We start from the raw sequence: 55328 nt of genomic DNA, 5'->3' as shown, positions 1-55328 counted from the left end.
CGTGGATGCGCGACGAGGCAGCAGCGGTGCCGCCTTCAACTGCAAGAAACGCTTTGGTGATGGCGACGGTGATTTTGTCATCGGTGTAAGGAACGACAGTCCCGTTACGCTTGATCACGCGCAATTGGCCAGGTGCAGTGGCGGACAGATCCATAGTCGAATCAGCGGCCTGCGGCACGGAGCCTTGCGGGTTCTCGCGAGTTGTGTCGGTTTGCATGGGGGGTTGTCTCCACATTTCTATATTTATTTGGGCACCATCACGGTGCCCACCGTTCCGTCCTGAAGCACTTACAGCAGGCCTGGGCCTGGCATAACAACTTCGGGACAGGAGGAAGGGAGCTGAACGCGCCGCTTCCATGCCGAAGTCTTCGGTTCGGGGCTCAAACGCCCTTGGCCGTATTCCTGGTGGGTGACAGTTGCCAGGTTCAAGCACTGCAACACCCGTACCGTTTTCCGCTGTTGGAGCTGGAAAACGGCTGCCATCCGCTTGAGCGGTTTGGGCTTTCAAAAAATGCTTGGATTAGACCCAACAGAAGCAAGAAAGGGCTTGAGTTTCTTGTCTGATTTGTGTTGGGTCTTTTCGCTGAAAACCCTACATGTAGGGTTTTTTTTGCGCCGAGCTACAAGATAATGCGTTTTGGGGGGCTTAGCAACGCACTACCTGTGGATAACGTTGTGGGTAAAATGTGTATGAAACGTGGAACACCCGTGTAGGCCGCAGCACTGCTGGATTCGGCCGTTTGTCACTGAATATTCCAAGTTGAAAACAGCCGGCTGGATTTTTGAGGGCGCGAACCCTATCACAGAAAAGCGCGATCACCGAATGGATTTCCCGGCTTGTGCGAGAGGGCTTGGGCATGGCTACAATCGGCCTTTGTTATGCCCTCAAAACATTACAAGTAAGGTATGGCCTGCTCGGCCAACGCATCCCTTTATAACAACGAGGATCACCCGTGGAGCAAGAAGCCTGGCACATCCTGATCGTCGAGGACGACGAGCGACTCGCCGAGTTGACCCGCGATTACCTGGAAAGCAACGGCCTGCGGGTTTCTGTGGAAGGTGATGGCGCCCTGGCTGCGGCGCGGATCATCGCCGAGCAACCGGACCTGGTGATTCTCGACCTGATGCTGCCCGGCGAAGACGGCCTGAGCATTTGCCGCAAAGTGCGCGAACGCTACGACGGCGTGATCCTGATGCTCACCGCCCGCACCGACGACATGGACCAGGTGCTCGGCCTGGACATGGGCGCCGACGACTACGTGTGCAAACCCGTGCGCCCGCGCCTGTTGCTCGCGCGTATCCAGGCCCTGTTGCGCCGCAGTGAGCCGGCGGAACCCGCCGGCGTGGAAAGCCAGCGCCGTCTGCAATTCGGCCCGCTGCTGGTGGACAACGCCCTGCGCGAAGCCTGGCTGCACGATAACGGTATCGAGTTGACCAGTGCCGAGTTCGACCTGCTGTGGCTGCTGGTGGCGAATGCCGGGCGCATCCTGTCCCGCGAAGAAATCTTTATCGCCCTGCGCGGCATAGGCTACGACGGCCAGGACCGCTCCATTGATGTGCGCATCTCACGGATTCGCCCGAAAATCGGCGATGACCCGATCCACCCACGGCTGATCAAGACCATCCGCAGCAAAGGCTATCTGTTCGTCCCTGAAGCCGCTGCCGATATGTCGTTGTGAACTCGATCTTCCTGCGTATCTATGGCGGCATGTGCGCGGCGCTGATTCTGGTGGCGCTGCTCGGCGTGCTGGCCCTGCACCTGCTCAACGAGGTGCGCAGCGGCCAATACCGCGAGCGCCTGGCCCACGGCACCTTTGCCTTGATGGGCGATAACCTGCAGCCCATGAGCGCCATCGAACGCCAGCGCGCCCTGGCCGTGTGGGAGCGTTTGCTCGGGATTCCCCTGGAATTACGCAGCCTCACCGATGCCCAGTTGGACCTCAGCCAGCGCACCCGCCTGCAACGCGGCCAGGTGTTGGTGGAACAGACCGGCCCCCACGCCGCCCGGGTGCTGCGCCTGGTCAGCGATAAGGAACAGTGGGTTTTGACGGGGGAGGTGCAGCAGATCAGCGAGCAACTGGCCCGCGCGACCATTTACCTGCTGGCCGATGAACTGGTGCGCTTCCCCGTGGCCGAGCAGCCGCAACGGCTGGCGGATATAAAGGAAGCCAAGGGCTTTGGTTTCGAAATGCACCTGATGACCCTCGACCAGGCCGATATGGACGACGACCAACGCCGCCGTGTATCGGAGGGCGATACGGTCATGGCCCTGGGCAAGGGCGGCGATTCGATCCGCGTGTTTGCCGGCATGGTCGGCACGCCCTGGGTGCTGGAACTCGGCCCGCTGTATCAGATGAACCCGTACCCGGCGCAATGGCTGATCCTGATCGCGTTGATCGGCCTGACCCTGATCGGCCTGATTGTCTATCTATTGGTGCGTCAGCTTGAGCGCCGGCTCCGAGGCCTGGAAGCCGCCGCCACGCGCATCGCCAAAGGCAATCTCGAGGTGCGTGTGCCGGCCCGGGGGGCCGACTCGGTGGGGCGCCTGGCGGCGGCCTTTAATGGCATGGCTGAGCACCTGCAGCAACTGCTGGCGATCCAGCGCGAACTGGTGCGCGCGGTGTCCCATGAACTGCGCACACCCGTGGCACGCCTGCGCTTCGGCCTGGAGATGATCGGCGACGCCGCCACGCCTGAAGCGCGGCGCAAGTACCTGGAAGGCATGGACAGTGATATCCAGGACCTCGACGGCCTGGTGGATGAAATGCTCACCTATGCAAGGCTGGAGCAGGGTGCGCCGGCGTTGATTTTCCAGCGGGTCGACCTCGATGCGCTGCTTGATCAAGTGATCGGCGAATTATCGCCACTGCGCCCGCAGGTGACCGTGGCACGGGGTATTTGCCTGTCCTCAACGCATTGGGACGACGCTTGGGTCGATGCCGAGCCGCGTTACTTGCACCGCGCCCTGCAAAACCTGGTGAGCAACGCCATGCGCCACGCCCAGGGCCAGGTGTTGATCAGTTATCAGGTGGGCCAGGTGCGTTGTCGTATTGATGTGGAGGACGACGGGCCCGGTGTGCCGGAAAGCGCCTGGGAGCGTATCTTCACGCCGTTCCTGCGCCTGGACGACAGCCGCACCCGCGCCTCGGGCGGGCATGGCCTGGGGTTGTCGATTGTGCGGCGCATCATTTATTGGCACGGCGGGCGAGCGTTGATCAGCAAGAGCAACAACCTGGGTGGAGCGTGCTTCAGCCTGAGTTGGCCCAGGGATCAAGATAAACTCTGATGGCGGTGTATCAAGCGCTGATGGCAACCAGACTCAACAACTGCCCCTCATTCACCGCAAACTGCGCGGTAAGTTCCTTGCCGTGGCACCACTCGCTGGACAGGTCGGTGAGCAAGCGCAAGCGCACATGCCCGGCCTCTGACCACTCCACCACCTCGGCATGCTCAAAATAAAAGCGCTTTTGCACGATCGGGTAGAGCGCCTTGAACAAACTCTCCTTGACCGAAAACGTCAGCGTCACCAGCAAGGCGATCTGCGCTCGCGGCACATCAGCCATACGCTGCAGCTCTTGCGCCGTCAGAATTTCCCCGGCCAGACGCTCCGCCCGTTCCAGGCTCAGCAGGTTCTCCAGGTCCATCCCCAACCCGCGCCATTGTGCCTTGTGCCCGACAATCGCGGCGGCATGCCCGGTGCTGTGGGTGATGGAGCCGCTGATATGGGCGGGCCACACTGGTGCGCGGTCTTCGCCGATCGCCGGGATGCAGTTGATCTGATCGAGCTGTTGCAGGGCCGCGCGCGCGCACAGGCGACCGGCGAGAAACTCGGCCTGACGCTTGGCCACCGAGCGCTGGATGCTCGCCGGCGGCGGCACGGCGCAGTGCTGGAAGTCGCCGGGTGCCAGCAATGCAGGGTCGAACCGGGTGCTGAGAAACACCGTGCCCGGCAAGGGGGCGGGCAGCGGCCAATGGGCGTCGAGTGGGGTGCAGCAAGCGGGTAGGGGCGTCATGGGCGGTATTTTGCCGAGTTGATGGGCAAGAGGATAGCCCGCCGTGATTCAGGCGAGGTTCAGAGCCCGTTCAGGGGGAGTTCAGGGGCGCCTGCGTAGTCTGGCCTCACAGCCAAACGCGTAATGAGGTAACACCATGACTGCGATCAAGAAGCTGATGTTGGCCTTAACCATGCTCAGTGCCACCGTCGGGGTTCAGGCCTCCGATGGTGCCTTTGCCGCATTCGGCCGTGAGAAAACCAAGAAATCCAGCATCCTGATGCAGCGCGTCAGCATCGAAGATGCTGGCAGTCAGCCCACGCCCTGGGGCCAGTCCCTGGGCCAGGCCACCCCGCAGCCGAGCTATCGCGCCGGCTATGAACACCTGACCGGCCGGTTCAACGGCATTAAACTGCGCCCGCAAGATCTGCAGGGCCGCTATGATACCCCTCTGTCGGACAGTTGATTTGCTTTGGAGAGCCTTATGAAATTGCTGGTGGTGGAAGATGAGGCGCTGTTGCGCCATCACCTGTTTACCCGCCTGACCGACAGCGGCCACGTGGTCGAGGCCGTGGCCAATGCCGAAGAGGCCCTGTACCAGACCGGTCAATTCAACCATGACCTGGCGATCATCGACCTGGGCCTGCCCGGCATGGGCGGCCTGGACCTGATCCGCCAACTGCGCAGCCAGGCCAAGACCTTTCCGATCCTGATCCTCACCGCGCGCGGCAACTGGCAGGACAAGGTCGAAGGCCTGGCCGCCGGCGCCGACGACTATGTGGTCAAGCCGTTCCAGTTCGAAGAGCTGGAGGCGCGGATGAACGCCTTGCTGCGCCGCTCCAGCGGGTTTACCCAGTCGACCATCGTCGCCGGGCCCTTGCTGCTGGACCTCAACCGCAAGCAGGCGTCCCTCGATGAACAGCCCCTGGCATTGACCGCCTATGAATATCGCATCCTCGAATACCTGATGCGCCATCACCAGCAGGTCGTCGCCAAGGACCGCCTGATGGAGCAGCTCTACCCCGACGACGATGAACGTGATCCGAATGTGATTGAAGTGCTGGTCGGCCGCCTGCGCCGCAAGCTGGAAGGCCCGGCCGGGTTCAAGCCGATCGATACCGTGCGCGGCCTGGGCTACCTGTTCAATGAGCGCTGCCGTTGATTCGCTCGCTCCGTGTGCGCTTGATGCTGGCGGCCGCCACCCTGGCCGTGCTGTTTATGCTGGGCCTGTTGCCCGCCATGCAGGGTGCGTTCAGCCTGGCATTGCAGGATTCCATCGAGCAGCGCCTGGCGTCGGACGTCACCACACTGATCTCCGCCGCGCGGGTGGAAAACAATCGCCTGCTGATGCCGGCGCAGTTGCCGGATGAACGCTTCAACCTCACCGATAGCCGGTTGCTCGGCTATATCTATGACCGCGAAGGCCACCTGGTGTGGCGTTCGCGGGCCACCCGGGACGAAAACATCAACTACAAGCCGCGCTATGACGGGCGCGGCAATGAGTTTGCGCGGATTCGCGAGTCCGACGGCCAGGAGTTCTTCGTCTATGACGTCGAGGTCAGGCTGCTCGGCGGCAAGAGCGCGGCGTTCAGTATCGTGGCCCTGCAACCGGTGCGCGAATACCAATTGACCCTCGAAGGCCTGCGCGAAAACCTCTACCTGGGCTTCGGCGCGGCACTGCTGGTGCTGCTGACCTTGCTGTGGCTGGGCTTGACCTGGGGCCTGCAGGCCCTGCGGCGATTGAGCCAGGAGCTTGACCAGATCGAAGGCGGTACCCGCGAAAGCCTCTCCGAGCAACACCCGCGCGAATTGCTGCGTCTCACCGGCTCCCTTAACCGCCTGCTGCATAGCGAGCGCGAACAACGGGCACGTTACCGCGACTCCCTCGATGACCTGGCCCACAGCCTGAAAACGCCACTCGCCGTGTTGCAAAGCGTGAGCGAAGACATGGCGCAACGTCCGGAAGATCGCGACCAGGCCTGGGTGCTGCAATCCCAGATCGAACGCATGAGCCAGCAAATCGGCTACCAGCTGCAGCGTGCCAGCCTGCGCAAAAGCGGCCTGGTGCGCCATCAGGTGCGCCTGGAGCCGGTCGTGCAAAGCCTCTGCGATACGCTGGGCAAGGTCTACCGCGACAAGGGCGTCACGGTGTCCTTTGACCTGCCACACGAATGCGATGTACCGATCGAGAAGGGCGCCCTGCTTGAATTGCTCGGCAACCTGCTGGAAAACGCCTACCGGTTGTGCCTGAGTGAAGTACGCATCAGCCTGGTGGAAAATTCCGAAGGGCTCGAGTTGTGCATCGAGGACGACGGCCCCGGAGTGCCACCGGACCAGCGTGCACGGATCCTGCAACGGGGCGAGCGCCTGGACCGTCAGCATCCGGGGCAGGGGATCGGGTTGGCGGTGGTCAAGGACATCATAGAAAGCTACGGCGCGCGATTGACCCTGGGGGATTCGCCGCTGGGTGGTGCGGCGTTCAAGATTCACTTTCCGGCCTTGTGAACGGTAGTGGCTGGGCTGGCCCTATAGGGGGCTTGCCCCCGATGAGGCCCTCACACACGACGCAGCGCTAACTCTCCTGCGCCCGGTAGGCCCCCGGTGTCAGCCCCGTCCACTTCTTGAACGCCCGATGAAACGCCGACGGTTCTGAGAACCCCAGCTGCTCGGCGATCGCCTGCAAGGACAAGTCCGCCCGCCCCAGGTGGTAGATGGCGATGTCCCGCCGCAATTCATCCTTGAGCGCCTGAAAGCTGGTGCCTTCTTCGCGCAAATGTCGGCGCAGGGTTTGCGGGCTGACGTGCAAGTGCTGGGCGACGGCTTCCAGGTCTGGCCAGGGGGTACGGTCGCGGCTCAACAAGCGCCGCAACTGGCTGCTCAAGCTGTCGCCTTCATCCGGGCGTGACAGCAGGTCGGCGGGGGAGCGCTCGAGGAAATGCTTGAGGGTGCGTTCGTCCTGCAACAGCGGCAGGCTCAGGTAGCGGGCGGGAAACACCAGGCTGCTGTGCGCTGCACCGAACACCTGGGCGCAGGGAAACAGCAGGTCATATTCACCGGCGTGGGCCGGCATCGGGTAGCTGAAGGTGGCCTGGTGCAAACGAATGCGCTGGCCAATCAGCCAACTGCCCAGGCGGTGCCAGATCACCAGCAGGCATTCGCTGAGGAAGTGATCCGGGTCCCACAGTTGAGAGTCATCCAGGCTCAGGCGGGCCATTTCGCCTTCCCGTGTCAGCTGCCAGCGCGGGCCTTGTGGGAATAGGCTATAAAATAATAAGCCGCGTTCCAGAGCCTTCTCCAGGGTGCGGCAGTGGATCAGCGCATGGCACATCATGGCGAAGGTGCCGCGTTTGCTCGGCCCGTCGGCGAACCCCAGGTACTCATCGTCCAGCGCCAGCCAGAGCATTTGCAGCAGCCGGGTAAATTGCTCGGGTGCAATGCGGGCGCGGGGTTCGGTCAACAGCTCCGGGGTGATGCCCAGCTGTTGCAACAGGCCCGAATAGTCGTAACCGGTTCGACGCGCACCGCCCAGGGCTGCCCGGGCGTAATGGCTGGCGATGGTACGTTCACGCATGCGGGGCCCTCGTCCATGGAATGGCGGATGGTAGTCATCACCTGGCAGGGCGACAAGGCGGATATCCGCCAAATTGTAGGACGGGATTGGGCGGCGTGGCGGAAATCCGCCAGCCTATTCGGCACATTGGTGGCGGCTTTGAAATCCGCAACCCTGATGTATTAAGGCTCCCAGGGGGTTTCAGCAAAGTGGCACGGCGTTTGCGATAAGGATTACAGCGCAGGCCTGGTCCTACAGGCTTCGCAAACAACAAATCCCTCCAGTGCAGGAGGGTTCGCAATTCAAGTGTCGTGGGCAATGGCGGATATTTGCCACACGGGACGATTGAGGAATTTTGCAATGACGACTCGTCAGCCAATCTACAAATCCCTGTATTTCCAGGTGATCGTTGCAATCGTTATCGGTATTTTGCTCGGTCACTTCTACCCGCAGACCGGCGTGGCGCTCAAGCCACTGGGTGACGGCTTCATCAAGCTGATCAAAATGGTCATTGCCCCGATCATCTTCTGCACCGTTGTCAGCGGCATCGCCGGCATGCAAAGCATGAAATCGGTCGGCAAAACCGGCGGCTACGCGCTGCTGTACTTCGAAATCGTTTCCACCATCGCACTGTTGATCGGCCTGATCGTGGTGAACGTCGTGCAACCGGGCGCCGGCATGCACATCGACGTGGCAACCCTGGACGCCTCCAAAGTCGCTGCCTACGTGACTGCCGGTGCCGACCAGAGCATCGTTGGCTTCCTGCTTAACGTGATCCCGAACACCATCGTCGGCGCTTTCGCCAACGGCGACATCCTGCAAGTGCTGATGTTCTCGGTGATCTTCGGTTTCGCCCTGCATCGCCTGGGTGCCTACGGCAAGCCGGTGCTGGACTTCATCGATCGCTTCGCCCACGTGATGTTCAACATCATCAACATGATCATGAAGCTCGCGCCACTCGGTGCCCTGGGCGCCATGGCGTTCACCATCGGTGCCTACGGTGTAGGTTCCCTGGTGCAGTTGGGCCAGTTGATGATCTGCTTCTACATCACTTGCCTGCTGTTCGTGCTGGTGGTGCTGGGTGGTATCTGCCGCGCCCACGGTTTCAGCGTTCTGAAACTGATCCGCTACATCCGTGAAGAGCTGTTGATCGTACTGGGTACTTCTTCCTCCGAGTCCGCACTGCCACGCATGCTGATCAAGATGGAGCGTCTGGGCGCGAAGAAATCCGTAGTCGGCTTGGTGATCCCGACCGGCTACTCGTTCAACCTCGACGGTACCTCGATCTACCTGACCATGGCGGCCGTGTTCATCGCCCAGGCGACTGACACCCACATGGACATCACCCACCAGATCACCCTGCTGCTGGTGCTGCTGCTGTCCTCCAAAGGTGCTGCTGGCGTGACCGGTAGCGGCTTTATCGTACTGGCTGCCACCCTGTCGGCTGTCGGCCACCTGCCGGTTGCCGGCCTGGCGCTGATCCTGGGTATCGACCGCTTCATGTCCGAAGCCCGTGCACTGACCAACCTGGTGGGTAACGCCGTTGCTACCCTCGTTGTGGCCAAGTGGGTCAAGGAACTGGACACCGACAAGCTGCAAAGCGAGCTGGCATCCGGCGGTACCGGTATCTCTGAAACCCGCGAAGTCGATGACTTGGGCGTGGCCGAGGGCCCAGCCCCTGTGATCAAGTAAACCGCTGATGGCGTGAATCCGCGCCGACAGCTATCCGCAAACGCCCCGACTGGTTCGGGGCGTTTGCGTTTGTGCGGGATTACTTTTTTGCAATATTTTCACTTAGAGTCAGCGACTGATGAAATTCGCGCTACGCGGCATGTTCCAAACGCAGACTGGCAGGAGGGTATATGGACAGTGTTGATTTGAATGTCCTGCGCAGCGTGCTCGAATGGCGCCGCGCCGGGCAGCAGGTGGTGTTGTATAGCGTTGTCCAGACCTGGGGCAGCGCGCCGCGTCCACCGGGCGCCATGTTGGCGTTGCGGGGGGATGGCGTGGTGATCGGCTCGGTGTCCGGCGGTTGCATCGAGGACGACTTGATCGCCCGCTTGCAGGATGGTCGCCTGAGGCACGACGGGCCGCCGGTGCAGTTGGTGACGTACGGCGTGACTCGCGACGAGGCCGCGCGTTTCGGCTTGCCGTGTGGCGGCACGCTGCGCCTCACTGAAGAGCGCGTGGATGATTGGGCCTGGGTAGCGGAGTTGCTCTCACGCTGTGAGGCCCACGAAATTGTCGCGCGCGAACTGGACCTTGCCACGGGTCACGTGAGCCTGAGTGCGGCGAGCAAGACCGATGTCGTCACGTTTGATGGCGAGCGCCTGCGGGCCATCTACGGCCCGCGTTGGCGCCTGTTATTGATCGGCGCCGGGCAGTTGTCACGCTACGTGGCGGAAATGGCGCGCCTGCTGGATTTCGAAGTATTGATATGCGATCCGCGTAGTGAGTTTGTCTACGGCTGGGAAGAGCAGCACGGACGCTTCGTGCCGGGTATGCCTGATGAGGCGGTGCTGAACATCCAGACCGACGAGCGCACGGCCATTGTCTGCCTGACCCATGATCCGCGCCTTGATGATATGGCGTTGCTGACGGCGTTGAACTCCAGTGCCTTCTACATCGGCGCGCTGGGTTCGCGGGTCAATAGCCAGACGCGTCGCGAGAACCTGGCGGCGCTGGGGTTGTCGACGGACGCGATTGCGCGTTTACATGGGCCGATTGGCCTGCATATCGGTAGCCATACGCCGGCGGAGATCGCCTTGTCGTTGATGGCGGAAATTGTCGCGATCAAGAACGGCGTGGCGCCAATGCAGAAAAAGCCCCTGCCGGCGGTTGCTGAATAATGCTGGCGGCGATTGTCTTGGCGGCGGGGCGGGGCAGCCGGTTCCGAGCCGAGGCGGGGGCTGACCAGGATAAGTTGCTGGCCGATTGCGTGGGCCGTGATGGGGTGATGCGTCCGGTGATCGAGCAGGTATTGGTGAATTTGCCGGATCGCCTGATGGCGCGCTGGCTGGTGACCACGCCGGATCGCACGGAGATCATTCGGTTGGCCCAGGCGTATGGCTGCCAGGTCTTGCTGTTGCAGTCAGCCGGCATGGGCGAGAGCATCGCCGCAGCCGTCGCGGCCAGTGCCTCGGCGGATGGCTGGCTGGTGGTGTTGGGGGATATGCCGTTTATCCAGTCATCGAGCATTGAACGGGTGATTGACGCGCTGGAGGAGGATGGCATCAGCGTGCCGGTGCAGGCGGGTGACTATGGGCATCCAGTGGCCTTTGGTCGCGCTTTTGGTCCGGACTTGATGGCGCTGACCGGGGATCGTGGAGGCAAGCCATTGTTCGCACGTGTCCGGGTGCGGGAAGTGCAGGTGGAAGATGCGGGTGTTCTGTGGGATGTGGATCTGCCGAAACGGTTAAATTTTAGTGCGGACTAAGTAAAGGACATAAAAAAAGCCCCGCCTGATCACTCAGGCGGGGCTTTTTAGTGGCTGATGGAATCAGGCGAGGGGTTTAGGCTCGTGTTCTTCTTCCAGGGCCTTGTGCTCTACCCCTGCTTCAGCAGCGGTGTGCTCAACCACGGTTTCAGCAACCGGGGCTGGCGCCTCGACAGCTTCGACTACGGCTGGAGCGGCAGCAGCGGCGGCGGCAGCTGCCTCAGCTTCCTTGCGACGACGACGCACTTCACGTGGGTCGTTCGGCGCACGGCCGTTTTCGGTCAGGGCGCTGGCTGGTGCGGCTTCTACCACGGGTGCTTCGGCAACCACCGGGGCCTCAACAACCACTGGCGCAGCCTCGACAGCTGGCGCAGGCTCGGCAACCACTACTTCGGCAACCGGCGCAGGCGCTTCTTCTACCACCGGTGCAGGCGCTGGTGCTTCAACCGGGGCGGCAGGTTCGGCAGTCCACTGGAAGGCGGTCTGTTCTTCGCGAACTTCACGCACTGCCGGGGCAGCTTCTTCGACAGCCGGGGCTTCAGCGGCGGCTTCAACTACTGGCTGAGGCTCAACCACCGGAGCGGCTTCAACTGCGACCACTTCGGTTTCTGGCTGGGCGTCGCGGGTCGGTGCCACTTCCACTTCCGGAACCACTGGGGCTTCGACAGGGGTAGTTGCTTCAACGACCGGTGCTTCAACCGCTGGGGTCTCGGCAACTGGCGCTTCAACGGCAACGGTTTCTTCGACAGCGGCAGTCGCGCGTTCAGCCTGTTCGTGAGCCTGGGCTTCAGCAGGTGCGCTGATCACCGAGCTGGCAACCGCTGCGGTAACGGCCAGGCCGGCAGCCAGTTCGGCACCGGTCGGTTCGTGGGCGGCGCCTTCTGCGTTCTCGCCGGCCTCTTCCGAGCCCTCGATCACATTGCCATTGGCATCACGCTGACGCTCACGGCGGTTGCTGCGACGACGCTGGCCACGGGAGCGGCGGCGTGGACGATCGCCTTCGGCGTTGTCCTGGCCGTCTTCCTGCAATTGCTCTTCGCCGGCCTGCACTTCTTCTTCGCTGGGGGCAGCGGCTTGCTCGGCACGTGGTTGACGCTCTTCACGCGGTGGGCGCGGCTGGCGCTCTTCACGTGGTGCACGCTCTTCACGCGGCTGGCGAGCTGGGCGCTCTTCAGCGGCAGCGGCTGCAACACCTGCAACGGCAGGGGCGGCATCCAATGGCTCGCGCAGTTCACGCACACGTTCTTCACGCTCGCCACGCGGCTTGCGATCTTCACGCGGAGCGCGCGGGGTACGTGGTGCGCGCTCTTCGCGCGGTGCACGTTCTTCACGGGCTACGACCGGGGTTTCTTCACGCGCTTCGCGAGGTGCACGCTCTTCACGTGGTGCGCGTTCTTCGCGAGGCGCACGTTCTTCACGCGGCTTGCGCTCTTCGTCACGGCGACCGTTGCGGTTACGGCTCTGCTGGCGACCGTTGCGACGCTCTTCGTTGCGTGCAGGGCGTTCGGTCGCAGGTTTTTCAACCACGACCGGTGCCGCAGGCTCTTCCTTGGTGGCGAACAGGCTGACCAGCGACTTCACCAGGCCCTTGAACAGGCTCGGCTCAGGCAGGGCGGCCGGTGCGGCAACCGGGGCAGCGGCTTCAACCGGCACCGGTGCGTTGGCACGGGCTGGCGCGGTTTTCACGGCGGCTTCCTGGCGCACCAGGGTGCGGGTCGCGGCGGCTGGCTGGACTTCTTCCACTTCGGCGGCGGCGGCAGCGATTTCGTAGCTGGACTGGCCGCTGTGGGCTTCCGGGCTGTCGTCACGCAGGCGCTGTACTTCGAAGTGCGGCGTCTCGAGGTGATCGTTCGGCAGGATCACGATACGAGCACGGGTGCGCAGTTCGATCTTGGTGATCGAGTTGCGTTTTTCGTTGAGCAGGAAGGCTGCGACCGGGATCGGCACTTGCGCGCGGACTTCGGCGGTGCGGTCTTTCAGGGCTTCTTCTTCGATCAGGCGCAGGATCGCCAGGGACAGCGATTCAACGTCACGGATGATGCCGGTGCCGTTGCAACGCGGGCAGACGATGCCGCTGCTCTCGCCCAGGGATGGACGCAGGCGCTGACGGGACATTTCCAGCAGGCCGAAGCGCGAGATACGGCCGACCTGTACGCGGGCTCGGTCGGCTTCCAGGCATTCGCGGACTTTCTCTTCCACGGCGCGCTGGTTCTTGGCGGGGGTCATGTCGATGAAGTCGATCACGATCAGGCCGCCGATGTCGCGCAGGCGCAACTGGCGGGCGATTTCTTCAGCCGCTTCCAGGTTGGTCTGCAGGGCGGTTTCTTCGATGTCGCTACCCTTCGTGGCGCGCGCCGAGTTGATGTCGATGGACACCAGGGCTTCGGTCGGGTCGATCACGATGGAGCCGCCGGAAGGCAGCTCGACCACACGCTGGAAAGCGGTCTCGATCTGGCTTTCGATCTGGAAACGGTTGAACAGCGGCACGCTGTCTTCGTACAGCTTGATCTTGCTGGCGTACTGCGGCATCACCTGGCGGATGAAGGTCAGGGCTTCGTCCTGGGCTTCGACGCTGTCGATCAGCACTTCGCCGATGTCCTGGCGCAGGTAATCGCGGATGGCGCGGATGATCACGTTGCTTTCCTGGTAGATCAGGAACGGCGCGGAACGATCCAGGGAGGCCTCTTTGATGGCGGTCCACAGTTGCAGCAGGTAGTCGAGGTCCCACTGCATTTCTTCGCTGCTGCGGCCCAGGCCGGCAGTGCGCACGATCAGGCCCATGTCGGCCGGTGCGATCAGGCCGTTCAGCGCTTCACGCAGTTCGTTGCGCTCTTCGCCTTCGATGCGACGGGAGATGCCGCCGGCACGCGGGTTGTTCGGCATCAGCACGAGGTAACGGCCGGCCAGGCTGATGAAGGTGGTCAGGGCGGCGCCCTTGTTGCCACGTTCTTCTTTTTCGACCTGAACGATGACTTCCTGGCCTTCGCTCAGGACGTCCTTGATGTTTACGCGGCCTTCGGGGGATTTCTTGAAGTATTCGCGGGAAATTTCTTTGAGGGGCAGGAAGCCGTGGCGCTCGGAGCCGAAATCGACAAAGGCAGCCTCAAGGCTTGGTTCGATGCGAGTAATACGGCCTTTATAGATGTTGGCCTTCTTTTGCTCGCGTGCACCGGATTCGATGTCCAGGTCGTAGAGGCGTTGGCCATCTACCAGTGCAACACGCAACTCTTCGGGTTGAGTTGCGTTAATCAGCATTCTTTTCATGTTGTACCGTCGGTTTCCGGGCTGCCGGAAACGGCGTTCGGCACACACGACTTCTCACGGTCGGTGTCAGGTGCGTCAAGAGTGGTTGGCCACTCCAGTGTCCAGCAAAATCGGCCAATTGGGCCGGTATCGCGACGGACGCGTCCTGCTTGTTAGCGGTGGTGACAAAGGCACCACTTCAACAAAAGCTAAGGTCAGGAGGAGGAATCAACCGGCGACTGTGGACGAGATGAAGCGTCTAAATATAAGCCTAGTGCTACACGGTCCGACGGTTGTGCATCTCCACCCTACACGTATCCCTGATAATTCGGGTGCTGCCGCGCGCAGAATCCGCAGCGGGTTGGCATTTACCGTGTTCTCCAATGGGGAGTCCACGCTCATGGCTAAACAAGACTGAATGTGGGCGACTGCGCTCACACTCAGCTCTTAACAGGCGTTGTTTCCGAAGCATTCGCCGTGGTCCGGCTCAAGACTGACTGCACTTTGTGAACTGGCCGTAAATATCGGCGCAGAACGCGAGTATTCACTCTGCTTTCTGCACTCGCTTCAGGCCTCATGTCACCTGCGCTTGTTACAATCTCGAGCCTTCCAGGGTGGCGAAAGCCCCGTAGGACGGCCTCGCGTCCTGATGAATTGCGATGGTCAGGGCCGGCAGTTTGCCGCTAGTCCTCTGCCCAGGCCGCTTTTGGCGGCGTTCGCGACTATAGCAGCAATGATTAAGTGCTTCAATTCCATAAAAAATTGTTATCATCGCCGCCATGACGACTACCGCCCCCCAGACCCCCAGCGTCCAGCTGCTCGAGGTCTCGCCGGAATATGCCGGCCAACGCATCGATAATTTTCTCCTGGCCAGGCTCAAGGGTGTGCCCAAGACCTTGATCTACCGCATCTTGCGCAAAGGCGAAGTGCGCGTGAACAAGGGCCGCATCAAGCCTGAGTACAAGTTGCAGGCGGGCGATATTGTCCGTGTGCCGCCCGTGCGCGTGCCTGAACGCGATGAGCCCGTGCCATTGGCCCAGGGCCTGTTGCAGCGCCTTGAGGCATCGATTGTCTTCGAAGACAACAAGCTGATCGTGATCAACAAGCCCTGCGGCATTGCGGTTCACGGTGGCAGCGGCCTGAATTTCGGCGTGATCGAAGCCTTCCGTCAGCTGCGCCCGGATTGCAAGGAGCTGGAGCTGGTCCACCGCCTGGACCGCGACACCTCCGGCCTGTTGATGATCGCCAAGAAACGCAGCATGTTGCGCCACCTGCACACCGCCCTGCGCGGCGATGGCGTGGACAAGCGCTATATGGCGCTGGTGCGCGGCAACTGGGCCAGCTCGATCAAGAGCGTCCGCGCGCCGTTGCAGAAGAGCAACCTGCGCTCCGGCGAGCGCATGGTCGAAGTGGACGAGGAGGGCAAAGAAGCCCTGACCCTGTTCAAGGTGCTGCGTCGTTTCGGTGATTTTGCCACCATGGTCGAGGCCAAGCCGGTGACGGGGCGCACCCACCAGATTCGTGTGCACACCCTGCATGCAGGCCATTGCATCGCTGGCGATACCAAGTATGGCGACGAGGATTTTTCCAGGGAAATCCGTGACCTGGGCGGCAAGCGCCTGTTCCTGCACGCCTACATGCTCACCGTGCCGCTGCCTGACGGCGGCGAGCTGAAGCTGCAGGCGCCGGTGGATGAGATGTGGGCCAAGACCGTGGAGCGTTTGAGTGTCGCACCTTGACTACAAGCTGCTGATTTTCGATTGGGACGGCACCCTGTGTAACTCCATCGGTCGGATTGTCGAGTCGATGCACGCAGCTTCGAGCCGCTCGGGCTTCGACGTGTGCACTGACCTGGCGGTCAAAGGCATTATCGGCCTGGGCTTGCCTGAGGCGATCCGCACCTTGTACCCCGAGATCAGCGACGCTGAACTGGTGACGTTCCGCGAGCATTACGCGGATCACTACATTGCGCTGGAGGCCACACCTTCGCCGTTGTTCGAGGGTGTGGCGCAGTCGCTGGAGGCTTTTCGCGCCGGGGGCTATCACCTGGCCGTCGCCACCGGCAAGGCCCGCCGCGGGCTGGACCGGGTGCTCAGCGCCCATGGCTGGGAGGATTATTTCGACATCACCCGTGCCGCAGATGAAACCGCCAGCAAACCTCACCCTCTGATGCTGGAGCAGATCCTTGCCCATTGCGGCGTGTCGCCGCGTGAGGCGCTGATGGTAGGGGATGCTTCCTTCGACCTGATGATGGCGCGCAACGCCGGCATGGACAGCGTGGCAGTCAGCTATGGCGCCCAGTCCGCCGAGGCGTTGCAGCAATACGAGCCGAGGGTCACGATTGATCATTTTTCTGAATTGCAGGCCTGGCTCGGTCGGGCCCAATAAGTCTTTGCTGGGGTTGATGGCATGAGTGACGAGTGGAAAGCGCCTGAAAAGGCTGAAAGCGGTGACGACAAGAGCTGGAAACTGCTGGAGAAGACGCTGCTGGCCAGCGTCCAGGAGCAGCGCCGTGCACGGCGCTGGGGGATTTTCTTCAAGCTGCTGACCTTCACTTACCTGTTGCTGATGCTGGCGCTATTCAGTCCGCTGATGGACATGGAAAAAAACGCGACCCGTGGCGCCAACTACACCGCGTTGATCGAAGTGCGGGGAGTGATCGCCGACAAGGAGCCTGCCAGCGCTGACAATATCGTCAGCAGCCTGCGTGCCGCGTTTGAAGACCCCAAGGTCAAGGGCGTGATCCTGCGCATCAACAGCCCAGGCGGCAGCCCGGTGCAATCGGGTTATGTGTATGACGAGATTCGCCGCCTGCGCGGCCTGCACCCGGATATCAAGCTGTACGCGGTGATTTCCGATCTGGGGGCCTCGGGCGCGTATTACATTGCCAGTGCCGCCGACCAGATCTACGCCGACAAGGCCAGTCTTGTCGGCTCCATTGGTGTGACGGCAGCCGGCTACGGCTTTGTCGGTGCCATGGAAAAGCTGGGGGTTGAGCGTCGTACCTACAACTCGGGCGAGCACAAGTCGTTCCTTGATCCGTTCCAGCCGCAAAAGGCCGATGAAACCCAGTTCTGGCAGGGAGTGCTCGATACCACCCATCGCCAGTTCATCGCCAGCGTGAAACAGGGGCGTGGGGATCGCCTGAAGGACAAAGACCATCCGGAGCTGTTCTCCGGGTTGGTGTGGTCGGGGGAGCAAGCATTGCCGCTGGGGCTGATCGATGGTTTGGGCAGTGCCAGTTCGGTAGCGCGGGATGTGGTCGGCGAGAAAGAACTGGTGGACTTCACCGTTGAAGAATCGCCGTTTGATCGTTTCTCCAAGAAGCTCGGCGCCAGCGTGGCTGAGAAGCTGGCGCTGTACATGGGCTTCCAGGGTCCGGCACTGCGTTAATATCTCAAGTCTGTCGTAGATCAAAATGTGGGAGGGGGCTTGCCCCCGATAGCGGCGGATCAATCAATCCAAGGTTGGCTGACACACTGCTATCGGGGGTAAGCCCTCCCTTCCCATATTTGGTTTAGCAGTGTTCTTAAGGGATTTGCACGCCTTCGCTGAGCAGCATGTCCACCAAACGAATCAGCGGTAAGCCGACCAGGCTGGTCGCGTCCGGCCCTTCGGTGCTTTGGAACAAGCTCACGCCCAGCCCTTCCGCCTTGAAGCTGCCTGCGCAGTCATACGGCTGCTCGATCCGCAGGTAGCGCTCGATGCGCGCTGCATCCAGCTCGCGCATGTGCACAGTGAAAGGCACGCAGTCGACCTGGCAGCGCCCGGTCTCGCTGTTAAGGAGGGCCAGGCCGGTGAGGAAGCTGACACGCTTGCCGCTGGCGGCCAATAACTGCTCGCGCGCATTTTCGAACGTGTGAGGCTTGCCGATGATGCGGCCTTCCAGCGCGGCGACCTGGTCTGAGCCGATGATCAGGTGGCCGGGGTGGCTGGCGGCAAGGGCGCGGGCTTTCTGTTCGGCCAGGCGCTTGACCAGGTCTGTGGCGGACTCGTTTGCAGCATGGCTTTCGTCGATATCCGGCGAGCTGCAGATGAATGGCAGGTGCAGGCGGCTGAGTAATTCCCGGCGATAAACCGAGCTGGAAGCGAGTAATAAAGGCAGCATATACGTATCCTCAAGGCAGCCGCCGATTCTAGCGGGGCGACCGGCCGACGCACAGGGCTGAATTTCCTTTGACATGGCTGGGGGCATCCCTATAATGCTGCGCCTATGTTGAATGACCCGATTCCACCTCACGTTGACCCGCGCAAATTGGCTGATCGTGGCACTTCCCTTCAAGGTGAGTTGCTGCTGGCCGATTTGGAGAGACTCTGCGACCCGCTTTCCGACACTGTCGGTACGGTGCAGGCCAAATTCGTTTTTGAACGAGATGAACGTAAATCTGTGGTAATTCACAGTTTTATCGACACCGAGGTCAAAATGGTTTGCCAGCGTTGTCTTGAGCTGGTCACCCTGCCGATTCACAGCGAGTGCAGTTATGCTGTGGTAAAGGAGGGTGCGAATACCCAGTCGTTGCCGAAAGGTTATGACGTGCTGGAACTGGGCGAAGATCCTTTGGATCTGCATGCACTGATCGAGGAGGAGCTTCTGCTCGCCTTGCCCATTGTGCCTGCTCATCATCCGGAAGAATGCCAGCAGCCGGCGGGTCTCGATGACGAGTCCGAACCGAGCGAGGACGAGGTAACGCGGTCCAACCCGTTCAGTGTATTGGCGCAGTTAAAGCGTGACCCAAACGTTTAGGAGTTAATCAATTATGGCTGTTCAGCAGAACAAAAAATCCCGCTCTGCCCGTGACATGCGTCGTTCCCACGATGCCCTGACGGCAAGCACTCTGTCTGTAGAAAAAACCACCGGTGAAATTCACCTGCGTCACCACGTATCGCCAGAAGGCGTATACCGTGGCCGTAAAGTGATCGACAAGGGCGCTGACGAGTAATCACTTGTCTGCTCAAGTCATCGCGATTGACGCAATGGGCGGGGACTTCGGTCCCCGCAGCATTGTTCAGGCCTGCATTGCCAGCCTGTCTGCCACGCCCTCGCTGCACCTGACCCTCGTCGGTCAACCCTCCCTCCTTGAAGAATTGATTGCCAGCCATCCGGCGGTGGATCGCGCGCGCCTGACGATTACGCCAGCCAGCGAAACCATCACCATGGATGAGAAGCCGGCGACGGCCCTGCGTGGCAAGCCTGACTCTTCGATGCGGGTGGCCTTGGAGCTGCTGCGTGATGGCAAGGTGCAAGCCTGTGTCAGCGCCGGCAACACTGGGGCGTTGATGGCGTTGTCGCGGCATGTGCTCAAGACGCTGCCGGGCATTGATCGACCGGCAATGGTGGCGGCGATTCCGACGCAGAAGGGCTATTGCCAGTTGCTGGACCTGGGGGCGAACGTCGATTGCAGTGCCGAGCACCTGTTCCAGTTTGCCGTGATGGGCTCGGTGGCCGCCGAAGCGCTGGGCGTGGCCCGGCCGCGGGTGGCCTTGCTGAATATCGGCACCGAAGACATCAAGGGCAACCAGCAGGTCAAGCTTGCCGCCACCTTGCTGCAAGGTGCGCGAGGCCTGAACTACATCGGCTTTGTCGAGGGTGATGGGTTGTACCGGGGCGAGGCGGATGTGGTGGTGTGCGACGGGTTTGTCGGCAATATCCTGCTCAAGTCCAGCGAAGGCCTGGCGACCATGATCGCCTCGCGTATCGAGGCCTTGTTCAGGCGTAACCTGGTATCGCGCCTGGTGGGCGCCCTGGCGCTGCCGTTGATGCGTCGCCTGCAGGCCGACCTGGCCCCGGCGCGGCATAATGGTGCAAGCTTCCTGGGGTTGCAGGGCATCGTGGTGAAAAGCCACGGTTCGGCCGGGGTAGAGGGCTTCCAGAGTGCGATTGCGCGCGCGGTGATCGAGATCCAGGAAAACCTGCCGCACCGCTTGCACGGCCGTCTCGAGGACCTGTTGCCTTAGGCGAATCGGCCGGGGAATGCTTAAATGTGACCGGCCAGTTCAATTGACCATCCAATCTGTCAGTTTCGTGCGCTCCCACCGAGGAGCGGCCATTTCCGACGACCAGATCATTAGGGGCTTGTTACATGTCTACATCCCTCGCATTCGTCTTTCCAGGGCAGGGTTCGCAGTCCCTCGGCATGTTGGCCGAGCTGGGCGCGCAATACCCGCTGATCCTGGACACGTTCAAGGAAGCTTCCGACGCCCTGGGTTACGACCTGTGGGCGCTGACCCAACAAGGGCCGGAAGAGCAGCTCAATCAAACCGATAAAACCCAGCCAGCCATCCTGACCGCTTCGATCGCCCTGTGGCGCTTGTGGTTGGCCGAAGGCGGTGCGCGTCCGGCTTTCGTGGCCGGTCATAGCCTGGGCGAATACAGCGCCCTGGTGGCGGCGGGCAGCCTGACCCTTGCTGAAGCGGTCAAGCTGGTCGAGCGTCGTGGCCAGCTGATGCAGGAAGCCGTTCCGGCCGGGCAGGGCGGCATGGCCGCTATCCTGGGGCTGGACGATGCCGTCGTGATCGAAGCCTGCGCCGAAGCGGCCCAGGGTGAAGTGGTCAGCGCGGTAAACTTCAACTCCCCAGGCCAGGTGGTGATCGCCGGTGCCAGGGCGGCCGTCGAGCGTGCCATCGAAGGCTGCAAGGCGCGTGGTGCCAAGCGTGCATTGCCGTTGCCGGTGAGCGTGCCGTCGCACTGCGAGCTGATGCGCCCGGCTGCCGAGCGCTTTGCCGAGTCCATCGCTGCCATCAACTGGCAGGCGCCACAGATCCCGCTGGTGCAGAACGTCAGCGCAGCCGTGGCCGCCGACCTCGACACCCTCAAGCGCGACCTGCTGGAGCAACTCTACAAGCCTGTGCGCTGGGTCGAGTCGGTCCAGACCCTGGCCGCCAACGGCGCCACCGAGCTGGTCGAGTGCGGCCCGGGCAAAGTCCTGGCTGGCCTGAACAAGCGCTGCGCCGACGGCGTGTCGACTGCCAACCTCAATACCCCGGATGCCTTCGCTGCCGCTCGTGCGGCGCTGGCCTGATCCCCGAACTTAGGAGAAGCCTGCATGAGTCTGCAAGGTAAAGTTGCACTGGTTACCGGCGCGAGCCGTGGCATTGGCCAGGCCATCGCCCTGGAACTGGGCCGTCAGGGCGCCGTCGTGATCGGCACCGCCACTTCCGCCTCGGGCGCCGAGCGTATCGCCGCGACCCTGAAGGAACACGGCGTTCAAGGCACCGGCCTTGAGCTGAACGTAACCAGCGATGAGTCCGTGGCTGCCGTACTGGCCGAGATCACCGCCCAGTTCGGCGCGCCTGCGATTCTGGTGAACAACGCCGGTATCACCCGCGACAACCTGATGATGCGCATGAAAGACGACGAATGGTACGACGTGGTCGATACCAACCTGAACAGTCTGTTTCGCCTGTCCAAGGGTGTTTTGCGCGGCATGACCAAGGCCCGTTGGGGGCGAATTATCAATATTGGCTCCGTAGTGGGTGCCATGGGCAACGCAGGCCAAGTAAACTATGCAGCCGCCAAGGCCGGCCTGGAAGGTTTCAGCCGTGCACTGGCGCGTGAAGTCGGTTCGCGGTCGATTACGGTCAACTCGGTGGCCCCAGGGTTCATCGACACCGATATGACCCGCGAACTGCCGGAAGCACAGCGTGAAGGCTTGCTGACGCAGATTCCGCTGGGCCGTCTGGGCCAGGCCCAAGAGATCGCGAATGTGGTCGCTTTCCTGGCATCCGACGGTGCGGCATACGTGACTGGGGCTACAATCCCGGTGAACGGCGGGATGTACATGAGCTAAATTGTGACGGATCGCTTCAAAAAAATGTCATACGAGCTGTCTAAAATCCGTTATAAAGCTGCAACTTAATTTATAGGCAGGTGGCAAACCGGGTACAGGGTGAAGCTTTCAGTTGAAAAGCTGAAAAGCCTTTCTATACACTTACCCACTGGCCAGCTGCCTGAATTTGTCCATTAGGAGTTAAACAAGGTATGAGCACCATCGAAGAGCGCGTCAAGAAAATCGTTGCCGAGCAACTGGGCGTCAAAGAAGAAGAAGTGGTCAACACTGCTTCCTTCGTAGAAGACCTGGGTGCCGATTCCCTTGACACCGTTGAGCTGGTGATGGCTCTGGAAGAGGAATTCGAGACCGAAATCCCGGACGAAGAAGCTGAAAAAATCACTACTGTTCAAGCTGCTATCGACTACGTTACGAACCACCAGGCGTAATAGTTTGTAGTCGTCGCCTGCTGTTAGGGAAAAACCGCACTGCTGTAACGGCGTGCGGTTTTTTCTTTAGCGCTGATGAAAAGTAAGCTCTGAAGCAAAGTGTCGTCATTAGAAAAAGGAGAGTGCTGTGTCGCGTAGACGCGTCGTAGTCACCGGTATGGGTATGTTGTCGCCACTGGGTACGGATGTGCCGAGCAGTTGGCAGGGCATTCTGGCTGGCCGCAGTGGTATTGGTCTGATCGAACACACGGACCTTTCTGCCTATTCCACCCGTTTTGGCGGCTCGGTAAAGGGGTTCAATGTCGAGGAATATCTCTCGATCAAAGAGTCCCGCAAGCTCGACCTGTTCATTCAATACGGCCTGGCAGCCGGTTTCCAGGCAGTGCGTAACGCTGGCCTGGAAGTGACCGACGCCAACCGTGAGCGCATCGGCGTGGCCATGGGTTCGGGTATTGGCGGTTTGACCAATATCGAAGAAACCAGCCGCACGCTGCATGATTCCGGCCCTCGTCGAATTTCACCGTTCTTCGTGCCTGGCTCGATCATCAATATGATTTCCGGGTTCCTGTCCATCCACTTGGGGGCGCAGGGGCCTAACTACGCGATTGCTACCGCGTGCACCACGGGTACCCACTGCATCGGCATGGCGGCGCGTAACATCGCCTATGACGAAGCCGACGTGATGATCGCCGGTGGTGCTGAGATGGCGGCCTGCGGCCTGGGAATGGGCGGTTTTGGCGCCTCCCGTGCCCTGTCGACCCGCAATGACGAGCCGACCCGTGCCAGCCGTCCGTGGGACAAGGGCCGTGACGGCTTTGTACTGTCCGACGGCGCCGGTGCCCTGGTACTCGAAGAGTTGGAGCACGCCAAGGCGCGTGGTGCAACGATCTATGCCGAGTTGATCGGTTTTGGCATGAGCGGCGACGCCTATCACATGACCTCGCCACCGTCCGACGGTGCCGGCGCTGCAAGGTGCATCACCAATGCCTTGCGCGATGCCAGGGTCAATGCAGACCAGGTGCAGTACATCAACGCCCATGGCACCTCGACCCCGACGGGCGACCTGGCGGAAGCCGAAGCCATCAAGTCGGTATTCGGCGAGCACGCCTACAAGCTGGCGGTCAGCTCCACCAAGTCCATGACCGGCCACCTCTTGGGTGCGGCGGGCGCGGTCGAGGCGATCTTCAGCGTGATGGCCATCAAGGACCAGGTCGCTCCGCCGACCATCAACCTCGATGAGCCGGATGAAGGCTGCGACCTGAACTTCGTGCCGCATGAGCCGCAACAGATGCCGATCGACGTTGCGATCTCCAACTCGTTCGGCTTCGGTGGCACCAACGGTTCCCTGGTGTTCCGCCGGTTCGCCGAGTGATGTACAGCTGGGTCGACGGTCAGCCAGCGGACAGCGTGCCCCTGAAAGATCGCGGCCTGGCGTACGGTGATGGCCTGTTCGAGACCATCGCCGTCAAGGCCGGGCAGCCCGTGCTGCTTGACCGTCACCTGCAGCGCCTGGATGAGGGCTGCAGGCGCCTCGCTTTCGTTGTGGATCAGACGTTGGTCCGCAGCGAAGTGCAGGCCTATGCCGCCGCTCTCGGCGACGGTGTCCTCAAGCTGATCCTCACCCGTGGCGACAGCCTGCGCGGTTATGGCATCAACCCCGAGGCCCCGGTGCGTCGTATCTTGCAGGGCAATCCGCCTGCTACCTATCCCAAGGCCCATGGAACCGACGGTGTTCGTCTGTTTGCGTGCGCCACCCGCCTGGCCGAGCAGCCGCTGCTGGCCGGTCTCAAGCACCTCAATCGCCTCGAGCAGGTGATCGCCCGTGCGGAATGGCAGGATGCCGAACATGCCGAAGGGTTGATGCTGGATGTGTCCGGGCGTGTCATCGAAGGCGTATTCAGCAACCTGTTCCTGGTAAGTAATGGCTTGTTACTAACCGCCGATCTGAATCGTTGCGGCGTTGCAGGCGTCATGCGCGCCGAGATTCTGGCTCAGGCGAGCGCCCTGGGCATCCCGGTGGCCGTGGCTGACATCAGCCTCGAGCACTTGCGGGAGGCCGATGAAGTCTTTGTATGCAACAGCGTTTATGGCATTTGGCCGGTGCGTGGATACGCCGCGATGAGCTGGTCGGTTGGGCCGCTCACCCGTAAACTGCAGGGCATTGTTCGCGCGCTATTGGATATTTGAGTTGATACGAAAACTGGTTGTACTGCTGCTGATCGGTCTGTTCTCGGCGGCTTTGCTGTTGGGGTTTTCCGCGTGGAAATATGACGCTGCCTTGAAGCAGCCGTTGAATCTGACCCAGGAGCAATTGCTCGATGTGCCGGCAGGGGCTACCCCCACCGGCACCTTCAATCGTCTGGAGGCGGATGGCGTGCTCGACGGCGCGTTCTGGTTGCGCCTGTATTGGCGTTTCAACCTGGACGGCCAACCGCTGCACAGCGGTGAATACCGCATGACCCCGGGCATGACCGCCGAAGGCCTGATCGGCCTGTGGCAGCACGGCGAGGTGGTGCAATACAGCCTGACGCTGGTGGAGGGCTGGAATTTCCGCCAGGTGCGTTCGGCCCTGGCCAAGCATGAAAAGATCGTGCAGACCCTGGCGGGCCTGAGTGACAGCGAAGTGATGGACAAGCTCGGCCATCCTGGCGTGTTCCCCGAAGGTCGGTTCTTCCCGGATACCTACCGCTTCGTGCGCGGCATGACCGATGTCGAGTTCCTGAAGAAAGCCTATAACCGCCTGGATGATGTCCTCGCCCAGGAGTGGAGCAAGCGTGCTGCCGACGTGCCCTATACCGACCCCTATCAAGCCTTGATCATGGCCTCCCTGGTGGAGAAAGAGACCGGTGTGCCGGAAGAGCGCGGGCAGATTGCCGGTGTGTTCGTACGCCGCCTGAAGATCGGCATGCTGCTGCAGACCGACCCCACCGTGATCTACGGCCTGGGCGAGCGCTACAACGGCAAGTTGACCCGTGCGCACCTCAAGGACGCCAACCCCTATAACACCTACATGGTTGCCGGCCTGCCGCCGACACCCATCGCCATGGTCGGTCGCGAGGCGATCCATGCCGCGTTGAACCCGGTGCCGGGCAGCAGCTTGTATTTCGTCGCCCGTGGCGACGGCAGCCATATTTTCTCCGATGACCTGGGTGCGCATAATGCCGCTGTGCGTGAGTTCCAGCTCAAGCGCCGTGCCGATTACCGCTCAAGCCCGGCACCGCTGGTAAAACCGCCGGAAGACCTGGCGCCGCCTGCTGATGCACCCGCCGCGCCCGCGCCGGATGACGCCGCGCCGCAAAGCCCGCAATGACTCTGACTAAGGACTGCCTGTGACTGGCTTGTTTATTACCCTGGAAGGCCCCGAAGGCGCCGGCAAAAGCACCAACCGCGATTACCTGGCCGGCCGCTTGCGCGCTGAAGGTGTCGAGGTGGTGTTGACCCGTGAGCCCGGCGGTACGCCACTGGCCGAGCGCATCCGTGACGTGTTGCTGGCCCCAGGCGAAGAACAGATGAACCCGGACACCGAGCTGCTGCTGGTGTTCGCTGCCCGTGCCCAGCACCTGGCCGAGGTGATTCGTCCGGCCCTGGCCCGCGGTGCCGTGGTGATCTGCGACCGTTTTACCGATTCCACGTATGCCTACCAGGGCGGCGGCCGGGGGTTGTCCCTGGCGCGTATCGCCACCTTGGAAACCTTTGTGCAGGGTGATTTACGTCCCGACCTGACCCTGTTGTTCGACCTGCCGGTGGCAGTGGGCATGGCCCGCGCCAACGCCCGTGGGCGTCTCGACCGTTTCGAACTGGAAGGCCAGGGTTTTTTCGATGCTGTGCGCAGCGCGTTTCTCAAGCGCGCCCAGGCTGAACCGGCGCGCTACCACCTGCTGGACGCGGCCCAGCCGTTGACGCAGGTGCAGCAGGCCATCGACGCCCTGTTACCCAAGCTGTTGGAGCGCGCCCGTGGCTGAAGCCTACCCGTGGCAGGACGGTCTCTGGCAGCAGTTGGCCGGCCGTGCCCAGCACGCCCACGCCTATTTGCTGCACGGGCCGGCCGGGATTGGTAAGCGCGATCTGGCTGAGCGACTCATGGCCAGCCTGCTGTGCCAGCGCCCGGTCAACCTTGAAGCCTGCGGCGCGTGCAAATCCTGCCTGTTGCTCAAGGCCGGCAGCCACCCGGACAACTACCTGCTCGAACCCGAGGAAGCCGACAAGGCGATCAAGGTCGACCAGGTGCGTGACCTTGTCAGCTTCGTGGTGCAGACCGCGCAGATGGGCGGGCGCAAGGTGGTGCTGATCGAGCCGGTGGAGGCGATGAACATCAACGCCGCCAATGCCTTGCTCAAGAGCCTGGAAGAACCCTCCGGCGACACGGTGCTGTTGCTGGTGAGCCACCAGTCCAGCCGCTTGTTGCCGACCATTCGCAGCCGGTGCGTACAGCAGGCCTGCCCGTTACCCAGCGAAGCCATGAGCCTGCAATGGCTGGCGAAGGCGCTGCCGGATTGCTCCGCAGAGGAGCGGATCGAGTTGCTGACCCTGGCGGCCGGTTCCCCGCTGGCGGCCGTCAAGCTGCAAGCCCAAGGTGTGCGTGAGCAGCGCGCCCTGGTTGTGGACGGGGTGAAAAAACTGCTCAAGCAAGAGCTGTCCGCCACCCAGTTGGCTGAAAGCGCCTGGAAGGACATTCCCTTGCTGCTGCTGTTCGACTGGTTCTGTGATTGGTCGAGCCTGATCCTGCGCTACCAGTTGACCCAGGACGAAAACGGCCTGGGCCTGCCTGACATGCGCAAGGTGGTGCAATACCTCGCGCAGAAGAGTGCCCAGGACAAGGTGCTGACTATCCAGGACTGGATCCTCGCCCAGCGCCAGAAGGTGCTCGGCAAGGCCAACCTCAACCGTGTGCTGTTGCTTGAAGCGCTGCTGGTGCAGTGGGTTGGCTTGCTCGGCCGGCGTTAATTTCCGTGGCCGACGGGTGTATCGTTGGCCAGACACTTTCCGTGACCTAAGTCGTAATTTCCTATGCTTGTAGATTCCCATTGCCACCTTGATCGCCTTGACCTCGCCCAGCACGGCGGCTCCCTGGATGCTGCCCTCGACGCTGCACGCCAGCGTGGGGTAGGGCATTTCCTGTGCATTGGCGTCAGCGCCGACAATGCTGCCGACGTCAAAGCCCTGGCCGAGCGTTATGCCGATGTGGATTGCTCGGTGGGTATCCACCCGCTGGACCTCAAGCCCGGCGAAGCCCCGGCCCTCGACTGGCTGCTGGGCGAACTCAATCACCCGCGGGTGGTGGCCATTGGCGAAACCGGCCTGGATTACCATTACGAGCCGGAAGCCGCCGAGTTGCAGCAGGCCTCGTTTCGCCTGCACTTACAGGCCGCCGGGCAAACCGGCAAGCCGGTGATCGTCCACACCCGTGGTGCCCGTGCCGACACCCTGGCCCTGCTGCGCGAAGCCGCGTTGCCCCAGGCCGGCGTGTTGCATTGCTTTACCGAGGATTGGGACATGGCCAGGGCCGCACTCGACCTGGGCTTCTATATTTCCCTGTCGGGCATTGTCACTTTCCGCAATGCCGATGCCCTGCGCGACGTGGCGCGCCAAGTGCCAGCCGACCGCCTGCTGGTGGAAACCGATTCGCCGTACCTGGCGCCGATTCCCCATCGTGGCAAACCGAACCTGCCTGAATATGTACGGGATGTGGCGGATTACCTGGCGATGCTGCGCGGTGAGTCCTATGAGCGCTTTGCCGAGCAGACCACCGAGAACTTCAAGCGCCTGTTCCCGCTGGCCCACGTTGCTGCATGACAGGACTGAATCGCAGGCAAAAAAAACCCGGGTTCTGGGGGGTGAATCCGGGTTAAGACCATTAGGAGTAAAACAAGGGCACACAGTCCGTCGGTACCCAGGTCGGCGCTTCACTTGGGGGAGATGTCACGCCGACAGTTCAAGTATTGATCAGTATCTGATTCAGTCCAGTCGCGACTGATCGTTTTTTAAACAGATTTGGAATACATGCGCTTCGCTTGAGTTCTCATTGGGCGGGTGCACGGGTGCAGTTGTTGCGTATTATTTCTGACTGATAGGCATGAAAACGTTGGCGCCTTGAAAGTAAAGTGCAGGGCGGGTTCACATAGACGTTGCCCAACGACCGTTCAGTCGGGATAATCCCTCGCACTGGGTAAATCGTATCGCCATGTATTCGTGGCCCTGCGCAGCCCTCCCTATTCCGACCTTTGCAGACCTCTTCCTCATGCACAAAGAACCCCGTAAGGTCCGTGAGTTTCGCCGCCGTGAGCAGGAAATTCTCGACACCGCACTCAAGTTGTTCCTCGAACAAGGCGAAGACAGCGTCACCGTCGAGATGATCGCGGATGCCGTGGGTATCGGCAAAGGCACGATCTACAAACACTTCAAGTCCAAGGCCGAGATCTACCTGCGCCTGATGCTCGACTATGAGCGCGACTTGAACGAGCTGCTGCATTCGGCCGATGTCGACAAGGACAAGGAGGCCCTGTCCCGCGCCTACTTCGAGTTCCGCATGCGCGACCCGCAGCGCTACCGCCTGTTCGACCGCCTGGAAGAGAAGGTGGTCAAGGGCCATCAAGTGCCGGAGATGGTCGAGGAGTTGCACAAGATTCGCGCCTCGAACTTCGAGCGCCTGACCCTGCTGATCAAGGGCCGCATCAGCGAAGGCAAGCTTGAAGACGTACCGCCGTACTTCCACTACTGCGCCGCCTGGGCCTTGGTGCACGGCGCCGTGGCGCTGTACCACTCGCCGTTCTGGAGCAATGTGCTGGAAGACCAGGAAGGTTTCTTCCAGTTCCTGATGGATATCGGTGTGCGCATGGGCAACAAGCGCAAGCACAGCTCCGAGCCGGCACTGGTTGAAGCGGCCCCCGTCGAAACCCCGGCCACGTAATGATTTACTGCCAGGCGCAGTAACCCAGGAATATACTCAGGCAAGGATCTTGCTAAAAGCTGATTTGTCAGTCAGTTTTTAGCGCGCCCGAATCATCCTCTGCCGGAGTGATCCATGATCGTTGATCGTCAAGGCAGGCGTTTTCGCAATTTGCGGATCAGCCTGACCTCAGCCTGCAATTACGCGTGTACCTACTGCGTGCCGAACGGCAAGCGGCTGGTGGCTGCCCAGGACGAACTCTCGGCCGAGGCCATGGCCCGTGGCGTGGCCTACCTGATCGAGGCGGCGGGCATCGACCGCTTACGTATCACCGGCGGCGAACCGCTGGTCAGCCCCAAGCTGGAAGCCTTCATGGGCGCGGTGGGCGGCATGGGCCTCAGCGACATCAGCCTGACCACCAACGGCCAGTTGCTGGCGCGCAAACTGCCGCTGCTGGTGGATGCGGGGATTCGGCGTATCAATGTTTCCCTCGACACCCTGGATGCCGATGCCTTTCGCAGCATCGCCCGTGGCGGCGACCTGGCGACCGTGCTCGATGGCATGGACCAGGCGCGTGCCGCCGGGATCAAGATCAAGGTCAACATGGTGCCGTTGCGCGGCCAGAACCTCGACCAGGTGATGCCGCTGCTCGATTACTGCCTGGAGCGTGGCTACGAGCTGCGTTTTATCGAGTTGATGCGCATGGGCCACCTGGCCAAGGACTCCAATGCATTCCTGCAGCAGTTCGTCAGCCTGCAACAACTGCTCGGCCTGATCGGCGAACACCACGAATACCTGCAAGCCAACGCTCCCGTGGATGCCACGGCGGTACGCTACGAGGTGCCGGGCAAAGGCTTCTTCGGCGTGATCGCCAACGAAAGCGTACCGTTCTGCCGTACCTGTTCACGGCTGCGGTTGTCGTCGACCGGCTGGCTGCATGGCTGCCTGTCGTCGAGCAACCGTCACTATGTCGGCGACCTGTTGGACAAGCCTCGCCACCAGGCGCTGCCGGCCCTGCAAGGCCTGCTGATGAAGGCCTTGGGAGACAAGCAGGAAGTGGCTTTCTCCGGCGGCGCGACGGTCATGAAGATCATCGGCGGATAATGCTTTCCCAAGATTAAACATCAGCCAATGTGGGAGGGCGCAAGCCCCCTCCCACATTTAGTTCTGCGTTGTTTCCAAATGGCGCGGATTCTGCATCTCGTGTCCATTCGCCGGTTTTCCGTCACCGGCTTCTGGAGGATTAGGATGCGTAGTCTGGTTTTGTTGCTGGTGTCGTTGACGCTGAGTGGTTGCATGACCGTCAGCGATATGGCCGAAGGCACCCGTTATCAGATGAGCGACGCCGGGTTGCTGGACCACAGCGACACTCGTCGGACTGCCTCGGTGCGCATACAGCCGGATTCCTTTGTCTTTATCGCCCAGGGTGCGTTCGTACCCCCCGGCAGCGCCTACCCGCGGCCGAATGTGGTGGCGGAGGAAGCCTTCAACGGTTTCGTCGAGTACTTCCCCATGGTGCGTCGTGCTCGTCAGCCGGAAGGCCTGGAGCAGGCGATGGCCGAGGCCCGTGCGGCGGGTGCCCACTACCTGCTGTACTGCCGTTTCGCCAAGGCCGATGACCGTATCGGCAACGCCGACGAATGGGCTGATCAAGAGGCGCTGGACCGGCTTGGCCTGGACAACGGGGTAATCCAGATCATGTTGATCGAGACCAGCACCCAGTATTTGATTGATACTGCACGTATTCGCAGTCGTGGCGGTTTACTGACGTTCCACGACAACAAGCCAGAAGACCTGATTGCCCGCCCCTTGGCGCAGTACGCCCGAGGCCTGCTGGGCATGGGCGATCAGTAACACCAAGGAGAACACCATGACCGATTCCGCCAAGGCCAACGATCTGTTGGCTCAGTTGCCCAAGGGCAAGGGACCGGCGCCGGTGCATCTGTGGAACCCGGATTTCTGCGGCCACATCGACATGCGCATCGCCCGTGACGGCACCTGGTTCTACCAGGGCACGCCGATCGGGCGTAAGCCGATGGTCAAATTGTTCTCTACTATCATCCGCCGCGATGGCGATGATTACTTCCTGATCACCCCGGTGGAAAAAGTCGGTATCACCGTCGATGATGCGCCCTTTGTCGCGGTTACTCTCGACGTCGAAGGGCAGGGCGAAAGCCAGGTGCTGCGCTTCACCACCAACGTCGACGAACAGGTTGCAGCCGATATCGAGCATCCACTGCGGGTGGTGATCGACCCCGTCACCCAGGAACCGTCCCCCTATCTGCGGGTGCGTACCAACCTCGAAGCCCTGGTGCATCGCAATGTGTTCTACCAATTGGTGGAGTTGGCAGTGAGCCGCCCGATCAATGGTCAGAACTGGCTTGGCGTATGGAGCGGCGGCGAGTTTTTCCGTATTGGCCTGGAGCCGTGAAGCCGGTTTTTTTCATCTCCCTGAAATAATTCCCTTGCTGCAAATGGCCGCTTTCGGTTATCAGTTTGTACATGATTAGACATGTCCGATTTGATAAGAAAAAACGCGTCGTCGACGAGCTCATCCGCCGTATCGAGGGAGGGGTGATGGCCGACGGTTTCCTGTTGCCGGGCGAGCATCAACTGGCTGAAGAGTTTGCGGTCAGCCGGGGCACGCTGCGTGAAGCCCTCGCCGAACTCAAAAGGCGCAATTACATCGCGACCCAGAGCGGCGTGGGCTCCATCGTCACATTTGATGGCATCGCGCTGGATCAAACCAGCGGTTGGGCCCAGGCCCTGGCGGACACCGGGGCCTTGGTGACCACCGATATTCTGCGCCTGGAAGCAGTGACGCGCGCCGATCTGTTCAGTCGCTTCGGCACCGACCAATTTATCGCCCTCGACCGCCGTCGCCGCACGACTGATGGCACGGCCGTTTCCCTTGAGCGCTCGCTGATGCCCGCGTCTGGTGGTCTGGAAAGCTTGCCGCGCGTTGGGCTGATCGATAATTCCCTGACCATCACCCTGGCAGCCTACGGTTACGTCGGTGCCGAAGGTGACCAATGGATCGGCGCCGAGCCCCTCAGCGATGAAGACGCCGAGTTGCTTGGCCGACCTGCCGGTACCGTGTTCCTCAAGGCCTCGCGCACCACCTACGATCGCCGCGAGCGCTTCATGGAGTACGTCGAAAGCCTGCTCGACCCTCTGCACTTTCGCCTGCACCTGCAGTTTGGATCTTCGAAATGACCCCGAATACCCGCGCCCTCGGCGCTTTCTACGGCCTGGCCTTGGGCGATGCCCTGGGCATGCCCACCCAATCCCTGAGCCGTGAGCAAGTGCAACAGCGCTTCGGTGCCATTACCGGCCTGGAAGATGCCGACGCCGACCAACCCATCGCGCCCAATATGCCGGCGGGCTCCATCACCGATGACACCGAGCAAGCGATCCTGGTGGGTGAGTTGCTGGTCGAGGGCCAAGGCAAGATCGACCCCGCCGTGCTCGCCCGGCGCCTGATCGATTGGGAAGCGGTGATGCGCGCCAAGGGCTCCCAGGATCTGCTCGGCCCGTCGACCAAGCGTGCAATCGACATGATCCTCAACGGCCATACCCCGGAAGAATCCGGGCGCTACGGCACCACCAATGGCGCCGCCATGCGCATCACTCCCGTCGGGATCGCCGCCAATGTCAGCGACCCGGCGCGATTTATCCAGGCGGTGATCCAGGCCTGCCAGGTCACCCACAACACCACCCTGGGCATCTCCAGCGCCGCGGCAGTGGCGGCGGTGGTGTCCGCAGGCATCAACGGTGTGGACTTGGGTGAGGCCTTGAATATCGGCACCCAGGTGGCTCAACAGGCGGAAGGCCATGGCCATTGGATTGCCGGCGGGCGCATCTCCACCCGTATCAGTTGGGCGCGCACCCTGAGCGTCGGCAGCGGCGACACAGCCCTGTTCGCCGACCTGCTGTATGAATTGATCGGCACCTCCGTCGCCTCCCAGGAGTCGGTGGTGGTGTCGTTTGCCCTCGCCCAGCAAGTGGCGGTGGGGGCCATGAACGCGTTCGAAGCCCTGTGCCTGGCTGCCAGCCTGGGTGGCGATACCGACACGATTGCCGCGATGCTCGGCGCGATGCTCGGTGCCTGCCTCGGCCTGCAGTGCTGGCCCGAATCGATGATCGAACAGGTCAAGCAGGTCAACGGCCTCGATCTGCAGCCGCTGGTTCAAGGCTTGCTCGCATTGCGCTGAGTCAGGAAGACCGCGTATCCGCCACAACCACAACAATACAGGCACCAGGAGCACCACTCATGAGCAGCACTTCTTCCGGCCAAAGCGCCGGGCAATTGGAAACCCGCGGTATCGAACCGGTCCCTGAGGGCGAGTGCAACGGCCATCCACTGCAACTGTTCTGGGTGTGGTTCGCCGCCAATATCAGCATCCTCGGCCTGCCCCTCGGCGCCACCCTCGTGGCGTTTCGCGGCCTGGCCATCTGGCAGGCGATCATCGTCGCGATCCTCGGCGCCGCGGGCTCGTTCGCCGTTGTGGGCATCATCTCCATCGCCGGCCGTCGCGGCCGTGCCCCCAGCCTGACCTTGTCCCGCGCCATCTTCGGCGTGCGCGGCAATATCGGCCCGACGCTGGTGTCGTTGATGTCGCGCCTGGGCTGGGAAACCGTCAACACCACCACGGCTGCCTTCGTGTTGCTGTCGTTGTGTTCGATTCTGTTCGGCTCTGCGGTGGAAGCGAAAAGCGCACCGGTCCTCACCCTGATCTTCATCGGCATTTTCGTGTTGCTGACCTTGGCCGTTTCGGGCCTCGGCCACGCCACCTTGCTGGTGATCCAGAAGTGGGCCACCTACGTGTTCGGCGCGTTGAATATCCTGGTGGGCGGTTTCCTCTGCGCCACCATCGACTGGAGCGCGGTGTTCAACGCCACCCCGGCTCCCCTGAGCGCGATGATCATCGGCGTCGGTACCATGGCCGCCGGTACCGGTATCGGCTGGGCCAACGCCGGTGCCGATATGTCGCGCTACCAGCACCGCAGCGTCACCGCCGTGCGCCTGGTCGCGTCGGCGGCGTTTGGTGCGGGCATTCCGCTGGTGTTGCTGATTACCCTCGGCGGCCTGCTGTCGGTCGGCAACAACGACCTGGCCGCGGCCACTGACCCGATCATCGCGATCCGCGACATGCTGCCCACCTGGATGGCGGTGCCGTACCTGATCACCGCGTTTGGCGGGCTGTTGCTGTCGAACAACCTGTCGGTGTATTCGGCCGGCCTGACCACCTTGACCCTCGGCCTGAAGGTCAAGCGCGTGCATGCGGTGATCGTCGACATCGTGGCGATCTTCGCCGGTTCCATCTACTTCATGCTGATCGCCGACAGTTTCTACGGCCCGTTCATCACCTTCATCTCGTTGCTGGCGGTGCCGATCACCGCGTGGGTGGGGATCTTCGTGGTCGACCTGATCCATCGTCACTACTACAGCCCCAAGGACCTGCTGGACGTGAGCCCGAGCAGCGCCTACTGGTATCGCGGCGGTGTGGAATGGCGTGCCTTCGGCGCCTGGGCCGTGGCCATCGTGCTGGGTTTCAGCTTCACCACCATCGGCACCACTGCCGAGAACATCTGGTTCGCCGGGCCGTTGTCCGACTCCTGGCTGGGCCACAACGGCCTGGGCTGGATCGTCACCTTCCTGGTTGCCGGTGGGATTTATGCGGTACTGGGCGGCGCGGCTGACCGTCGTCCGGCGTTGGTAGAGAGCCCTAATGTCTAGATTGCTGCACACCGGCCAGGTCATCGTCGACCTGGTCATGGCCCTCGACACCTTGCCCGCGACCGGCGGCGACGTGCTGGCCAAGTCCGCCAGCTTCGAAGCCGGCGGGGGCTTCAATGTGATGGCGGCGGCACGGCGCAATGGCTTGCCGGTGGTCTATCTGGGCCGTCACGGCACTGGCCGCTTCGGCGACCTGGCCCGCGCGGCGATGCAGTCAGAGGGCATTGACATGGCCCTGGCAGCCAGCAGCGCAAAGGACACTGGTTTGTGCGTGTCCCTGACCGAAGCCACTACCGAGCGCACGTTCATTTCCCATATCGGCGTCGAGGGTGAACTCAGCCAGGAGGATTTGACCACCGTCGTACCGCGTGTCGACGACTACGTCTATGTCAGTGGCTACAGCCTGCTCCTGGAAGGCAAGGCCCAGGCGCTGATCGACTGGCTGCTGGCACTGCCCCGGGAAGTCGTGGTGGTGTTCGATCCGGGGCCGCTGGTCAAAGCGCCGGATTCGGCCTTGATGCGTGCGCTATTGCCACGTATCGATATCTGGACCAGCAATGGTTCTGAAGCCTTGGCGTTTACCGGCGCGGCGGACATCGCTGCCGCGTTGCCGGCGCTCAGCCAGCACCTGCGCGCCGAGACGCTATTGGTGGTGCGTGACGGACCGAATGGCTGTTGGGTGGGGCGTGCGGGTCAGATCGAGCATGTGCCTGGCTTCAAGGTACAGGCGGTCGACAGCAATGGCGCCGGGGATGCACATGCGGGGGTATTTATTGCCGGGTTGGCACAGGGTTTGAAACCTGTTGCCGCCGCCCGTCGAGCGAATGCGGCGGCGGCGCTGGCGGTCACGCGCTGGGGGCCCGCTACGTCGCCCGGCACCTCCGAGGTCGACGCATTAGTCGCCGAATGAACACAAATCACAAGTGTGGAGGGAACCAGCCCCCTCCACACTTGGATCCGTGTTCAGCCCGCTTTGTGCAGCGCGTCGATCAACTGTTCCTTGCGCATGGTCGAGCGCCCCGGAATATCTTTGGCCCGGGCTTCTTGGAGCAGGCTTTGCTTGGTCTGTGTGCCCAGCGAGGCTCGGCTGCTGCGCGGGTGGCCGTCACGGCTGGCGGCGGCGCGCCTGGCTGATTCATGCCGGTCCGAGGCTTTCTTGGCCGGCGCTTTACGCTGACCGGAGCCGCCGGCTTTTTCACCGCCGCCAGACTGCTTGTTCACCGTAGCCCAGGCCCGGGCTTCGGCTTCGTCCTTGGGAACGCCTTTATGTGCGTAACTCTCTTCGATACGCGCGGCCTGGCGCTTCTGTTCGGGGGTGTATTTGGCTTTGCTTCCACGAGGCATCGCAATACTCCTTCTGGCCCCAACAGCGGGGCCAGACCAGACAAATGGGTTACTGAGTGCGTTCGCCGTCCAGCTTACGCGCCTCGTCCACGCCAGACGCGGTCAGCTTGATCGGCAGGTTCAACGAATATTCACCGGCGTCGTCGGTGGTCACGTGACCATCCTTGATAAGCCCGCGGTCCTGCAGAAACGCCAAGACACTGGCAACCTCTTTTTCGCCGCGGTAGTTGTCCAGCACCTCCTTGCCCAAGCCTTGCGGATGGGCATGCAGCAGGCGGGTGAGGACTTCTTTCTCAAGGTTTCTATCGACGTTCATGCATACCTCTTCACTGGGAAATGATGGGGTGTTCGTCTTCAATCGTTCGCTGGATCAAGGCGCAGGCTGTTTTGGCGCGCCCGGCAGGTTCGAGTCATCGCCTTTATTGATCTTCGGCTCATTCACCGAAGGGCCCATTTTGCCGTTGCCGACGGCCGCTGGCGCCTGGCGTTGGGTGTCGTGACCCTGGGTATGCGGGTCGGCCCCATTGGTGTTATCGATGACCGCACCGCCGTTGGTGTCCAGGCCTGTGCCCATGGATTTTTGCGATTCGGTGGTGGCATCCGGGTTGGTAGGACCGGTGGACGACGTGGCAGCGAAACCACTCAGCGAAACCGAAGACAACAGGCCAGCAAATGCGAGGGCGGCAAACTTGGAATGCTTCATGAGGGTGTCTCCATATGATTGATGTCCTTACCCTCTATTGGTCAGTTGTGCCTTGATGATCGTGCCTGGGTGGCGACGAACGGTGCCGTGGCACCTGTAAGATTTTGTGTGTCGGCTGCCGGGTTCCCCATAAATTGCACTGCAATCAGTCATCAAAGCGCCTTAGTATGTGTGCTTTGAAATTGCCAAGGCTCGCCCATGACCATCGAGATTCGCCCCGCCGTGCCCAGCGATGCTGCGCAGATCCTGACTTTCATCACCGAACTCGCCGAGTACGAGAAAGCCCGGCATGAAGTGATCGCCAGCGTGGTGGACATCCAGCGCAGCCTGTTCAGCGAGGGCGCCACGGCCCATGGCCTGATCTGCTCGCGGGATGGTTTGCCGATTGGGTTTGCGGTGTTCTTTTTCAGCTATTCCACGTGGCTGGGCAGCAACTGCCTGTATCTGGAAGACCTGTACATCAACCCGGAACAGCGTGGCGGCGGGGCGGGCAAGAAGCTGTTGCGTCATTTGGCGAAGATTGCCTTTGATAACGGTTGCGCGCGCTTCGAGTGGAGCGTGCTGGACTGGAACGAGCCGGCGATTGCCTTTTACAAATCCATCGGTGCGCAGCCGCAGGAGGAGTGGGTGCGTTATCGCATGGAAGGTGATTCGCTGCGGGACTTCGCCCTCGGCTGAAGCCACCGTTTTGAAAGCACTGTAGATCAAATGTGGGAGGCGGCTTGCTCCCACATTATTTTTTGATTTTGCTCACTATATGGGATGCAAATTTATATATTGAGATATTTCAAATGATGGGTTTATAGTCGTCTGCATCAGCACTCACTGCCAAAAATAAAACAGGTGACGCGATGCAGGCCCAACCGTTGTCATTACCCGCCGTGCCCGAGCCAACCTACGGCGAGCGCCTGAAGAATAAGGTGGTGATCATCACCGGCGCCGCCCAGGGCATTGGTGAGGCGATCGTCGCGTGTTTCCAGGCCCAGCAGGCGCGCCTGGTGATCGCGGATATACAGGGCGACAAGGTCGAGAAAGTCGCCGCCCACTGGCGCGAACGCGGCGCCGAGATCTACGCCCAACCCGTCGATATCACCTGCAAAGCGCAATGGCTGGCGTTGGTCAATGTGGCCATTGAGCGCTTCGGCCGGGTGGATGTGCTGGTCAACTGCGCCGGGGTCAACGTGTTCCGCGACCCGCTGGAGATGAGCGACGAAGACTGGCGCCGTTGCTTCGCCATCGACCTCGACGGCGCCTGGTACGGCTGCCGCACGGTGTTGCCGCACATGATCGAGCAGGGCATCGGCAACATCATCAATATCGCCTCCACCCATTCCAGCCACATCATTCCCGGCTGTTTCCCTTATCCCGTGGCCAAGCATGGCCTGCTCGGGCTCACCCGCGCCCTGGGTATCGAATACGCGCCCAAGGGCATCCGCGTGAATGCCATCGCCCCGGGTTATATCGAGACCCAGCTCAACGTCGATTACTGGAACGGTTTCCCCGACCCCCACGCCGAGCGCCAGCGCGCGTTCGACCTGCACCCGCCCAAGCGCATCGGCCAGCCCGTCGAGGTGGCGATGACGGCGCTGTTCCTGGCCACCGACGAGGCGCCCTTTATCAATGCCACCTGCCTGATGATCGATGGCGGGCGGTCGGTGATGTACCACGACTAGAACTTGCCACTCCCAATAACAACAAGAGGTGCCGTTCATGAAAAAAGCAATACGCGTACTGGCAGCTGCCGCCGTGCTCAGCGGCCTCAGTACTTTCGCATTTGCCGAGGAAGTGAAGATCGGTTTCCTGGTCAAGCAGGCCGAGGAACCGTGGTTCCAGACCGAATGGGCCTTCGCCGAAAAAGCCGGCAAGGAACATGGCTTTACCGTGATCAAGATCGCCGTGCCCGATGGCGAGAAAACCCTCTCGGCCATCGACAGCCTGGCCGCCAACGGCGCCAAGGGCTTTGTGATCTGCCCGCCGGACGTGTCCCTGGGCCCGGCCATCGTCGCCAAGGCCAAGGCCAACGGTTTGAAAGTGATTGCCGTGGATGACCGCTTTGTCGACGCCAAGGGCAACTTCATGGAGGACGTGCCGTACCTGGGCATGGCCGCGTTTGAAGTGGGCCAGAAGCAAGGCGCCGCCATGGCTGCCGAAGCGAAAAAACGCGGTTGGGACTGGAAGGACACCTACGCGGTGATCAACACCTTCAATGAACTCGACACCGGCAAGAAACGCACCGACGGTTCGATCAAATCCCTCGAAGAAGCCGGCATCCCTAAAGACCACATCCTCACCGCCGCACTGAAAACCCTCGACGTCCCCGGCAGTATGGACGCCACCAACTCGGCCCTGGTCAAGCTGCCCAGCGGTGCGAAAAACCTGATCATCGGCGGTATGAACGACAACACCGTGCTCGGCGGCGTGCGCGCCACCGAAAGCGCCGGTTTCGCCGCCGCCAATGTGATCGGTATCGGCATCAATGGCACCGACGCCATCGGCGAATTGAAGAAAGCCAACAGCGGCTTCTTCGGCTCCATGCTGCCGAGCCCGCACATCGAGGGCTACAACACTGCGCTGATGATGTACGAGTGGGTCACCAAGGGCACCGAGCCGCCTAAATACACGGCCATGGATGAAGTGACCCTGATCACCCGCGCCAACTTCCAGGAAGAACTGACCAAGATCGGGCTGTGGAAATGACGGCGGCGGCCCTGCGTTTCGACGCTATCGGCAAGACCTTTCCCGGGGTCAAGGCGCTGGACGGCATCAGCTTCACCGCCCACCCGGGGCAGGTGCACGCCCTGATGGGCGAGAACGGTGCCGGTAAGTCGACGCTGCTGAAGATCCTCGGCGGCGCCTATATTCCCAGCAGCGGCAGCGTGCAGATCGGCGCGCAGACCATGGCGTTCAAATGCGCCGCCGACAGCATCGCCAGCGGCGTGGCGGTGATCCACCAGGAGTTGCACCTGGTGCCGGAAATGACCGTCGCCGAAAACCTGTTCCTCGGGCATTTGCCCTCGCGCTTCGGCGTGGTCAACCGGGGCCTGCTGCGCAAGCAGGCCCTGGCTTGCCTCAAGGGCCTGGCGGATGAAATCGACCCCGAGGAAAAACTCGGGCGCCTGTCCCTGGGCCAGCGCCAACTGGTGGAAATCGCCAAGGCGCTGTCCCGTGGCGCCCATGTGATTGCCTTCGACGAACCCACCAGCAGCCTGTCGGCGCGGGAGATCGACCGCTTGATGGCGATCATCACGCGCTTGCGGGACGAGGGCAAAGTGGTGCTCTACGTCTCGCACCGTATGGAAGAGGTGTTCCGCATCTGCAACGCGGTCACGGTGTTCAAGGACGGCCGCTACGTGCGCACTTTCGATGACATGAGCGTGCTGACCCACGACCAGTTGGTGACCTGCATGGTCGGTCGCGACATCCAGGACATCTACGACTACCGCCCGCGCGAGCACGGCGAGGTGGCGCTCAAGGTCGATGGTTTGTTGGGCCCGGGTTTGCGTGAGCCGATCAGTTTTGAGGTGCGCAAGGGCGAAATCCTTGGCTTGTTCGGCTTGGTGGGGGCAGGGCGCACGGAGCTGTTCCGTTTGCTCAGCGGTTTGGAGCGCGCCAGTGCCGGCAGCCTTGAGTTATGCGGGGAGGCCCTGCAACTGCGCTCGCCCCGCGACGCCATCGCCGCCGGTGTACTGCTGTGCCCCGAGGACCGCAAGAAGGAAGGCATCATTCCGCTGTCCAGCGTCGCCGAGAACATCAACATCAGCGCCCGTGGCGCCCACTCTTCGTTCGGCTGGTTGCTGCGCGATGGCTGGGAGAAGGGCAACGCCGACCAGCAGATCAAGGCGATGAAGGTCAAAACCCCGACCGCCGCGCAAAAGATCATGTACCTGTCCGGCGGCAACCAGCAGAAAGCCATTCTCGGCCGCTGGCTGTCGATGCCGATGAAGGTCCTGCTGCTGGACGAGCCGACCCGCGGCATCGACATCGGCGCCAAGTCGGAGATCTACCAGATCATTCATAACCTCGCGGCCAAGGGTATTGCAGTCATTGTGGTGTCCAGCGACCTGATGGAAGTGATGGGCATCTCCGACCGCATCCTGGTGATGAGCGAAGGCGCGCTGACCGGCGAACTGAGCCGCGATCAAGCGGATGAAGCACGCCTGCTGCAACTGGCACTCCCGCGTTCGCGGGCTTGAAGAATAAGAGGGTGTAGGCATGTCTCAGGTAAAAACTGCAAAGGGCTTCTGGCCGGGTTTCAACCAGCGCAAGTTTCTCGATGACTGGGTGATGCTGCTGGCGGCATTGGGCATCTTTGTGCTCAGCGCGCTGTTTATCGACAACTTCCTCTCGCCGCTGAACATGCGTGGCCTGGGCCTGGCGATTTCCACCGTGGGCATCGCCGCCTGCACCATGCTGTTCTGCCTGGCGTCGGGGCACTTCGACCTGTCGGTGGGCTCGGTGATCGCCTGCGCCGGTGTGGTGGCGGGGATCGTGATTCGTGACACCGACAGCGTGGCGCTCGGTGTGTCCGCTGCATTGGCCATGGGGTTGGTGGTGGGGCTGATCAACGGCATTGTCATCGCCAAGCTGCGTATCAATGCGTTGATCGCGACGTTGGCGACCATGCAGATCGTGCGCGGCCTAGCCTATATCTTCTCCAATGGCAAGGCGGTGGGGGTGATGAACGAGGATTTCTTCGTGTTCGGCAACGGCCAACTGCTGGGCGTGCCGGTGCCGATCATCATCACCGTGCTGTGCTTTGTATTTTTTGGCTGGCTGCTCAACTACACCACCTATGGGCGCAACACCATGGCCATCGGCGGCAACCAGGAAGCCGCGTTGCTCGCCGGGGTGAACGTTGATCGCACCAAGATCATCATCTTTGCCGTGCACGGCCTGATCGGCGCGCTGGCCGGGGTGATCCTCGCTTCGCGCATGACCTCGGGCCAGCCGATGATCGGCCAGGGGTTCGAGCTGACGGTGATTTCCGCCTGCGTGCTGGGTGGGGTGTCGTTGAGCGGCGGCATCGGCATGATCCGCCATGTGATTGCCGGGGTGCTGATCCTGGCGATCATCGAGAACGCGATGAACCTGAAGAACATCGACACCTTCTACCAGTACGTGATTCGTGGTTCGATCCTGTTGCTGGCGGTCATCATCGACCGCATGAAGCAGCGCTAGATCGAACACCTCCCACCTTTGGATCGCCACTGTATTGAGGGGCGGTATTTGCCATAATGCCCCCGCTTTCATACCTATAGGCCCGATATGCAGGAAAACGCCCACACCCCCGTCAAAGACGCTGCCCCCACCGGCACCCAGACCCTGCTGCGTGGCCTGGGCGTAGTGCAGGCGGTGGCGGCCGGAGCGCGGGATCTGAAAGAGATCGCCAGGCGCATCGGCACCACCCGCAGCACCACCCACCGCCTGGCCAGTTGCCTGGTGGAAGAGCGTTACCTGCGCGTGGTGCCGCAAGTCGGCTACCTGTTGGGGCCGAAGTTGATCGAACTGGGGTTTCAGGCCCGCGAAGAGCTGCCGCTGGTGACCCTGGCGGTGCCGTACCTGGATGAGCTGTCGGCATTGACCGGCGACACCATCCACCTGGCCATTCGCGAATACGACGACGTGCTTTACCTGCACAAGAACCCTGGCCGCAACGGTCCGGAAATGCGCTCGCGGGTCGGCCATCGCATGCCGTTGGCGCGCACGGGCGTGGGCAAGGCGATGCTGCTGGATGACTCGGTGCAAGAGTGGCAGCGCTTGTACGAGACCAGCCTGCCGGCGGGTGGGAAAAACCTGCAATGGCCGCAGCATCCAGAACAGTCCTGGGCGCAGTTCGAGCAGCGCATGCATGAGTACGTGGTGGGGGGATACGCGTTCGATCTGGAAGACAACGAACCGTCGATCCGTTGCGTAGCGGCACCGGTGCGCGATGCCAGCCGGCGAATCGTCGCCGGCATCAGCATCGCCAGTACCGTGCCCTACATGCCGCTGGAGAAAATGGCCGAGCTGATCCCTGTGATCAAACAGGTCGCAGCGCGGCTGTCGGCGGAGTTGGGTGCGAAGGCCTGATCAGGCCTTCAAGGTCGCCATGTCGATGACAAAGCGGTACTTCACATCACCAGCGATCATGCGGGTGTAGGCCTCGTTGATCTGGCGGATGTCGAGCATTTCGATGTCGCAGGTGATGCCATGCTCGGCGCAGAAATCCAGGACTTCCTGGGTTTCGGCAATGCCACCGATCAGCGAACCGGCCAGCACTTTACGCCCCAATACCAGTTTGGCGGCGTTGACCGGTGGGTCTACGGGCTCGATCAGGCCAACCAGGATGTGCACGCCATCAAAGCGTAATACGTCGAGGTAGGGGTTCAGGTCGTGCTGCACCGGGATGGTGTCGAGCAGGAAGTCGAAGCTGCCGGCGGCGGCTTGCATCTGTTCGGCATCGGTGGACACGATCACATGGTCGGCCCCCTGGCGACGACCTTCTTCAGCCTTGCTCGCCGAGCGGGTGAACAGTGTCACTTCCGCGCCCATGGCCTTGGCGAACTTGATGCCCATGTGGCCCAGGCCACCCATGCCGAGAATCCCGACCTTGTCGCCAGCCTTGACGCCGTAGTGCTTGAGCGGCGAATAGGTGGTGATGCCTGCGCACAGGATCGGCGCGGCGCTGGCCAGGTCGAGCTTGGCCGGGATCTTCACCACGAAGTGCTCGCTGACCACAATGCTGTCGGAGTAACCGCCCATGGTGTTGCTGCCATCGACGCGGTCCGGTGTGGCGTAGGTCATGGTCGGGCCTTCGAGGCAATATTGCTCCAGGTCCGATTTGCACGCTTCGCAGTGGCGGCACGAATCGACCATGCAGCCGACACCGACGAGGTCGCCGACTTTATGCGCGGTCACGCGGGCGCCGACGGCGGTGACTTTGCCGACGATCTCGTGGCCCGGCATCAGCGGGTACACGGCGATGCCCCATTCGTTGCGCGCCTGGTGGATGTCGGAATGGCACACGCCGCAGTAGAGAATCTCGATGGCCACGTCATCGGCGCGCGGGCTGCGGCGTTCAAACGACATGGGGGCGAGGGGAGTGGTGGCCGACTGGGCGGCGTAACCGATGGCGGTATACATGGCGAAAACCTCGCAAAAGCAGGGACAGATGAGGCGGGCCATTTTCCGCGTCACCCCCTGATGCGGCCATGGCGATTGCTCCGAGTCTCATGCCTATTCGTCCGGGAGTGCCCCCTGTTTGGATTCATCGGCGGCCAGACCTGCGATGATGTTCTCATCCCTTATTCGCGAAGTTTTTTGCCATGCTGTTGACCCGCCATGTTGATGCCAACGCCACGCTGGTTGCCCTGATCGAGGGGCTGACGTCCCGCGACGGTTTCTCCCCGACCCACCTGCCGGGTGTGCAAGTGTTGCGCGCCAGTTGCGACGTAGCGCGCGGCCCGCAGATCTACGAGCCGAGCCTGATGTTCGTGGCCCAAGGCAGCAAGGTCGCCTACCTGGGCCCGCGTACGCTGGAGTATGGCGCCGGGCACTACCTGATCCAGGCGATGCCGGTGCCGTTCGAGTGCGAGACGTTCGCCATGGCGCCCGGTGCGCCGCTGCTGGGGGTGACCGTGGGCATCGACCGCGTGGTGCTGGGTGAGTTGGTGATGGCCATGGGCATGCAGGCCGGTCCGCCGCCGACCGCGCAAACCCTGGAGTCGATGAGTTCGGTGGTCCTGGATGACGCCATGCGCGGCTGCGTGGAGCGGCTGCTGCAGTGCCTGCACGATCCACTGGAAAGCCGGATCATGGGGCCGGCGCGGGTGCGGGAATTATTGTTCACCGCCTTGCGTGGCCCCCAGGCCGATGTGCTGCGCGCCTTGGTGGAACAGCAGGGGCAGTTTTCGCGGATCGCCACGTCGTTGAATCACCTGCATGCCCATTACGCCGAGCCGCTGAATATCGAGACGTTGGCGGGGTACGCGCACATGAGTGCGTCGACGTTTCACGAGCATTTCAAGCGTTGCACGCTGCTGTCGCCGGTGCAGTACTTGAAGCGTTTGCGCTTGCTCAAGGCTCAGCAGTTGCTGCTGGTGGAGGGCATGGGCGTGGCGCAGGCGGCGCACAGCGTGGGGTACCAGAGTACGTCGCAGTTCAGTCGCGAGTACAAGCGCTACTTTGAGCGTAACCCTGGCGAAGAGCGGGCTGCCTAGTCATTTCAGGCAAGCCCCCTCCCACAGTTGACCGAGTTTGACTGCATAAAAAAGGCTCCCATTCGGGAGCCTCGCTTGGCTTACATATTCGGGTAAGTCGGCCCGCCCGCACCTTCCGGTGTGACCCACGTGATGTTCTGCGAAGGGTCCTTGATGTCACAGGTCTTGCAGTGCACGCAGTTCTGGGCGTTGATCTGGAAGCGCTTCTCGCCGTCTTCCTGGGTGATCACTTCATACACGCCGGCCGGGCAGTAACGCTGCGCCGGTTCATCGTAGAGCGGCAGGTTGGTGCCGATCGGGATGCTTGGGTCTTTCAACTTCAAGTGGCACGGCTGCTCTTCTTCGTGGTTGGTACCGGAGATGAACACCGAGCTCAGTTTGTCGAAGCTCAGCTTGCCGTCGGGTTTCGGGTAGTCGATCTTCTTGCTGTCTTTGGCCAGCTTCAGGCAGGCGTAGTCCGGCTTGGTGTCGTGCAGGGTGAACGGCATCTTGCCGCCGAGGATGTTCTGGTCCAACCAGTTGAAGCCGGCGCCGATGATCGGGCCGAACTTGTGCATGGCCGGGCCGAAGTTGCGGCTGGCGAACAGTTCTTCGTAGAGCCAGCTGGATTTGAAGCTGTCAACGTAAGCGGTCAGCTCATCACCCCCTTCGGACTCGGCAAACAGGCGGTCGGCCACGGCGTCGGCGGCGAGCATGCCGGACTTCATGGCGGTGTGGCTGCCCTTGATCTTGGCGAAGTTGAGGGTGCCCAGGTCGCAGCCGATCAGCGCGCCGCCCTTGAAGACCATCTTCGGCAGCGAGTTCAGGCCGCCTTTGCAGATGGCGCGTGCGCCGTAGCTGATGCGCTTGCCGCCTTCCAGGTACTGGGCCAGCACCGGGTGGTGCTTGAGACGCTGGAACTCATCGAACGGCGACAGGAAGGTGTTGCTGTAGGACAGGTCGACGATCAGGCCAACCACCACCTGGTTGTTTTCCAGGTGATAGAGGAATGAGCCACCGGTGTTCTCGTTGCTCATGATGTCCAGCGGCCAACCGGCGGTGTGCACCACCAGGCCTGGCTGGTGCTTGGCCGGGTCGATTTCCCAGATTTCCTTGAGACCGATGCCGTAGTGCTGGGCGTCGGCGTCGCTGTCCAGGTTGAAACGCTGGATCAACTGCTTGCCGATATGCCCACGGCAGCCTTCGGCGAACAGCGTGTACTTGCCACGCAGTTCCATGCCCGGGGTATAGACGCCTTCCTTTGGCTGGCCTTCACGGTCGACGCCGAGATCGCCGGTGATGATCCCGCGCACCACGCCGTTTTCATCGAACAGCGCTTCCTGGGCGGCGAAGCCTGGGTAGACTTCCACGCCCAGGTTCTCGGCCTGCTGGGCCAGCCAGCGGCACAGGTTGCCCAGGGAGATGATGTAGTTGCCTTCGTTGTGCATGGTCTTGGGCACGAAGAAGTCAGGCACCTTGGTGGAGGTGTCGGCGCTGCGCAGTACATAGATGTCATCGCGCACCACGGGGGTATTGAGCGGGGCGCCGAGTTCCTTCCAGTCCGGGAACAGTTCGTTCAGGGCGCGGGGTTCGAACACGGCACCGGAGAGGATGTGTGCGCCCACTTCGGAGCCTTTCTCGACCACGCAGACGCTGACTTCCTTACCGGCTTCGGCGGCCTTCTGCTTCAGTCGGCAGGCGGCAGACAGGCCCGCCGGGCCAGCGCCGACGATGACCACGTCGAATTCCATGTATTCGCGTTCCACAGGCTATCTCCTACTCAAGGCTCAACAGGCTTTTTTTCTAATGGGTGGAGGTTAGGTGTCGTGTCCGTCATCGCGTGCGCAACGGCAGGGGATGACCCACCTGTCTCTCTAGGTGGCGCATTATATATAGACCACTGTCAGCGTCCAATACAAACGTTTGTTTGAATTGCCCGCAGGCTAGGTAAATCAAAGCAACGCGGCTTATGACTGGCCATTTTGCCGTATTGACCAGAATAGGCGTTCCGGTCAATATACGGTCGGTTTTGCACAGACCGTAGGCAGACTGTAGGTTTCAAGAGCACGTCCAAAAGCACGGCAAAGGCAAAACAGGTGACGCGCGTTTAATTGATGGCGCGCAGTTTACACGCCGCGATAAAGAATGACCTCCCAGTCACCACTGACGAACGGTCATCACTTCCCGTGAGCAAGGTCATTCGCCGCCGTTTTTGGAGGTGCCCTTGTGTGCCGATGAGCATCAACCGCCAGGTTCGCCTAGGCGACTTTCTTTTCACCGGAGAGTAACGAGGAATCCATGAAGGTTCTTGTAGCTGTCAAACGCGTTGTCGATTACAACGTGAAAGTTCGCGTCAAGGCGGACAATTCCGGCGTCGACCTTGCTAACGTCAAGATGTCGATGAACCCTTTCTGTGAAATCGCCGTGGAAGAAGCCGTACGCCTGAAAGAGAAAGGCGTGGCGACTGAAATCGTTGTGGTTTCCATCGGCCCGACCACTGCTCAAGAGCAGTTGCGTACCGCCCTGGCACTGGGTGCCGACCGCGCTATCCTGGTCGAGTCCGCTGAAGAACTGACCTCCCTGGCCGTGGCCAAGTTGCTCAAGGCCGTTGTCGACAAGGAACAGCCTCAGCTGGTGATCCTCGGCAAACAGGCGATCGACAGCGACAACAACCAGACTGGCCAGATGCTGGCTGCACTGACCGGTTACGGCCAGGGCACCTTCGCTTCCAAAGTCGAAGTGAGCGGCGACAAGGTTGCCGTAACCCGCGAAATCGACGGCGGCGCGCAGACGGTTTCCCTGAAACTACCGGCCATCGTCACCACCGACCTGCGTTTGAACGAGCCGCGCTACGCGTCCCTGCCAAACATCATGAAAGCCAAGAAGAAGCCTCTCGAAGTGCTGAATCCGGATGCTTTGGGCGTTTCCACCGCCTCCACCAACAAGACCGTCAAAGTCGAAGCGCCGGCTGCACGCAGCGCAGGCATCAAGGTCAAGTCGGTGGCTGAACTGGTCGAGAAACTGAAAAACGAAGCGAAGGTAATCTAATCATGACTATCTTGGTAATCGCAGAACACGACAATAAGGTGCTGGCCCCGGCCACCCTGAACACTGTTGCTGCTGCCGCTAAAATCGGTGGCGACATCCACGTACTGGTCGCCGGTCAAGGCGCTGGCGCCGTGGCTGAGGCTGCAGCCAAAGTGGCTGGCGTGAGCAAAGTACTGCTGGCCGACAATGCCGCTTACGCTCACCAACTGCCGGAAAACGTTGCCCCCCTGGTAGCAGAGCTGGGCGCTGGCTACAGCCACATCCTGGCTGCCGCTACCTCCAACGGCAAAAACATCCTGCCACGCGTTGCCGCGCAGCTGGACGTTGACCAGATCTCCGAGATCATCTCGGTAGAAAGCGCCGACACCTTCAAGCGCCCGATCTACGCCGGTAACGCCATTGCCACCGTGCAATCGACCGCTGCCGTCAAAGTCATCACCGTGCGTGCCACCGGTTTCGATCCGGTTGCCGCTGAAGGTGGCTCGGCTGCCGTTGAAGCCGTCTCCGCGGCCCACGACGCTGGCACCTCCAGCTTTGTCGGCGAAGAGCTGGCCAAGTCGGACCGTCCTGAGCTGACCGCTGCCAAGATCGTCGTTTCCGGCGGCCGCGGCATGCAGAACGGCGACAACTTCAAGCACCTGTACGCCCTGGCCGACAAGCTCGGCGCTGCGGTCGGCGCCTCCCGCGCGGCCGTCGACGCAGGCTTCGTACCCAACGACATGCAGGTCGGCCAGACCGGCAAGATCGTTGCGCCACAGCTGTACATCGCCGTCGGTATCTCCGGCGCGATCCAGCACTTGGCCGGTATGAAAGACTCCAAGGTGATCGTCGCGATCAACAAGGACGAAGAAGCACCGATCTTCCAGGTGGCCGATTACGGCCTGGTGGCGGACTTGTTCGAAGCCGTACCTGAGTTGGAGAAGCTGGTCTAATCCAGCCGCTTCACTTATAAAGAGCCCGGTCTAGTGACCGGGCTTTTTTTGGCCCGGGCTTTTTTGAACGCCGGAGAAACCGCCATGGAACTGCGCCCCTGGGCCGTACTGCTGGGACTTACGCTGCTGCCGAGCCTGACCCAGGCAGCCGGCAAATGTGACCGCCTGGTGATCACCGGCAGCCCGGACGCACCGCCGCTGCTGTGGCGCGATCCCCAAGACCCGACGCATTTGATCGGCGCCACCGCCGATGTTTTGCAACAGGTAGCCAAGGAGCTTGGGTTGAAAATCGACCTGCTCTACGGCGGCAAACGTTCCCTGGCCCTGGACGAAGTGCGCAGCGGGCGCATGGACATCCTCGCCGATGCACCGCTGAACCTTGGCGAGCTGGAAACCCTCGACTACATCCACCCCGCGCTGGTACAGCTCGATTATCTGGTCTGGACCCGCAAGGATTCGGCGCTGGCCTATACCACGGCGGCGGACCTGCATGGCCACAAGGGTGCAGTGTCGGAACGTGCGCGCTTGAGCCGCGACTTTGAAACCTTCGCCGGCCAGCAACTGACCCTGCAACGCCTGCCCACGTTGACCCCGGCCTTCCAGAAACTGCTGCTGGGGGAAGTGGACTACGTGCTGGCCGGGCGTTACTCCGGCATGGCCATGGCCCAGACGTTAGGGATGAGCAATGACCTGGTCGCCCGCGACGTGCCCGTCGATCAGCCCGGCCTGTACCTGGCGATTTCCCACAACTCGGCCTGCAATGATCCGTGGCTGCGCGGACAGCTGGCCAAAAAGATGACAGAATTGCCCGGGTCTGGTGTGACGGAAGCCGCGCTGCAGCGCAATCTGGAGCGTTGGAAAGCGCAATTGCAACAACCCGTCGGCACCCCAACAAAGTAGGGATTTTCAGTGACTCTTCGACCTTTTTTCGCGGCCCTCGCCGTTGTCGCTCTGGCGGGATGTGCAGCCGATCCTGCGCCGAATGAACAAATTCGCCTCACCCAGCAAGCCCTGGAACAAGCCAACGCCGTGGGCGCCAGCACCGATGAATCACCCGAACTGAAACTGGCCGAAGACAAATTCGCCCAGGCCAAGGCCGACATGGCCGAGCAATCCTACAAGGACGCGCGCATGCAGGCCGAACAGGCCGAGCTGGATGCGCGCCTGGCCGAAGCCCAGGTGCTGACCCGCAAGAGCCAGGAGCAACTGAACGTGCTCAACACCCGCATCACGCGCCTGCGCAAGCAATTGCAGCTGGGAGAAGCCCAATGAACCCAATGATCCGTGGTCTGGGCTGTGCCGTGCTGCTGGGCAGTGCGGCACTGGGCGGTTGTGCCAGCCACCCCAATGGCGAACAGGCCTTGCAACAGGCGGGCAGCGACTTCCAGAAGGTCAAGGAAGACGCCAACGTGCTGCGTATCGCACCCAAGGACGTGATCCGCGCCGGTGAATCCCTGGCGCGGGCCGACCGCTTGTCCAGTTACTGGGGCAGCGGTGCCGACGTGGTGCATTACGCCTACCTGAGCCAGCGCTACAGTGCCATCGCCCGCGAACACACCGAGCAGACACTTAATGAAGAGCGTGCCGCCAAGCTCGAACTGGAACGCCAGCGCCTGCAATTGGCCCTGCGCGAAAGCAAGCTGATCAGCGTGCAGCAGCAGGGTAAATGGCTCGAAGAACAGATCGCCAGCCTGACCACCACCCAGACCGATCGCGGCCTGGTGATGACCCTGGGCGACGTGCTGTTCGATACCGGTGAAGCGGAGTTGAAAAATTCGGCCAACCGCACGGTGTTGAAGATCGTGCAGTTCCTGCAACTGAACCCCAAGCGTGTGGTGCGCATCGAGGGGTACGCCGACAATACCGGTGGTCAGCAGGAAAACCTCAAACTGTCCCGTGATCGTGCGCAATCGGTGGCCGATGTGCTGGTGGACCTGGGGATCGATGAGCAGCGTATCCAGGTTGAAGGCTACGGCGACCAGTACCCGGTGGAAGCCAATGCCTCCGAGCGTGGCCGCGCGCAGAACCGTCGCGTGGAAATAGTGTTCTCCGACGAGAAAGGCCAGTTGGGCGCCGCTCGCTGAAACTTTGCGCAAATCAAAAGTGTGGGAGGGGGCTTGCCCCCGATAGCGGTGGATCAGTCACTATTTTCGGCGACTGACACTCCGTCATCGGGGGCAAGCCCCCTCCCACATTTTTCTGCACACGCCTGAAGATTCTATTCGCCACCCTTACAGTTTTTACTGTCACTCCCACGCGCGCTCGACTATTGTGGCAACTGTCCCCGTACACTTCTAAACTGTGCCGGTATGTTTCACACAAAAATAAAATACCCGTGAAATCGAGTGCTGCGTCATGACCAATCTGTTGCTTTACCAACGTATCGCCCAGCAACTGGCTGAGGACATCCGTCGCGGTGTCTATCAGCCTGGCGAGCGCGTGCCCTCGGTGCGCAAGATGAGCTCCCAGCTCAATGTCAGCCACGCCACGGTATTGCAGGCCTACGCCAACCTGGAAGACCAGGGGCTGATCCGGGCACGGCCGCAGTCCGGTTACTACGTGCACCAGACGCCGGCACTCACGGCGCCCACGCCGGACATCGCGCGGGTCGAGCGCCCGGGGTTGGTCACCCGCAGCAGCATTATCCAGCAGGTATTGGGCGAGTCGCGCCGCGAAGGTGTATTCCCGCTGGGCGCCGCCGTGCCGAGCGTCGACTATCTGCCGGTACGGGCGCTGCACCAGCAATTGGCCAAGGTCACGCGCTTCCAGAGCCCACGCGCCTTCAGCTACATGTTCAGCCCCGGTTTCGAGCCGCTGCGCCGCCAGGTGGCGATTCGCATGCGTGACGCCGGCGTGGTGGTGGACCCCTCCGAAGTGGTGATCACCCACGGCTGTGTTGACGCCTTGCAGATGTCGCTAAGGGTGCTGACACGCCCCGGCGACTTGATCGCGGCTGAATCGCCCACCTATTACGGCTTGCTGCAACTGGCCGACCTGTTGGGCCTAAAAGTCATCGAGATCCCCAGCGACCCGTCCACCGGCATGAGCCTGGAAGCCCTGCAACTGGCAGCCAACCAATGGTCGATCAAGGCCCTGGTGTTGACCACGCGCCTGAGCAACCCCTTGGGCGGCACCATGCCCGAGGAACGGCAGAAACAGTTGCTGCGCCTGGCCTCGGATTTCGATATCCAGATTGTCGAAGACGATATCTACGGCGAACTGATGTTCGAACTCGGCCGCACCAAGGCCCTCAAGGCCTATGACCGCCTCGACCGGGTCATCTATTGCTCGAGCTTTTCCAAGACCTTGTCGCCGGGTGTGCGCATCGGCTGGATGATCGCCGGCAAGTACCAGCAGGAAATCCAGCGCCTGCAAATGTTCAGCACCCACTCGGCCTGCAGCGTCACCCAGATGGGCGTGGCCGCGTATCTGGAGAACGGCGGCTACGACCGGCACCTGCGTTACATCCGCCAGGAATACCGCAAGAATCTCAGCGCCTTCCAACTGGCCGTGCAGCAGTATTTCCCGGAAGGCACTCAGATGACCCGTCCGACGGGCGGCTTTATCTTGTGGGTCAGTTTGCCAGGGCGGGTCAATACCCAGGAACTGCACGTGCGCGCCCTGCAACAGGGCATCAGCATTGCGCCGGGGTTGATCTTCAGCAATACCGAGCAGTTCAACCACTGTATTCGTCTTAACTGCGGCACACCGTGGAACCGCGAGGCAGAGCGAGCGCTGATGACCTTGGGGATGCTGGCCAGCCAGTTATGCCAGGAAACCGCAGCCGGCTTTTGAGGCGTTGAAAAGGGACAACGCCGATAGCTGGATGATCACCGTGCTTGTCATGCCGCGCACAACAAGCGAGCATATGGCCCTCTGCCGTTAATGCTGTAGGCAATATGACCTCAATTGTTCGCGCTGCTTTGGTGATTGGCCTGTTAAGCCTGTGTAACGTCGGCACAGCGCTGGCGGCGGCACCCTTGGCTGAAAACAAGCCCGCTGCCAACACCCGGCAGGATGCCCCGGTAAAAAAACCTTCCTCCGCCAAGCAAGCCCCCGTCACGAAGAAGCCAAACGCCGCGGCGAAAAAGCGTGCGTCAACGGCGAAAAAATCCAAGTCAGCCCAGGAAGTGGCACAGACCAAGCTGCCACCGGCACAGTTGGATTTGTCCCTGCCTTCGGACATGGTCAGGCACCTGCAGCCCCTGGGTACCGTGCCCAAGCCCAAGAGCGTTCCGTTGTTGCCGCCGATGTTCGGTGAAAAACCCACCGACAACAGTGCGTTCCAGATCAACGGCCGTTTGCTCAGCAATGAGATGAAGCTGCAATTGCGCAACGAAGAGCGCCGTGAAGTGGAAGGTGCGGCGTTGGAATTCGAGTTCAAGCAGTAAACTTTTTCCTGCACAGTGACGCGGGCCATCGACCATCTGTCGCAGACTGGTCGGTCACTTTTGTTTTGTGCGAAAAACCCCTGTTAACCCATTTTAAAACGGCTGTTTAAGGGCGTACTCTAGCCCGGCCGTCCCTATTGAGTCGTCGAGGACCTGCTGGTCATGAATTGCCGTGAAGGCTGTGGCGCCTGCTGCATCGCCCCCTCCATCAGTTCGCCCTTACCCGGGATGCCCAATGGCAAACCGGCGGGCGAACGCTGCCTGCACCTGTCGGTCGAACAGCTGTGCCAACTGTTCGGCCGACCGGAGCGCCCGGCCGTGTGCAGTGATTTCAAGGCGGATATCGATGTCTGCGGCACCGACCAGGCCGATGCGATCCGGTTGATCGGCTGGTGGGAGCAGATGACGGCGGCTTGATGGGCTTTACTATCGGAACTTCAACAATAAGGAATACAACAATGGGTTCGCTGAAACGAATGGCTGTGCTGTGCGGTTTTACCCTGGTATTTGCTGCCACTGCCCAGGCTGAGGATTGGCAGGTTGCCAAGGATGAAGACGGTATCAAGGTGTCCCTGATCGAAGTCGCTGGCTCCAAATACAAGGCCTATCGCGGTGTTACCGTGATCAAGGCGCCTGTCGCCAGGATCCAGGCCCTGCAGGAAGATGTGGCCGGCGCCTGCTCGTGGATTCATGAATGCAAATCCCAGAAGCTGGTGGACAAGAAAGGCGATGAGGCCTGGACCTACACCCAGTTCAAGGCGCCGTTCCCGGTGACCGATCGTGATTCGTACATCCATGTCACCACCACCAAGGACGCCGACGGCAGCGTAACCCGCAAGCTGCAGGGCGTGCCGACCTACAAGCCCGAAGAAAAAGGCTACGTGCGTGTCGCTCAGGTCGAGGGCTTCTGGAAACTGGTCCCTAAAGGCGCCAATGAGACCGAAGTCACCTACCAGGTACACACCGAGCCAGGCGGCAGCGTGCCGTCGTGGCTGGCCAACAAGTTCGTGGTGGACGCGCCGTTCAACACCCTGAAAGCCTTGAAGGAACACGCTGAAAAATAACTGCGCTTGATCCGGTGCCTCCTGAGGTGAGTGGAACGTTTGCCGAGCCCTCAAGGTCCAGATAGATGTAAGCCCACACATGGGTTTTATCGAGGAGGCACCGATGCAAAAGTGGCAGATTACCTTCGTTGATGATCACGGCGTACAGTCCGTGGAGCAGTTCACCTGCGAGCACAAGCCCAGCCTCGAAGATGCGGCACACATGATTCGCAACAAGCTGGTGCCCGTGGCCGCCGAACTGGACCTCAACGACCTTGAGGGCCGCAAGCCCGAGCCAACGGTCAAGATCCTCAAAGACCAGAACAGTATTCAGATCCTCGACATCTCTCCCGCCGCCTGAACATTCCCTGTATGCCATTCAAGCACCTCTGGTGGAGGTGATAGCTTCGCGCTACTCTGCAAGTGAGATCAGCGAATGAATCGCTAAGGTCTGGTCTTGTCAGCTACATGCTTGTTTTCCTGCGGTGCTGTACCTGCCGTAGTACCCGCGTCAGTAGGGCGCGGGCTTTGGGAAGCACGGAAAGTCTATCCATCGGTTTGAGGAGGACGTTTCATGAGCACAGCCTATCAAGAAGACATCAGCACCAACGTTCTGCGCCGCATGAAA

The 55328-nt window shown here is 61.4% G+C and carries 60 protein-coding genes (2 of these 60 cut by a window edge); 50 read left to right on the top strand and 10 right to left on the bottom strand.

What is annotated here, in order from left to right:
- A protein-coding gene (locus tag AC07OP_RS07190) for a ribonucleoside-diphosphate reductase subunit alpha (protein ID WP_495100581.1) crosses the window boundary here: on the bottom strand, positions 1-217 show its beginning. The gene continues 2678 nt to the left of window position 1, outside the view; the window shows 217 of its 2895 coding nt (coding positions 1-217); the start codon lies at positions 215-217; its stop codon lies beyond the left edge, outside the window.
- A gap of 736 nt (positions 218-953) precedes the next feature.
- Here AC07OP_RS07190 and AC07OP_RS07185 point away from each other — a divergent pair.
- Positions 954-1679: a response regulator gene (locus AC07OP_RS07185; protein WP_495100582.1), complete on the top strand. Its 726-nt coding sequence runs from the start codon at positions 954-956 to the stop codon at positions 1677-1679.
- Positions 1676-3286 carry an ATP-binding protein gene (locus AC07OP_RS07180; RefSeq protein WP_495100583.1) on the top strand — a complete coding sequence of 537 codons (1611 nt, stop codon included), beginning with the start codon at positions 1676-1678 and terminating at the stop codon, positions 3284-3286. Before AC07OP_RS07185 ends, AC07OP_RS07180 begins: the two co-directional genes overlap by 4 nt.
- Before the next feature lie 10 nt (positions 3287-3296).
- On the opposite strand, the gene AC07OP_RS07175 is transcribed toward AC07OP_RS07180, so the two are convergent.
- On the bottom strand, positions 3297-4013 hold the full coding sequence (locus AC07OP_RS07175; protein ID WP_253491783.1) for a 4'-phosphopantetheinyl transferase family protein: 717 nt from the start codon (positions 4011-4013) through the stop codon (positions 3297-3299).
- A gap of 136 nt (positions 4014-4149) precedes the next feature.
- Between AC07OP_RS07175 and AC07OP_RS07170 the strand changes: the two genes are divergently transcribed.
- Genes AC07OP_RS07170 through AC07OP_RS07160 form a run of 3 tightly spaced genes read left to right on the top strand, consistent with a single transcriptional unit; the run spans position 4150 to position 6497 of the window.
- A complete protein-coding gene (locus AC07OP_RS07170; RefSeq protein WP_115488987.1) occupies positions 4150-4458 on the top strand; it encodes a hypothetical protein in 309 nt (102 codons plus the stop codon).
- Between the two features lie 18 nt (positions 4459-4476).
- Positions 4477-5154, top strand: a complete 678-nt coding sequence (locus tag AC07OP_RS07165; protein WP_017138377.1) for a response regulator — start codon at positions 4477-4479, stop codon at positions 5152-5154.
- On the top strand, positions 5151-6497 hold the full coding sequence (locus AC07OP_RS07160) for an ATP-binding protein (RefSeq protein WP_141155816.1): 1347 nt from the start codon (positions 5151-5153) through the stop codon (positions 6495-6497). Before AC07OP_RS07165 ends, AC07OP_RS07160 begins: the two co-directional genes overlap by 4 nt.
- A gap of 67 nt (positions 6498-6564) precedes the next feature.
- Here the strand turns inward: AC07OP_RS07160 and AC07OP_RS07155 are convergent, their stop codons facing one another.
- On the bottom strand, positions 6565-7563 hold the full coding sequence (locus tag AC07OP_RS07155; protein WP_495100584.1) for an AraC family transcriptional regulator: 999 nt from the start codon (positions 7561-7563) through the stop codon (positions 6565-6567).
- 27 nt (positions 7564-7590) lie between these two features.
- Here AC07OP_RS07155 and AC07OP_RS07150 point away from each other — a divergent pair, with 27 nt between their 5' ends.
- The 4 genes from AC07OP_RS07150 to AC07OP_RS07135 all read left to right on the top strand — a co-directional run bounded on the left by AC07OP_RS07150 (position 7591) and on the right by AC07OP_RS07135 (position 10978).
- Positions 7591-7728, top strand: a complete 138-nt coding sequence (locus AC07OP_RS07150) for a hypothetical protein (protein ID WP_155954385.1) — start codon at positions 7591-7593, stop codon at positions 7726-7728.
- A 174-nt stretch (positions 7729-7902) separates the two neighbouring features.
- On the top strand, positions 7903-9234 hold the full coding sequence (locus AC07OP_RS07145) for a dicarboxylate/amino acid:cation symporter (RefSeq protein ID WP_115488990.1): 1332 nt from the start codon (positions 7903-7905) through the stop codon (positions 9232-9234).
- Between the two features lie 170 nt (positions 9235-9404).
- The gene (locus AC07OP_RS07140) at positions 9405-10391 is read left to right on the top strand and encodes an XdhC family protein (protein ID WP_495100585.1); all 987 of its coding nucleotides are present in this window, start codon (positions 9405-9407) and stop codon (positions 10389-10391) included.
- Entirely contained in the window at positions 10388-10978 is a 591-nt protein-coding gene (locus AC07OP_RS07135) for a nucleotidyltransferase family protein (RefSeq protein WP_027607798.1), read from the top strand. The genes AC07OP_RS07140 and AC07OP_RS07135 overlap by 4 nt, the downstream gene beginning before the upstream one ends.
- 63 nt (positions 10979-11041) lie before the next feature.
- On the opposite strand, the gene rne is transcribed toward AC07OP_RS07135, so the two are convergent.
- The gene (gene rne, locus AC07OP_RS07130) at positions 11042-14233 is read right to left on the bottom strand and encodes a ribonuclease E (protein ID WP_495100586.1); all 3192 of its coding nucleotides are present in this window, start codon (positions 14231-14233) and stop codon (positions 11042-11044) included.
- Between the two features lie 767 nt (positions 14234-15000).
- Here rne and rluC point away from each other — a divergent pair.
- From rluC to AC07OP_RS07115, 3 genes are read left to right on the top strand one after another with little or no spacing between them, the layout of a single operon-like run.
- On the top strand, positions 15001-15960 hold the full coding sequence (rluC, locus tag AC07OP_RS07125; RefSeq protein ID WP_027607800.1) for a 23S rRNA pseudouridine(955/2504/2580) synthase RluC: 960 nt from the start codon (positions 15001-15003) through the stop codon (positions 15958-15960).
- Entirely contained in the window at positions 15947-16609 is a 663-nt protein-coding gene (locus AC07OP_RS07120) for an HAD-IA family hydrolase (protein ID WP_495100587.1), read from the top strand. Before rluC ends, AC07OP_RS07120 begins: the two co-directional genes overlap by 14 nt.
- Before the next feature lie 21 nt (positions 16610-16630).
- The gene (locus AC07OP_RS07115) at positions 16631-17614 is read left to right on the top strand and encodes a S49 family peptidase (protein WP_092359488.1); all 984 of its coding nucleotides are present in this window, start codon (positions 16631-16633) and stop codon (positions 17612-17614) included.
- A 136-nt stretch (positions 17615-17750) separates the two neighbouring features.
- Here the strand turns inward: AC07OP_RS07115 and AC07OP_RS07110 are convergent, their stop codons facing one another.
- Positions 17751-18329 (bottom strand): Maf family protein, encoded by a 579-nt coding sequence (locus AC07OP_RS07110; RefSeq protein WP_027607803.1) that lies wholly within the window; start codon positions 18327-18329, stop codon positions 17751-17753.
- Between the two features lie 105 nt (positions 18330-18434).
- Here AC07OP_RS07110 and AC07OP_RS07105 point away from each other — a divergent pair, with 105 nt between their 5' ends.
- The 20 genes from AC07OP_RS07105 (at position 18435) to AC07OP_RS07010 (ending at position 35972) form a co-directional block, all read left to right on the top strand.
- Positions 18435-18965 (top strand): YceD family protein, encoded by a 531-nt coding sequence (locus AC07OP_RS07105; RefSeq protein ID WP_027607804.1) that lies wholly within the window; start codon positions 18435-18437, stop codon positions 18963-18965.
- A 13-nt stretch (positions 18966-18978) separates the two neighbouring features.
- Positions 18979-19161: a 50S ribosomal protein L32 gene (rpmF, locus tag AC07OP_RS07100; RefSeq protein ID WP_008152339.1), complete on the top strand. Its 183-nt coding sequence runs from the start codon at positions 18979-18981 to the stop codon at positions 19159-19161.
- 4 nt (positions 19162-19165) lie between these two features.
- Positions 19166-20176, top strand: coding sequence for a phosphate acyltransferase PlsX (gene plsX / locus AC07OP_RS07095; protein WP_495100588.1), 1011 nt, complete (start codon positions 19166-19168; stop codon positions 20174-20176).
- A 125-nt stretch (positions 20177-20301) separates the two neighbouring features.
- Positions 20302-21240 (top strand): ACP S-malonyltransferase, encoded by a 939-nt coding sequence (gene fabD / locus AC07OP_RS07090; protein ID WP_495100589.1) that lies wholly within the window; start codon positions 20302-20304, stop codon positions 21238-21240.
- A 24-nt stretch (positions 21241-21264) separates the two neighbouring features.
- Positions 21265-22008, top strand: a complete 744-nt coding sequence (gene fabG / locus AC07OP_RS07085) for a 3-oxoacyl-ACP reductase FabG (protein ID WP_115488997.1) — start codon at positions 21265-21267, stop codon at positions 22006-22008.
- A 191-nt stretch (positions 22009-22199) separates the two neighbouring features.
- Entirely contained in the window at positions 22200-22436 is a 237-nt protein-coding gene (acpP, locus tag AC07OP_RS07080; RefSeq protein ID WP_003442511.1) for an acyl carrier protein, read from the top strand.
- Between the two features lie 127 nt (positions 22437-22563).
- Complete coding sequence (gene fabF, locus AC07OP_RS07075; protein ID WP_065939059.1) at positions 22564-23808, top strand: beta-ketoacyl-ACP synthase II; 1245 nt, start codon at positions 22564-22566, stop codon at positions 23806-23808.
- Positions 23808-24623, top strand: coding sequence for an aminodeoxychorismate lyase (gene pabC / locus AC07OP_RS07070; protein ID WP_495100590.1), 816 nt, complete (start codon positions 23808-23810; stop codon positions 24621-24623). The genes fabF and pabC overlap by 1 nt, the downstream gene beginning before the upstream one ends.
- A 1-nt stretch (position 24624) precedes the next feature.
- Complete coding sequence (mltG, locus tag AC07OP_RS07065) at positions 24625-25746, top strand: endolytic transglycosylase MltG (protein ID WP_495100591.1); 1122 nt, start codon at positions 24625-24627, stop codon at positions 25744-25746.
- A gap of 19 nt (positions 25747-25765) precedes the next feature.
- A complete protein-coding gene (gene tmk, locus AC07OP_RS07060; protein WP_495100592.1) occupies positions 25766-26398 on the top strand; it encodes a dTMP kinase in 633 nt (210 codons plus the stop codon).
- Entirely contained in the window at positions 26391-27380 is a 990-nt protein-coding gene (locus AC07OP_RS07055) for a DNA polymerase III subunit delta' (protein WP_495100593.1), read from the top strand. The genes tmk and AC07OP_RS07055 overlap by 8 nt, the downstream gene beginning before the upstream one ends.
- A 63-nt stretch (positions 27381-27443) precedes the next feature.
- A complete protein-coding gene (locus AC07OP_RS07050) occupies positions 27444-28229 on the top strand; it encodes a TatD family hydrolase (protein WP_065939055.1) in 786 nt (261 codons plus the stop codon).
- Positions 28230-28674: 445 nt separating this feature from the next.
- Positions 28675-29343 (top strand): TetR/AcrR family transcriptional regulator, encoded by a 669-nt coding sequence (locus AC07OP_RS07045; protein ID WP_027607814.1) that lies wholly within the window; start codon positions 28675-28677, stop codon positions 29341-29343.
- A 114-nt stretch (positions 29344-29457) separates the two neighbouring features.
- Positions 29458-30426, top strand: coding sequence for a GTP 3',8-cyclase MoaA (locus AC07OP_RS07040; protein ID WP_027607815.1), 969 nt, complete (start codon positions 29458-29460; stop codon positions 30424-30426).
- Between the two features lie 144 nt (positions 30427-30570).
- Positions 30571-31176 carry a DUF4823 domain-containing protein gene (locus AC07OP_RS07035; RefSeq protein WP_495100594.1) on the top strand — a complete coding sequence of 202 codons (606 nt, stop codon included), beginning with the start codon at positions 30571-30573 and terminating at the stop codon, positions 31174-31176.
- 16 nt (positions 31177-31192) lie between these two features.
- Positions 31193-31753 carry a DUF1285 domain-containing protein gene (locus AC07OP_RS07030; RefSeq protein WP_495100595.1) on the top strand — a complete coding sequence of 187 codons (561 nt, stop codon included), beginning with the start codon at positions 31193-31195 and terminating at the stop codon, positions 31751-31753.
- A gap of 71 nt (positions 31754-31824) precedes the next feature.
- Entirely contained in the window at positions 31825-32538 is a 714-nt protein-coding gene (locus AC07OP_RS07025; RefSeq protein WP_115489003.1) for a GntR family transcriptional regulator, read from the top strand.
- Positions 32535-33536, top strand: coding sequence for an ADP-ribosylglycohydrolase family protein (locus tag AC07OP_RS07020; RefSeq protein WP_115489004.1), 1002 nt, complete (start codon positions 32535-32537; stop codon positions 33534-33536). Before AC07OP_RS07025 ends, AC07OP_RS07020 begins: the two co-directional genes overlap by 4 nt.
- 59 nt (positions 33537-33595) lie before the next feature.
- Positions 33596-35062, top strand: a complete 1467-nt coding sequence (locus AC07OP_RS07015) for a purine-cytosine permease family protein (RefSeq protein WP_065939052.1) — start codon at positions 33596-33598, stop codon at positions 35060-35062.
- Positions 35055-35972 carry a PfkB family carbohydrate kinase gene (locus AC07OP_RS07010; RefSeq protein WP_495100596.1) on the top strand — a complete coding sequence of 306 codons (918 nt, stop codon included), beginning with the start codon at positions 35055-35057 and terminating at the stop codon, positions 35970-35972. The genes AC07OP_RS07015 and AC07OP_RS07010 overlap by 8 nt, the downstream gene beginning before the upstream one ends.
- A 53-nt stretch (positions 35973-36025) precedes the next feature.
- Here the strand turns inward: AC07OP_RS07010 and AC07OP_RS07005 are convergent, their stop codons facing one another.
- From AC07OP_RS07005 to AC07OP_RS06995, 3 genes are read right to left on the bottom strand one after another with little or no spacing between them, the layout of a single operon-like run.
- Positions 36026-36406 carry a termination factor Rho gene (locus AC07OP_RS07005; RefSeq protein ID WP_495100597.1) on the bottom strand — a complete coding sequence of 127 codons (381 nt, stop codon included), beginning with the start codon at positions 36404-36406 and terminating at the stop codon, positions 36026-36028.
- A gap of 49 nt (positions 36407-36455) precedes the next feature.
- The gene (locus AC07OP_RS07000) at positions 36456-36722 is read right to left on the bottom strand and encodes a hypothetical protein (protein ID WP_092490122.1); all 267 of its coding nucleotides are present in this window, start codon (positions 36720-36722) and stop codon (positions 36456-36458) included.
- Positions 36723-36776: 54 nt separating this feature from the next.
- The gene (locus tag AC07OP_RS06995; RefSeq protein WP_027607823.1) at positions 36777-37109 is read right to left on the bottom strand and encodes a hypothetical protein; all 333 of its coding nucleotides are present in this window, start codon (positions 37107-37109) and stop codon (positions 36777-36779) included.
- Between the two features lie 198 nt (positions 37110-37307).
- Here AC07OP_RS06995 and AC07OP_RS06990 point away from each other — a divergent pair, with 198 nt between their 5' ends.
- The 6 genes from AC07OP_RS06990 to AC07OP_RS06965 all read left to right on the top strand — a co-directional run bounded on the left by AC07OP_RS06990 (position 37308) and on the right by AC07OP_RS06965 (position 43178).
- Complete coding sequence (locus AC07OP_RS06990; protein ID WP_115489007.1) at positions 37308-37787, top strand: GNAT family N-acetyltransferase; 480 nt, start codon at positions 37308-37310, stop codon at positions 37785-37787.
- 173 nt (positions 37788-37960) lie between these two features.
- Positions 37961-38782 carry an SDR family oxidoreductase gene (locus AC07OP_RS06985; protein ID WP_027607825.1) on the top strand — a complete coding sequence of 274 codons (822 nt, stop codon included), beginning with the start codon at positions 37961-37963 and terminating at the stop codon, positions 38780-38782.
- 37 nt (positions 38783-38819) lie between these two features.
- Positions 38820-39806, top strand: a complete 987-nt coding sequence (locus tag AC07OP_RS06980; RefSeq protein WP_065926341.1) for a substrate-binding domain-containing protein — start codon at positions 38820-38822, stop codon at positions 39804-39806.
- Positions 39803-41302, top strand: a complete 1500-nt coding sequence (gene araG / locus AC07OP_RS06975) for an L-arabinose ABC transporter ATP-binding protein AraG (RefSeq protein ID WP_495100726.1) — start codon at positions 39803-39805, stop codon at positions 41300-41302. Before AC07OP_RS06980 ends, araG begins: the two co-directional genes overlap by 4 nt.
- A gap of 19 nt (positions 41303-41321) precedes the next feature.
- The gene (gene araH, locus AC07OP_RS06970; RefSeq protein WP_065924819.1) at positions 41322-42287 is read left to right on the top strand and encodes an L-arabinose ABC transporter permease AraH; all 966 of its coding nucleotides are present in this window, start codon (positions 41322-41324) and stop codon (positions 42285-42287) included.
- A gap of 87 nt (positions 42288-42374) precedes the next feature.
- Positions 42375-43178, top strand: a complete 804-nt coding sequence (locus tag AC07OP_RS06965; RefSeq protein ID WP_495100598.1) for an IclR family transcriptional regulator — start codon at positions 42375-42377, stop codon at positions 43176-43178.
- Here AC07OP_RS06965 and AC07OP_RS06960 read toward each other — a convergent pair whose 3' ends face one another.
- Positions 43179-44231, bottom strand: a complete 1053-nt coding sequence (locus AC07OP_RS06960) for an NAD(P)-dependent alcohol dehydrogenase (RefSeq protein ID WP_065924818.1) — start codon at positions 44229-44231, stop codon at positions 43179-43181.
- Between the two features lie 182 nt (positions 44232-44413).
- Between AC07OP_RS06960 and AC07OP_RS06955 the strand changes: the two genes are divergently transcribed.
- Positions 44414-45307, top strand: coding sequence for an AraC family transcriptional regulator (locus AC07OP_RS06955; RefSeq protein WP_027603629.1), 894 nt, complete (start codon positions 44414-44416; stop codon positions 45305-45307).
- Positions 45308-45387: 80 nt separating this feature from the next.
- Here the strand turns inward: AC07OP_RS06955 and AC07OP_RS06950 are convergent, their stop codons facing one another.
- The gene (locus AC07OP_RS06950; protein ID WP_495100599.1) at positions 45388-47052 is read right to left on the bottom strand and encodes an electron transfer flavoprotein-ubiquinone oxidoreductase; all 1665 of its coding nucleotides are present in this window, start codon (positions 47050-47052) and stop codon (positions 45388-45390) included.
- Positions 47053-47584: 532 nt separating this feature from the next.
- Here AC07OP_RS06950 and AC07OP_RS06945 point away from each other — a divergent pair.
- The 11 genes from AC07OP_RS06945 to AC07OP_RS06895 all read left to right on the top strand — a co-directional run.
- On the top strand, positions 47585-48334 hold the full coding sequence (locus AC07OP_RS06945; RefSeq protein WP_495100600.1) for an electron transfer flavoprotein subunit beta/FixA family protein: 750 nt from the start codon (positions 47585-47587) through the stop codon (positions 48332-48334).
- Positions 48335-48336: 2 nt separating this feature from the next.
- A complete protein-coding gene (locus AC07OP_RS06940; protein WP_027603632.1) occupies positions 48337-49266 on the top strand; it encodes an electron transfer flavoprotein subunit alpha/FixB family protein in 930 nt (309 codons plus the stop codon).
- 84 nt (positions 49267-49350) lie between these two features.
- On the top strand, positions 49351-50166 hold the full coding sequence (locus AC07OP_RS06935) for a substrate-binding periplasmic protein (RefSeq protein ID WP_027603633.1): 816 nt from the start codon (positions 49351-49353) through the stop codon (positions 50164-50166).
- A gap of 9 nt (positions 50167-50175) precedes the next feature.
- Positions 50176-50538: a DUF4398 domain-containing protein gene (locus AC07OP_RS06930; RefSeq protein WP_115489087.1), complete on the top strand. Its 363-nt coding sequence runs from the start codon at positions 50176-50178 to the stop codon at positions 50536-50538.
- Complete coding sequence (locus tag AC07OP_RS06925) at positions 50535-51350, top strand: OmpA family protein (RefSeq protein WP_495100601.1); 816 nt, start codon at positions 50535-50537, stop codon at positions 51348-51350. The genes AC07OP_RS06930 and AC07OP_RS06925 overlap by 4 nt, the downstream gene beginning before the upstream one ends.
- Before the next feature lie 271 nt (positions 51351-51621).
- Positions 51622-53061, top strand: coding sequence for an aminotransferase-like domain-containing protein (locus AC07OP_RS06920; RefSeq protein WP_017527404.1), 1440 nt, complete (start codon positions 51622-51624; stop codon positions 53059-53061).
- 104 nt (positions 53062-53165) lie between these two features.
- Complete coding sequence (locus tag AC07OP_RS06915; protein WP_495100602.1) at positions 53166-53657, top strand: translation initiation factor 2; 492 nt, start codon at positions 53166-53168, stop codon at positions 53655-53657.
- Positions 53658-53819: 162 nt separating this feature from the next.
- Positions 53820-54074: a YkgJ family cysteine cluster protein gene (locus AC07OP_RS06910; protein ID WP_065940713.1), complete on the top strand. Its 255-nt coding sequence runs from the start codon at positions 53820-53822 to the stop codon at positions 54072-54074.
- Positions 54075-54115: 41 nt separating this feature from the next.
- On the top strand, positions 54116-54721 hold the full coding sequence (locus tag AC07OP_RS06905) for an START domain-containing protein (protein ID WP_065940712.1): 606 nt from the start codon (positions 54116-54118) through the stop codon (positions 54719-54721).
- A 103-nt stretch (positions 54722-54824) separates the two neighbouring features.
- Positions 54825-55061 carry a hypothetical protein gene (locus AC07OP_RS06900; protein ID WP_027603638.1) on the top strand — a complete coding sequence of 79 codons (237 nt, stop codon included), beginning with the start codon at positions 54825-54827 and terminating at the stop codon, positions 55059-55061.
- 213 nt (positions 55062-55274) lie between these two features.
- Positions 55275-55328, top strand: partial view of a ribonuclease E inhibitor RraB gene (locus tag AC07OP_RS06895; protein ID WP_025854181.1) — the 5' end (the start) only. It continues 288 nt past the right edge of the window; the window shows 54 of its 342 coding nt (coding positions 1-54); its start codon is at positions 55275-55277; its stop codon lies beyond the right edge, outside the window.

Source organism: Pseudomonas sp. GW821-FHT09D08 (genome assembly GCF_059416305.1).
This window is presented reverse-complemented; position numbering and strand designations above follow the sequence as displayed.

What these genes read in the sequence shown, in the direction of transcription:
- AC07OP_RS07175 (WP_253491783.1), bottom strand. Translation starts at nt 4,013, where the DNA reads ATGACGCCCCTACCCGCTTGCTGCACCCCACTCGACGCCCATTGGCCG.
- AC07OP_RS07170 (WP_115488987.1), top strand. Translation starts at nt 4,150, where the DNA reads ATGACTGCGATCAAGAAGCTGATGTTGGCCTTAACCATGCTCAGTGCC.
- AC07OP_RS07165 (WP_017138377.1), top strand. Translation starts at nt 4,477, where the DNA reads ATGAAATTGCTGGTGGTGGAAGATGAGGCGCTGTTGCGCCATCACCTG.
- AC07OP_RS07155 (WP_495100584.1), bottom strand. Translation starts at nt 7,563, where the DNA reads ATGCGTGAACGTACCATCGCCAGCCATTACGCCCGGGCAGCCCTGGGC.
- AC07OP_RS07150 (WP_155954385.1), top strand. Translation starts at nt 7,591, where the DNA reads ATGGTAGTCATCACCTGGCAGGGCGACAAGGCGGATATCCGCCAAATT.
- AC07OP_RS07145 (WP_115488990.1), top strand. Translation starts at nt 7,903, where the DNA reads ATGACGACTCGTCAGCCAATCTACAAATCCCTGTATTTCCAGGTGATC.
- AC07OP_RS07140 (WP_495100585.1), top strand. Translation starts at nt 9,405, where the DNA reads ATGGACAGTGTTGATTTGAATGTCCTGCGCAGCGTGCTCGAATGGCGC.
- rne (WP_495100586.1), bottom strand. Translation starts at nt 14,233, where the DNA reads ATGCTGATTAACGCAACTCAACCCGAAGAGTTGCGTGTTGCACTGGTA.
- rluC (WP_027607800.1), top strand. Translation starts at nt 15,001, where the DNA reads ATGACGACTACCGCCCCCCAGACCCCCAGCGTCCAGCTGCTCGAGGTC.
- AC07OP_RS07115 (WP_092359488.1), top strand. Translation starts at nt 16,631, where the DNA reads ATGAGTGACGAGTGGAAAGCGCCTGAAAAGGCTGAAAGCGGTGACGAC.
- AC07OP_RS07110 (WP_027607803.1), bottom strand. Translation starts at nt 18,329, where the DNA reads ATGCTGCCTTTATTACTCGCTTCCAGCTCGGTTTATCGCCGGGAATTA.
- AC07OP_RS07105 (WP_027607804.1), top strand. Translation starts at nt 18,435, where the DNA reads ATGTTGAATGACCCGATTCCACCTCACGTTGACCCGCGCAAATTGGCT.
- rpmF (WP_008152339.1), top strand. Translation starts at nt 18,979, where the DNA reads ATGGCTGTTCAGCAGAACAAAAAATCCCGCTCTGCCCGTGACATGCGT.
- fabD (WP_495100589.1), top strand. Translation starts at nt 20,302, where the DNA reads ATGTCTACATCCCTCGCATTCGTCTTTCCAGGGCAGGGTTCGCAGTCC.
- fabG (WP_115488997.1), top strand. Translation starts at nt 21,265, where the DNA reads ATGAGTCTGCAAGGTAAAGTTGCACTGGTTACCGGCGCGAGCCGTGGC.
- acpP (WP_003442511.1), top strand. Translation starts at nt 22,200, where the DNA reads ATGAGCACCATCGAAGAGCGCGTCAAGAAAATCGTTGCCGAGCAACTG.
- pabC (WP_495100590.1), top strand. Translation starts at nt 23,808, where the DNA reads ATGTACAGCTGGGTCGACGGTCAGCCAGCGGACAGCGTGCCCCTGAAA.
- AC07OP_RS07050 (WP_065939055.1), top strand. Translation starts at nt 27,444, where the DNA reads ATGCTTGTAGATTCCCATTGCCACCTTGATCGCCTTGACCTCGCCCAG.
- AC07OP_RS07045 (WP_027607814.1), top strand. Translation starts at nt 28,675, where the DNA reads ATGCACAAAGAACCCCGTAAGGTCCGTGAGTTTCGCCGCCGTGAGCAG.
- AC07OP_RS07040 (WP_027607815.1), top strand. Translation starts at nt 29,458, where the DNA reads ATGATCGTTGATCGTCAAGGCAGGCGTTTTCGCAATTTGCGGATCAGC.
- AC07OP_RS07035 (WP_495100594.1), top strand. Translation starts at nt 30,571, where the DNA reads ATGCGTAGTCTGGTTTTGTTGCTGGTGTCGTTGACGCTGAGTGGTTGC.
- AC07OP_RS07030 (WP_495100595.1), top strand. Translation starts at nt 31,193, where the DNA reads ATGACCGATTCCGCCAAGGCCAACGATCTGTTGGCTCAGTTGCCCAAG.
- AC07OP_RS07025 (WP_115489003.1), top strand. Translation starts at nt 31,825, where the DNA reads ATGATTAGACATGTCCGATTTGATAAGAAAAAACGCGTCGTCGACGAG.
- AC07OP_RS07020 (WP_115489004.1), top strand. Translation starts at nt 32,535, where the DNA reads ATGACCCCGAATACCCGCGCCCTCGGCGCTTTCTACGGCCTGGCCTTG.
- AC07OP_RS07015 (WP_065939052.1), top strand. Translation starts at nt 33,596, where the DNA reads ATGAGCAGCACTTCTTCCGGCCAAAGCGCCGGGCAATTGGAAACCCGC.
- AC07OP_RS07010 (WP_495100596.1), top strand. Translation starts at nt 35,055, where the DNA reads ATGTCTAGATTGCTGCACACCGGCCAGGTCATCGTCGACCTGGTCATG.
- AC07OP_RS07005 (WP_495100597.1), bottom strand. Translation starts at nt 36,406, where the DNA reads ATGCCTCGTGGAAGCAAAGCCAAATACACCCCCGAACAGAAGCGCCAG.
- AC07OP_RS07000 (WP_092490122.1), bottom strand. Translation starts at nt 36,722, where the DNA reads ATGAACGTCGATAGAAACCTTGAGAAAGAAGTCCTCACCCGCCTGCTG.
- AC07OP_RS06995 (WP_027607823.1), bottom strand. Translation starts at nt 37,109, where the DNA reads ATGAAGCATTCCAAGTTTGCCGCCCTCGCATTTGCTGGCCTGTTGTCT.
- AC07OP_RS06990 (WP_115489007.1), top strand. Translation starts at nt 37,308, where the DNA reads ATGACCATCGAGATTCGCCCCGCCGTGCCCAGCGATGCTGCGCAGATC.
- AC07OP_RS06985 (WP_027607825.1), top strand. Translation starts at nt 37,961, where the DNA reads ATGCAGGCCCAACCGTTGTCATTACCCGCCGTGCCCGAGCCAACCTAC.
- AC07OP_RS06980 (WP_065926341.1), top strand. Translation starts at nt 38,820, where the DNA reads ATGAAAAAAGCAATACGCGTACTGGCAGCTGCCGCCGTGCTCAGCGGC.
- araG (WP_495100726.1), top strand. Translation starts at nt 39,803, where the DNA reads ATGACGGCGGCGGCCCTGCGTTTCGACGCTATCGGCAAGACCTTTCCC.
- araH (WP_065924819.1), top strand. Translation starts at nt 41,322, where the DNA reads ATGTCTCAGGTAAAAACTGCAAAGGGCTTCTGGCCGGGTTTCAACCAG.
- AC07OP_RS06965 (WP_495100598.1), top strand. Translation starts at nt 42,375, where the DNA reads ATGCAGGAAAACGCCCACACCCCCGTCAAAGACGCTGCCCCCACCGGC.
- AC07OP_RS06960 (WP_065924818.1), bottom strand. Translation starts at nt 44,231, where the DNA reads ATGTATACCGCCATCGGTTACGCCGCCCAGTCGGCCACCACTCCCCTC.
- AC07OP_RS06955 (WP_027603629.1), top strand. Translation starts at nt 44,414, where the DNA reads ATGCTGTTGACCCGCCATGTTGATGCCAACGCCACGCTGGTTGCCCTG.
- AC07OP_RS06945 (WP_495100600.1), top strand. Translation starts at nt 47,585, where the DNA reads ATGAAGGTTCTTGTAGCTGTCAAACGCGTTGTCGATTACAACGTGAAA.
- AC07OP_RS06940 (WP_027603632.1), top strand. Translation starts at nt 48,337, where the DNA reads ATGACTATCTTGGTAATCGCAGAACACGACAATAAGGTGCTGGCCCCG.
- AC07OP_RS06935 (WP_027603633.1), top strand. Translation starts at nt 49,351, where the DNA reads ATGGAACTGCGCCCCTGGGCCGTACTGCTGGGACTTACGCTGCTGCCG.
- AC07OP_RS06925 (WP_495100601.1), top strand. Translation starts at nt 50,535, where the DNA reads ATGAACCCAATGATCCGTGGTCTGGGCTGTGCCGTGCTGCTGGGCAGT.
- AC07OP_RS06920 (WP_017527404.1), top strand. Translation starts at nt 51,622, where the DNA reads ATGACCAATCTGTTGCTTTACCAACGTATCGCCCAGCAACTGGCTGAG.
- AC07OP_RS06915 (WP_495100602.1), top strand. Translation starts at nt 53,166, where the DNA reads ATGACCTCAATTGTTCGCGCTGCTTTGGTGATTGGCCTGTTAAGCCTG.
- AC07OP_RS06910 (WP_065940713.1), top strand. Translation starts at nt 53,820, where the DNA reads ATGAATTGCCGTGAAGGCTGTGGCGCCTGCTGCATCGCCCCCTCCATC.
- AC07OP_RS06905 (WP_065940712.1), top strand. Translation starts at nt 54,116, where the DNA reads ATGGGTTCGCTGAAACGAATGGCTGTGCTGTGCGGTTTTACCCTGGTA.
- AC07OP_RS06900 (WP_027603638.1), top strand. Translation starts at nt 54,825, where the DNA reads ATGCAAAAGTGGCAGATTACCTTCGTTGATGATCACGGCGTACAGTCC.